Annotated in this window: 55 protein-coding genes and 2 pseudogenes; 11 read left to right on the forward strand and 46 right to left on the reverse strand. The window is 42.3% G+C overall.

What is annotated here, in order from left to right:
• Positions 1–81 precede the first annotated feature (81 nt).
• The gene (locus JZO70_RS12945; protein ID WP_207672351.1) at positions 82–174 is read left to right on the forward strand and encodes a type I toxin-antitoxin system Fst family toxin; all 93 of its coding nucleotides are present in this window, start codon (positions 82–84) and stop codon (positions 172–174) included.
• A gap of 93 nt (positions 175–267) precedes the next feature.
• Here the strand turns inward: JZO70_RS12945 and JZO70_RS12950 are convergent, their stop codons facing one another.
• From JZO70_RS12950 to JZO70_RS12975, 6 genes are all read right to left on the reverse strand, one after another.
• Positions 268–471: a hypothetical protein gene (locus tag JZO70_RS12950; protein WP_207674008.1), complete on the reverse strand. Its 204-nt coding sequence runs from the start codon at positions 469–471 to the stop codon at positions 268–270.
• A gap of 396 nt (positions 472–867) precedes the next feature.
• On the reverse strand, positions 868–1,542 hold the full coding sequence (locus tag JZO70_RS12955; RefSeq protein ID WP_207674009.1) for a DUF2461 domain-containing protein: 675 nt from the start codon (positions 1,540–1,542) through the stop codon (positions 868–870).
• The gene (locus JZO70_RS12960; RefSeq protein ID WP_207674010.1) at positions 1,542–2,402 is read right to left on the reverse strand and encodes an RNA polymerase sigma factor; all 861 of its coding nucleotides are present in this window, start codon (positions 2,400–2,402) and stop codon (positions 1,542–1,544) included. Before JZO70_RS12960 ends, JZO70_RS12955 begins: the two co-directional genes overlap by 1 nt.
• A gap of 328 nt (positions 2,403–2,730) precedes the next feature.
• Entirely contained in the window at positions 2,731–2,982 is a 252-nt protein-coding gene (locus tag JZO70_RS12965) for an AbrB/MazE/SpoVT family DNA-binding domain-containing protein (protein ID WP_207674011.1), read from the reverse strand.
• Positions 2,983–3,143: 161 nt separating this feature from the next.
• Positions 3,144–4,478, reverse strand: a complete 1,335-nt coding sequence (locus JZO70_RS12970; RefSeq protein ID WP_207674012.1) for a flavin monoamine oxidase family protein — start codon at positions 4,476–4,478, stop codon at positions 3,144–3,146.
• A 57-nt stretch (positions 4,479–4,535) separates the two neighbouring features.
• Positions 4,536–5,345 carry a MerR family transcriptional regulator gene (locus tag JZO70_RS12975; RefSeq protein WP_207674013.1) on the reverse strand — a complete coding sequence of 270 codons (810 nt, stop codon included), beginning with the start codon at positions 5,343–5,345 and terminating at the stop codon, positions 4,536–4,538.
• A 327-nt stretch (positions 5,346–5,672) separates the two neighbouring features.
• Here JZO70_RS12975 and JZO70_RS12980 point away from each other — a divergent pair, with 327 nt between their 5' ends.
• Positions 5,673–7,388 carry an AAA domain-containing protein gene (locus JZO70_RS12980; RefSeq protein ID WP_207674014.1) on the forward strand — a complete coding sequence of 572 codons (1,716 nt, stop codon included), beginning with the start codon at positions 5,673–5,675 and terminating at the stop codon, positions 7,386–7,388.
• Between the two features lie 103 nt (positions 7,389–7,491).
• Here the strand turns inward: JZO70_RS12980 and JZO70_RS12985 are convergent, their stop codons facing one another.
• On the reverse strand, positions 7,492–8,748 hold the full coding sequence (locus tag JZO70_RS12985) for an IS110 family RNA-guided transposase (protein WP_207674015.1): 1,257 nt from the start codon (positions 8,746–8,748) through the stop codon (positions 7,492–7,494).
• A 387-nt stretch (positions 8,749–9,135) separates the two neighbouring features.
• On the opposite strand from JZO70_RS12985, the gene JZO70_RS12990 reads away from it, so the two are divergent.
• A complete protein-coding gene (locus JZO70_RS12990) occupies positions 9,136–9,900 on the forward strand; it encodes a DeoR/GlpR family DNA-binding transcription regulator (protein ID WP_207674016.1) in 765 nt (254 codons plus the stop codon).
• Between the two features lie 53 nt (positions 9,901–9,953).
• On the opposite strand, the gene JZO70_RS12995 is transcribed toward JZO70_RS12990, so the two are convergent.
• Positions 9,954–10,781 (reverse strand): sugar phosphate isomerase/epimerase, encoded by an 828-nt coding sequence (locus tag JZO70_RS12995; protein WP_207674017.1) that lies wholly within the window; start codon positions 10,779–10,781, stop codon positions 9,954–9,956.
• Between the two features lie 22 nt (positions 10,782–10,803).
• Entirely contained in the window at positions 10,804–11,970 is a 1,167-nt protein-coding gene (locus JZO70_RS13000; protein WP_207674018.1) for an iron-containing alcohol dehydrogenase, read from the reverse strand.
• A 222-nt stretch (positions 11,971–12,192) separates the two neighbouring features.
• Between JZO70_RS13000 and JZO70_RS13005 the strand changes: the two genes are divergently transcribed.
• The 3 genes from JZO70_RS13005 to JZO70_RS13015 all read left to right on the forward strand — a co-directional run bounded on the left by JZO70_RS13005 (position 12,193) and on the right by JZO70_RS13015 (position 14,085).
• The gene (locus JZO70_RS13005) at positions 12,193–12,618 is read left to right on the forward strand and encodes a hypothetical protein (protein ID WP_207674019.1); all 426 of its coding nucleotides are present in this window, start codon (positions 12,193–12,195) and stop codon (positions 12,616–12,618) included.
• A gap of 172 nt (positions 12,619–12,790) precedes the next feature.
• Positions 12,791–13,186 carry a tautomerase family protein gene (locus JZO70_RS13010; protein ID WP_207674020.1) on the forward strand — a complete coding sequence of 132 codons (396 nt, stop codon included), beginning with the start codon at positions 12,791–12,793 and terminating at the stop codon, positions 13,184–13,186.
• Between the two features lie 140 nt (positions 13,187–13,326).
• The gene (locus JZO70_RS13015) at positions 13,327–14,085 is read left to right on the forward strand and encodes a DeoR/GlpR family DNA-binding transcription regulator (RefSeq protein WP_207674021.1); all 759 of its coding nucleotides are present in this window, start codon (positions 13,327–13,329) and stop codon (positions 14,083–14,085) included.
• Between the two features lie 47 nt (positions 14,086–14,132).
• On the opposite strand, the gene JZO70_RS22700 is transcribed toward JZO70_RS13015, so the two are convergent.
• From JZO70_RS22700 to JZO70_RS13120, 22 genes and pseudogenes are all read right to left on the reverse strand, one after another.
• A complete protein-coding gene (locus JZO70_RS22700; protein ID WP_347565148.1) occupies positions 14,133–15,044 on the reverse strand; it encodes an AEC family transporter in 912 nt (303 codons plus the stop codon).
• 70 nt (positions 15,045–15,114) lie between these two features.
• Positions 15,115–15,981, reverse strand: a complete 867-nt coding sequence (locus tag JZO70_RS13025) for a sugar phosphate isomerase/epimerase family protein (RefSeq protein WP_207674023.1) — start codon at positions 15,979–15,981, stop codon at positions 15,115–15,117.
• A 19-nt stretch (positions 15,982–16,000) separates the two neighbouring features.
• Positions 16,001–17,458 carry an MFS transporter gene (locus tag JZO70_RS13030; protein WP_207674024.1) on the reverse strand — a complete coding sequence of 486 codons (1,458 nt, stop codon included), beginning with the start codon at positions 17,456–17,458 and terminating at the stop codon, positions 16,001–16,003.
• A gap of 292 nt (positions 17,459–17,750) precedes the next feature.
• Positions 17,751–18,689, reverse strand: a complete 939-nt coding sequence (locus JZO70_RS13035; RefSeq protein ID WP_207674025.1) for a sugar phosphate isomerase/epimerase family protein — start codon at positions 18,687–18,689, stop codon at positions 17,751–17,753.
• A gap of 24 nt (positions 18,690–18,713) precedes the next feature.
• On the reverse strand, positions 18,714–19,718 hold the full coding sequence (locus JZO70_RS13040) for a Gfo/Idh/MocA family protein (protein ID WP_207674026.1): 1,005 nt from the start codon (positions 19,716–19,718) through the stop codon (positions 18,714–18,716).
• A 664-nt stretch (positions 19,719–20,382) separates the two neighbouring features.
• A complete protein-coding gene (locus tag JZO70_RS13045; protein WP_207674027.1) occupies positions 20,383–21,297 on the reverse strand; it encodes an AraC family transcriptional regulator in 915 nt (304 codons plus the stop codon).
• A 144-nt stretch (positions 21,298–21,441) separates the two neighbouring features.
• Entirely contained in the window at positions 21,442–21,570 is a 129-nt protein-coding gene (locus JZO70_RS22630; RefSeq protein ID WP_278252610.1) for a hypothetical protein, read from the reverse strand.
• Positions 21,571–21,652: 82 nt separating this feature from the next.
• Positions 21,653–23,569: a 3D-(3,5/4)-trihydroxycyclohexane-1,2-dione acylhydrolase (decyclizing) gene (iolD, locus tag JZO70_RS13050; protein WP_207674028.1), complete on the reverse strand. Its 1,917-nt coding sequence runs from the start codon at positions 23,567–23,569 to the stop codon at positions 21,653–21,655.
• A gap of 99 nt (positions 23,570–23,668) precedes the next feature.
• Complete coding sequence (iolC, locus tag JZO70_RS13055) at positions 23,669–24,703, reverse strand: 5-dehydro-2-deoxygluconokinase (protein ID WP_207674029.1); 1,035 nt, start codon at positions 24,701–24,703, stop codon at positions 23,669–23,671.
• Positions 24,704–24,852: 149 nt separating this feature from the next.
• Positions 24,853–25,866 carry a LacI family DNA-binding transcriptional regulator gene (locus JZO70_RS13060; protein ID WP_207674030.1) on the reverse strand — a complete coding sequence of 338 codons (1,014 nt, stop codon included), beginning with the start codon at positions 25,864–25,866 and terminating at the stop codon, positions 24,853–24,855.
• A gap of 80 nt (positions 25,867–25,946) precedes the next feature.
• A pseudogene (gene pyk / locus JZO70_RS13065) lies at positions 25,947–27,713 on the reverse strand (pyruvate kinase).
• 89 nt (positions 27,714–27,802) lie between these two features.
• On the reverse strand, positions 27,803–28,429 hold the full coding sequence (locus JZO70_RS13070) for a V-type ATP synthase subunit D (protein WP_207674031.1): 627 nt from the start codon (positions 28,427–28,429) through the stop codon (positions 27,803–27,805).
• A gap of 1 nt (position 28,430) precedes the next feature.
• Positions 28,431–29,810, reverse strand: a complete 1,380-nt coding sequence (locus JZO70_RS13075) for a V-type ATP synthase subunit B (RefSeq protein ID WP_207674032.1) — start codon at positions 29,808–29,810, stop codon at positions 28,431–28,433.
• Positions 29,803–31,584 carry a V-type ATP synthase subunit A gene (locus JZO70_RS13080; RefSeq protein ID WP_207674033.1) on the reverse strand — a complete coding sequence of 594 codons (1,782 nt, stop codon included), beginning with the start codon at positions 31,582–31,584 and terminating at the stop codon, positions 29,803–29,805. Before JZO70_RS13080 ends, JZO70_RS13075 begins: the two co-directional genes overlap by 8 nt.
• A gap of 59 nt (positions 31,585–31,643) precedes the next feature.
• Positions 31,644–31,952, reverse strand: a complete 309-nt coding sequence (locus JZO70_RS13085; protein WP_207674034.1) for a V-type ATP synthase subunit F — start codon at positions 31,950–31,952, stop codon at positions 31,644–31,646.
• Positions 31,942–32,937 carry a V-type ATPase subunit gene (locus JZO70_RS13090; protein WP_207674035.1) on the reverse strand — a complete coding sequence of 332 codons (996 nt, stop codon included), beginning with the start codon at positions 32,935–32,937 and terminating at the stop codon, positions 31,942–31,944. The genes JZO70_RS13085 and JZO70_RS13090 overlap by 11 nt, the downstream gene beginning before the upstream one ends.
• A gap of 68 nt (positions 32,938–33,005) precedes the next feature.
• On the reverse strand, positions 33,006–33,584 hold the full coding sequence (locus JZO70_RS13095; protein WP_207674036.1) for an ATPase V: 579 nt from the start codon (positions 33,582–33,584) through the stop codon (positions 33,006–33,008).
• A 17-nt stretch (positions 33,585–33,601) separates the two neighbouring features.
• Entirely contained in the window at positions 33,602–34,072 is a 471-nt protein-coding gene (locus tag JZO70_RS13100) for a V-type ATP synthase subunit K (RefSeq protein WP_207674037.1), read from the reverse strand.
• Between the two features lie 15 nt (positions 34,073–34,087).
• Positions 34,088–36,058 carry a V-type ATP synthase subunit I gene (locus JZO70_RS13105; RefSeq protein WP_207674038.1) on the reverse strand — a complete coding sequence of 657 codons (1,971 nt, stop codon included), beginning with the start codon at positions 36,056–36,058 and terminating at the stop codon, positions 34,088–34,090.
• Positions 36,045–36,368 (reverse strand): hypothetical protein, encoded by a 324-nt coding sequence (locus tag JZO70_RS13110; protein ID WP_207674039.1) that lies wholly within the window; start codon positions 36,366–36,368, stop codon positions 36,045–36,047. The genes JZO70_RS13105 and JZO70_RS13110 overlap by 14 nt, the downstream gene beginning before the upstream one ends.
• Before the next feature lie 292 nt (positions 36,369–36,660).
• A complete protein-coding gene (locus tag JZO70_RS13115; protein ID WP_207674040.1) occupies positions 36,661–36,864 on the reverse strand; it encodes a hypothetical protein in 204 nt (67 codons plus the stop codon).
• Positions 36,865–36,961: 97 nt separating this feature from the next.
• The gene (locus JZO70_RS13120) at positions 36,962–38,416 is read right to left on the reverse strand and encodes a CoA-acylating methylmalonate-semialdehyde dehydrogenase (protein ID WP_242703938.1); all 1,455 of its coding nucleotides are present in this window, start codon (positions 38,414–38,416) and stop codon (positions 36,962–36,964) included.
• A 231-nt stretch (positions 38,417–38,647) separates the two neighbouring features.
• Here JZO70_RS13120 and JZO70_RS13125 point away from each other — a divergent pair, with 231 nt between their 5' ends.
• The 5 genes from JZO70_RS13125 to JZO70_RS13145 all read left to right on the forward strand — a co-directional run bounded on the left by JZO70_RS13125 (position 38,648) and on the right by JZO70_RS13145 (position 43,472).
• A complete protein-coding gene (locus JZO70_RS13125; RefSeq protein ID WP_207674041.1) occupies positions 38,648–40,402 on the forward strand; it encodes a sigma-54-dependent Fis family transcriptional regulator in 1,755 nt (584 codons plus the stop codon).
• Positions 40,403–40,823: 421 nt separating this feature from the next.
• A complete protein-coding gene (locus JZO70_RS13130) occupies positions 40,824–41,693 on the forward strand; it encodes an aldose 1-epimerase family protein (protein ID WP_207674042.1) in 870 nt (289 codons plus the stop codon).
• A gap of 409 nt (positions 41,694–42,102) precedes the next feature.
• A complete protein-coding gene (locus JZO70_RS13135; RefSeq protein WP_207674043.1) occupies positions 42,103–42,318 on the forward strand; it encodes a DUF1659 domain-containing protein in 216 nt (71 codons plus the stop codon).
• A 15-nt stretch (positions 42,319–42,333) separates the two neighbouring features.
• Complete coding sequence (locus tag JZO70_RS13140; protein WP_207674044.1) at positions 42,334–42,723, forward strand: hypothetical protein; 390 nt, start codon at positions 42,334–42,336, stop codon at positions 42,721–42,723.
• A 38-nt stretch (positions 42,724–42,761) separates the two neighbouring features.
• Positions 42,762–43,472: a DUF2922 family protein gene (locus JZO70_RS13145; RefSeq protein ID WP_207674045.1), complete on the forward strand. Its 711-nt coding sequence runs from the start codon at positions 42,762–42,764 to the stop codon at positions 43,470–43,472.
• 495 nt (positions 43,473–43,967) lie between these two features.
• On the opposite strand, the gene JZO70_RS13150 is transcribed toward JZO70_RS13145, so the two are convergent.
• The 15 genes and pseudogenes from JZO70_RS13150 to JZO70_RS13220 form a co-directional block, all read right to left on the reverse strand.
• Positions 43,968–44,504: a 5' nucleotidase, NT5C type gene (locus JZO70_RS13150; protein ID WP_207674046.1), complete on the reverse strand. Its 537-nt coding sequence runs from the start codon at positions 44,502–44,504 to the stop codon at positions 43,968–43,970.
• A gap of 687 nt (positions 44,505–45,191) precedes the next feature.
• A complete protein-coding gene (locus tag JZO70_RS13155) occupies positions 45,192–46,061 on the reverse strand; it encodes a GNAT family N-acetyltransferase (RefSeq protein ID WP_207674047.1) in 870 nt (289 codons plus the stop codon).
• Between the two features lie 81 nt (positions 46,062–46,142).
• A complete protein-coding gene (locus JZO70_RS13160; protein WP_207674048.1) occupies positions 46,143–46,391 on the reverse strand; it encodes a hypothetical protein in 249 nt (82 codons plus the stop codon).
• A 78-nt stretch (positions 46,392–46,469) separates the two neighbouring features.
• A complete protein-coding gene (locus tag JZO70_RS13165) occupies positions 46,470–46,877 on the reverse strand; it encodes a hypothetical protein (RefSeq protein ID WP_207674049.1) in 408 nt (135 codons plus the stop codon).
• Between the two features lie 40 nt (positions 46,878–46,917).
• Complete coding sequence (locus JZO70_RS13170) at positions 46,918–47,142, reverse strand: hypothetical protein (RefSeq protein WP_207674050.1); 225 nt, start codon at positions 47,140–47,142, stop codon at positions 46,918–46,920.
• Between the two features lie 80 nt (positions 47,143–47,222).
• Positions 47,223–47,903: pseudogene (locus JZO70_RS13175) on the reverse strand (PstS family phosphate ABC transporter substrate-binding protein); the annotation flags it as partial.
• A gap of 39 nt (positions 47,904–47,942) precedes the next feature.
• Positions 47,943–48,443, reverse strand: a complete 501-nt coding sequence (locus tag JZO70_RS13180; RefSeq protein ID WP_207674051.1) for a hypothetical protein — start codon at positions 48,441–48,443, stop codon at positions 47,943–47,945.
• Positions 48,444–48,471: 28 nt separating this feature from the next.
• Positions 48,472–48,819 (reverse strand): hypothetical protein, encoded by a 348-nt coding sequence (locus JZO70_RS13185; protein WP_207674052.1) that lies wholly within the window; start codon positions 48,817–48,819, stop codon positions 48,472–48,474.
• Between the two features lie 382 nt (positions 48,820–49,201).
• Entirely contained in the window at positions 49,202–49,918 is a 717-nt protein-coding gene (locus JZO70_RS13190) for a winged helix-turn-helix domain-containing protein (RefSeq protein WP_207674053.1), read from the reverse strand.
• A 55-nt stretch (positions 49,919–49,973) separates the two neighbouring features.
• On the reverse strand, positions 49,974–50,201 hold the full coding sequence (locus JZO70_RS13195; RefSeq protein ID WP_207674054.1) for a hypothetical protein: 228 nt from the start codon (positions 50,199–50,201) through the stop codon (positions 49,974–49,976).
• Positions 50,202–50,218: 17 nt separating this feature from the next.
• The gene (locus tag JZO70_RS13200; RefSeq protein ID WP_207674055.1) at positions 50,219–53,311 is read right to left on the reverse strand and encodes a WxL domain-containing protein; all 3,093 of its coding nucleotides are present in this window, start codon (positions 53,309–53,311) and stop codon (positions 50,219–50,221) included.
• Positions 53,304–53,702, reverse strand: a complete 399-nt coding sequence (locus tag JZO70_RS13205) for an EF2685/EF0750 family sortase-dependent surface protein (RefSeq protein WP_207674056.1) — start codon at positions 53,700–53,702, stop codon at positions 53,304–53,306. The genes JZO70_RS13200 and JZO70_RS13205 overlap by 8 nt, the downstream gene beginning before the upstream one ends.
• A 5-nt stretch (positions 53,703–53,707) precedes the next feature.
• Entirely contained in the window at positions 53,708–54,757 is a 1,050-nt protein-coding gene (locus JZO70_RS13210; protein ID WP_207674057.1) for a WxLIP family cell surface protein, read from the reverse strand.
• 65 nt (positions 54,758–54,822) lie between these two features.
• Positions 54,823–55,515 carry a WxL domain-containing protein gene (locus JZO70_RS13215; RefSeq protein WP_207674058.1) on the reverse strand — a complete coding sequence of 231 codons (693 nt, stop codon included), beginning with the start codon at positions 55,513–55,515 and terminating at the stop codon, positions 54,823–54,825.
• 433 nt (positions 55,516–55,948) lie between these two features.
• Positions 55,949–57,058: a tyrosine-type recombinase/integrase gene (locus JZO70_RS13220; RefSeq protein ID WP_207674059.1), complete on the reverse strand. Its 1,110-nt coding sequence runs from the start codon at positions 57,056–57,058 to the stop codon at positions 55,949–55,951.
• Between the last annotated feature and the right edge of the window lie 613 nt (positions 57,059–57,671).

The raw sequence follows: 57,671 nt of genomic DNA on the forward strand, positions 1-57,671 counted from the left end.
CGCTAGTTTGATCGATCATTAGCGTAGGTTTTACATCTTAATTTGTCTGGATCATGATCCTCCTTGAAAGGAGGTGGTGATGTGTATTTCGTTTTGCAATATATCATTGCGCCAATCATTGTTGGCTTGGTTACCGCCTGGTTCAAGCATTGGTTAGATGATCATGATCCATGACACTGACACCTGCGAAGGTGGGCACTTCGCAGGTGGTCAATTTGACCTTTGACAATTACATATTAATTGCGCTTAGAAGACCGCAAAAGCTCGCTACTTCTTCTTTGGAATAGCTAAGTACACAGACGCGGCAACGCTTAGCGCGCCCGTGGCGTAAAATATCGGGCCGTCTATAGTGATTGGCAGGCCGCCACCGATAAAGTAGCGGTACAGGATCACGATAAAGAGCAGCAGGGCCCAAAAAAGAACCAGCTTTTCAAAGAACGCTCTGAGAAAACCCGCAGCTATCTCGTCCATTTAGTCACTTCCTTAGTTTGAATAAGGGTATGCACCCTAGTTAGGTTATTTTAGCATGGAATGCTGGGGCTGGGAATAAAATAAAAGATAGTACATGAAGTAAAGGATCATCGGATCTTTTACTCGTGTACTATCTTTTAAGGATGGTAGTCAGGTTGATGGATTGTGAGATTTCCGGTTCCATTGTTTTAGATTTTGAGTACATAAGTTGTGTACCATCCCAATAACTGTAGATAGATTTACATTCCACTGTTTTAGATTTGGATCAAAACGATCGGATACTCCTTTGTAACCGGTATGATATTTACATTCCACTATTTTTAGATTTCTCAGATGGTTACTTGATTTAATTATAATGCATCAATAACTCAAAGCAAACATGCTAAGATAAAATTTCTACCTTTCTGGCATCTTGAATCCCAACAGGGCGTCGTTAAGAAAGCTATTTAGCGGCTGCATCAAACGGAATTTTTCTGCCGCAAACGTTAGGTCTTTCGTCAAAAGATCGGTATCACTTATGGCATATTCGATGGCCCAGGCTTTGTGTTTTAGATATTCGCCTAAAGGATGATCTTTGTCATATCCTCGGGGAACATTTTTCAATTTCTGGCCTGTCACTTCAAAGTTGTCGGTGAAACTTTTATCGGTGATGATTTTTTGGAACTCTTTACCATGGGTCAGTAGGCGGTCCCTGACTAATGTGGTGGCTTCGGGAAATTGACTAGCGAATATCCCACCACCTAGAAAAGATTTCCCTGGTCGAATACAAATATAGTAGCCAGCAGGAACAGGTTTCCTTTCGCCAATGGAAATATGAGCTCTGAATGCTGGATTGTAGGGTGATTTGTCATGGCTGAATCGTGTATCACGGTTGAGCCGATATATTAATCTTTTCGGGTCTAGGTTAGCGACGGATGGATCGAATTCTGCAATCTGAGCAATTAGGTCCTGCAGGAATCTAAGAAATTCGTTCTTGGCTTCTTGATATTCGTCCCGATGCTCTTTCATCCAATCCAGGGAATTATTGGCTTCCAGTGCTGCTAGGAATTCCAGGGTTTTATCTAATTTCATTAGGGGGTCCCTCCTTGAAAGCTCCGGATTTTGTGCATGTTTGAAGAATGGAACAACTTATCGATGAATTCTTTGGCTGAAATATTGGACTGATAAGCTGGCAGTTCAGAGAATACGGCTGACAGATCATCCAGCTGCTGGATTGTTTCCATATATTCTGTCAGGGTTTCTGGACTGATGCTTTTCAAGCTTTGATACTCCAAATTTTTGGGATTCAGTCGATTATTTTGAATAGCATAACCTACCCGTTTTTCACAGGAGCAAAAACCGGTTTCGGTTAATCCGCAGTGAACGGACAGGAACTCCCCGACTTTTTTTCGCGCTCGGGATAATTTCTGGCGATAATTTTCAGGGGTCATGTCTAAGATCTCACCTGCTATTCTGCTGTCCACCTTGAACATCGTTCCCAGCAAGAAAATGCAGCGAGTCGTCGGATCTAAGCATTGCAGCAGGACGTTCGTGCAGGACATTTTTAGTTCCTGGGCTAATATTTCTTGGCTGATACCTTCCAGCAAGTCCTCGCTGTTCTCGATATATCCGGCTTTTATATCGTTTGAATAGTAGTCAAAGTCCAATGGATACTGGGTGAACATCGATTTTTTGTAGTCGATCAGATAGTTGATCGCTAGTCGATAGACCCACGTTTGAAAATTGCTTTCCTTGCGAAAGGTGGCAAGGTTCGTGATTACCTTGGCTAAAATGTCTTGCGTGGCATCTTCTGCGTCGGGAATGGTGCCGAGCATTCTGAGAGATAGGTTGAAGATTAGGTCTTGAACGTCTATTAATAGAGTTTCTAAAGAATCGCGGTTTCCGGATATGGCTTCATCGATCAGCTGGTTGATTTTCTCGTTTTTAGGCATGAAATATCCCTCCTTTACTCTATTAGACAGGAAAATGGTGAGTTTGTGACAGGTTTTGGTAAATTTTTTTGAGGATTCTAAAAAAACTGCAAACGGTAGTTGATGGGTTTTCGTTTGCAGGTGGGGGGGATTGGTTTGGTGAGTGTGGACTTCACTGTGAGACCTTTTGAAAACTACAATTTGCGTTCCGCTTTATATAGATGTATCAAAACATCTATAGGTAGATCCTTTAGGTACTTTTCCATCAAAGGTTTTACTTGAGAGTCCCAGTTTAGTCCACCGTTGCCAATCTTAGAAATCCATTCAAATCGATTGTGCAATGGAAGGACTATAGCATTTCACGTCCACGAGGTTCTCCCCAATCAAAAGTTACCTTGTCACTTTCTTTTGCATCATAATCCTTAAATAGAGTCTGCAGATAATTATCGTTCTCTACTCGTGTTAACACTATCTGTTTTTTCTCATTAACGTCCAAATAAAATTTGGCTTCTGGATCGATATTGAGCTTTTTCCAAATGTTCTCTGGGATACAAATTGCATTGCTGCTGCCCAGCTTAGAAAGCTTTACAACTTGCTGCATTTTTTATCCTCCTTTTCGTTAGGATCGTTAATTAAAGTATATATCAAAGACATACTTTCGAATAGACTCATTGAATAGCCCACTCTGTCTTTTAATCCTTCAGACTCTAGAACAACGCAAAAAGGCCCGCTTATCCAGCGAGACCTTTTGTTTAACCTATTTTATTTGCTTTCAGCTTTAGCCAGAATCTTTTGCGCTTCACGTTCGCCTGAACGAACCGCGCCTTCAAAGTAACCGTTCCAGATCGTTGCCGTTTCTGTTCCGGCAAAATGAATGCCATCGACTTCTGATTGCAGGTATTCACCATACTTAATGAAGCCGCCTGGGGTAAAGTGTCCGGAGAAACAACCATTAGTAAAAGGCTCTTCATTCCAATCTTGGGTGATGAAATGTTCCGGATTCCGTGCTTGTTCACCGTACAGATGGACTAGTTCGTCGATTAAAAGCTCTTTTCTTTTAGCTTCCGGCAGCTTGCTTAGCTGGATTGAGTCGATTCCGTATACGAAGAAGGTTAATATACCTTTCTCTTCGTTCTCCAACGAGTTATCTAAACTCTCGATAATCAGTCCTTCGCTCATACTGCGTTGTCCAGATAGGCCGTCCTCACGCCAGAAAGGTTTCTCGTACACCGCGTGGAACTTCGATGCGCTGCCTGGCAGGATACTTTGCAGCGTCTTTTTCTTCCAGACTGGCAACTCCGGGGTGAAGGTGATTTTCGAATTTACCACAGTTGGTGGTACAGCGATTAGAACGTGATCCGCTGAATAGCTGTCGCCTGATCTTGTTTCTACCAGGTAGTCGTTGTCTTGCTTGATGACTTCTTTTACTACTTGATCGTAAAGGACTGAACCGTGGTCTTCTGCCATTTTTTCAGCGATTGCCTGCGGTCCGCCTACCACGCGATCCTGCTGTGCACCGCCTTTTGCGCCTAGCAAGCTTTGTGTGCCACCGCCTGCTTTAATGTAATACAGCATTTGGAATAGAGAAACTTCGCCGGCATCTGAAGCTAATAAACCACCAGCCAACATACGGCCGACAAAATTGGCGACTTCTTTATCCTCTGTCTGTAAGCTTAACCAACTGGCTAGCGTCATCCGATCTTGTGTAGCAATGTCGGGACTTTCGTGCGGGTGATCCAAATCGACCTGATCAGCTAATTCGTCGATAGCTTCAAGCAGCTCCAGCATTTCTTCTGGCTCGTTATCGTGGACACCATCCAAATAGTGATACTGTCCTTTACCGAATAGCTGCGATGGAAATGTCTTTACTCCATACTCATCAGCCAACTCGTACATACGATCCTGAGTTGGGCCTAGCCATTGACCACCCAAATCGATCTGAGTGCCATCATCTAACCATTTTGTTTCAGTACGGCCACCGACTCGGCTCCGCGCTTCCAAGATAATTGTGTTAAGTCCGTTTTTCTTTAAAGATAAACCGGCTGCCAGTCCAGCGAACCCAGCGCCGATGATAATCACATCATATTTTTTATCCATTATATTTCCTCCTAAAGTCTTCATAAGGAAAGTATAGGGGTTATAACCGTTATAGGGTCAATTTTTAAGTCTCACCTGGATCTCCGTCAAAAATTCTTCACTGTGCTGGGTCTCGTGAAAATCGATCAAATAGAACTCGTAGAAAGGCAGAATTACTTGATGGTTCAGCTTTTCTAGTTGTTCTTTCATGTTTGCCAGATGCTCACCTGCTTGCTCATACGGACCTTGGTAAAAGTAGCTGGCATACGTTCCCTTTTCTAGACAACCGCGCTGGGCGTCCATTCCCGCTGTTTCAGAATCTGTTAGGAACAGGATTCCTTCATAAGCGATTTTGGGACTATCGGTGATAATCCCAGCGACGAAATGAAAGTCGTAGGAGCTGCTTTGTTCCAGCACCTCTCCATAAAGTGTGCGCATCGCCGTTTCGAATTCTGCTTCATTCGTGTAGTCAACAGTTTTAAAAAAGTACGGCCGAGCTTCTTTTTCTGCGATCACTAGACTTTCGATAGGCAGCTCCTGCTTCTGCAGCTGATCTAATATCTGATTTCGCGCAGTCACTCCCGCCAGCTTTTTCTCCATTAAAGCAATCTTTTCCTTTAGCAGGCGCTGATTCTCTCGGAAGATTTCCTGCGTAGTCGCCAAGGTTCGATCCTTCAAGTACCCTTCAATAACTTCTAGCGGCACGTCCAGCTCCCGCAGGTCGCGAATGATGTTTAGTATATAGATTTCCTTTTCAGTGTACACTCGATAATTTTTCTCTGTGCGTTCCGGTGTCAGTAAGCCGATTTTTTCGTAATGTCGGATGATGTGGGTGGAGATCCCGTACATCTCTGCTATTTCTTTGATTGAAAAAAACTTCGCTTTCATTGGGTGGCCTCCTGTTTGGTTTTTGGGTTATAGGTTAAGGATACGTTAGATGGGAGGGGGTGGCAAATGGTTTGGGGTGTGAAAAGTGGTAAGTATAAAAAAAAATTTCTTGATGGTTGAGTTACTTTTTTAGGCTCGGATAATTAGCTATAATTGCTTCTCTATCACGTTCTATCGTATTTATATCTTGCAGTAAATAGATAAAAATAGAATTGAATATTATCTAAAGATGGAACATTGGTTGTTCGACTTTTGTATTATTGAACTATTCAATGCATTAATTAGTTATAATGGAGATTAATAAACAGAATTGAAGGTTGTTAAATTATGGTAACTATTTATATGCAGGGACAAGATAAGACGAAACAAATCACTGATTGGCGAATCAAGTATGATGATCCAAAAAAGACACTAAAACTAATAGTTAAATTTCCATCCGGTAAGTGCTTCTGTTCACCTATGAGCGAGTGCACGGTTAAACCTAGGAAAGACTATACTGGTAAACTACTACTTTGCGAAAAAAATCATTGTAGCGAAATTGAACGTGCTACTGAGTACGGAAACAAATTTATAGTCGTAAAGTACCCTCGGAGTGAAAAGCTGTATGTAATGAAGTCAGCTGATGTTTATGTCACCTCCAAATCAAATTGGAGAAACGAGGATTTATTCAAATATTTTACTAAAATCGCAGCTGAAAGAAGTACTAATGCAGAGGACAGTACTAAAAAAGCTATAGCAGATAACATCCAAAGGCAATTGAAAAAAATTACTTCCTTCGAAGGTAATGCTCTATACGCTTATTGTCATAAGAAAAATGAAAAAAGAGAATCAGATGATCAGCTGATTTTTCCGTTTGGCATAAATGAAAACCAGTTAAAAGCTGTTACGAATGCTTTTTCCTCCCAAATCAGTGTTATTGAAGGGCCTCCAGGTACTGGCAAAACTCAAACAATTTTGAATATTGTAGCTAACATTTTATTGAAGAATCAGAAGGTAGCAATTGTTTCCAACAACAATCCTGCCGTTAGTAACGTCTACGAGAAATTGGAGAAGGAAAAGCTGGGTTATCTAGTGGCTGAACTGGGTAGCATCAAAAATAGAAACGAGTTTTTCGCGTCAATCAAAGATATTCCCCCAGCATCCAACCATGCAGCTATTGAAATGGATTCTATCCAGAACACATTTGGCAAGCTGAAGGATTATTTACATGCTAAGAATAAATTAGCTCAATTAACGGCAGAAATAAAAGAATTTGAAATAGAAAAAGGCTATCTGGAGGATTGGCATTCCGAGCATCCTACCATCCAACTAATTGATGTTAAAAAATACAAACTGAGTCCTAAAAAGATCACTGATCTAATGGCCTACATCAGGCATTTAACTGATAAACATATTTCGCTTACAGAAAGATTTCGACTGATTTTAAGTTTTAGAATCTTTAGAACAGCTTTTTTAAACAATTATGCTGAACGTTTGAATTTTGTTTATACCTTGCAATTTTCTTACTACACTAAACAAATCGAAAATCGCCAGAAGAAAATCCAGCAGCTTGAAAAGACTTTGAAAGATATTAATTTCAACGATACTTTGGATACTCTAAAGAAAGATTCGATGCTCTTTCTCAAGCAGCATTTGGCTAAATCAATCAAAGATACAAAGAAGCCTTTTAAACTAGGTGACTACCGATGCAAAGGAAATTTCAAACAATTTATTGACCGCTTTCCAGTTATCGGTAGCAGCACACATTCTATCATTAACTCGTTAGCAGACGGGTATATCCTGGACTATCTCATTATTGATGAAGCCTCCCAGCAGGATATTGTGCCAGGTATTTTAAGTCTTGGCTGTACGAAAAATATCATTATCGTAGGTGACAGAAAACAGTTACCACACATTCCGGATAAATCTACACTGAAATGTCCATCTGAGTATTACGACTGTTCCAAGTATAGCCTGCTTGATTCAATTACTAGGGTTTATGAGAACAGGATACCAGTTACTTTGCTAAAGTCTAGTGGTAATAAGTCAAGTGAAAAAAGCTAACCATTTTACCACGAACACCTGAATGGAGGCGCACTTAAATAAGCCTAGCCTAATGAAACGTTTTCACCGGCTGACTTTGAAGGATTGCGTTAATAACAATTTGTTATTTCTCTATCGGCCCCCTTCGCGGCACATAGAGTTGGTGGTTTCGTAGCAGGATATCCACCAAACGCACAAATTTTCTTGCAGTTAAGACGATGGCACGTTTGTGTTGATGTTTCGCTGTTTCCACGTATTTCTTATGGTAATACGCACTGTATTCGGCATCGTGTCTTCTCATCGAGTTGGTGGCTTCAACTAGATAATAACGAAGGTAACGATTGCCCCGTTTCGCTAACGGTGTGTTCTTGGATTGTCGATTGCCTGATTGTTTTTTCGGCCAATAAAGCCCGGCATATTTAGCGATCTTTGTTTCATCATCAAAGCGTTCAATTTGCCCAATTTCAGCGAGAATCCCCGCTGCATAGACTAGACCAATACCTGGAATGCTGGTTAAACATTGATACTCTGGGACCGTCACTACTAAATCTTGAATGGCTTTATTTAGCTCTTTAATCAGTTTTTCTAAGCTGCGTATTTCACGAGCAATCACACTTAGAACGATGTCGACAGAATCCTGTTGGACTTTGCCTAAGCGGTAACTACCGCGAATCGCTTTTGCGATGGCTTTAGCTAACCCTTCGGGATTTTTAAATCGACCACGACCCATTTCTTGGATCAATGCCGCAAAGTCTTCCAATGGCATTTCGGCCAATTGATCGAGTGAATAATCTTCGGTCATCAAAGTGACCAATGTGGCACTGAGTACGGAGGTATCATTCCCGTTGGACTTTAGTTCAATGGGCAGCCGATTGCACTTGTAGTAAATGTTTTCGATAAAATGTTGCTTGGCTTCTACCAGCTGCTCGACAATCTGAAGTCTGGTACGTGTTAAATGTTGTAAAGCAAGATACTGCTCTTCTTTCACAACAGGGGTCGCGTAGCGACGGGTACGGAAGTACTCGGCAATGTAGAAGGCATCAATCCGGTCGTTCTTTTCTTCTTCAAAGATTTCGCGGTATTTCTTGATCTTTTGAGGTTGTTCAACCGATACCTCTAGATTGAAATGGCTGAGATCCTCATCCTCTTTGAAGAACATGGCAGGATGAAAGCTGTAAAGAGAGGTAGCTTCCATACCGACTACAATCTTTGAAAGCTCATAGGCTTCGACATAATCTAAAAGTACTTTTTTGATCTGAGAAGCACCGAGCAGACTATTTTCAAAGCGAGCTTCTTTCAGAATGGTGAGTTTCTCATCATCTGTTAGAAAGCAGGCATCTAAATGTTGGGAGCTAACGTCTAAACCGACAAATAATTTCATGAGGGAAGGACCTCCTTTCGTGAATTTTTTGGAAATTGCTTGGTTACTGTGGGATATCCCAGAAGACCGTTGCCTAACGACATCCTCGCCTAATAGTATTCGGATCACTAGACTTCAAAGCCACGCCCAATCCTGCACGAAAGGGTAGAAATCTAGTGGATACAGCTAGTGTGTTGGTTGTAAAAACAACGGTTCGGGTCACAGACTTTCAGTGCGGATAAAACCGCAGGAGCACATAGCATTTTCCCGTGAGTCCTTTCCAGAACTCAATTCTAGAACATCACACAGTAACCAAGCAAATAAAACGTTATTTATTTATCAAGGAACAACGAATACAAATCAGAGGGATTGAACTCTCTGGAATCTATTTTACGAGGAGCATGGACCATGAAATTGAAACGTATTCACGAAATGGAAGCTTACATCCATTCCCGCGGCACCGTCAGCATTGACGAATTGTGCGAGCATTTTGAGGTATCAAAAAATACCGTTCGCCGCGATTTAGATAAAATTATCCAAGGCGGCAATGTCAAAAAAGTCTATGGCGGAGTGGTCTCTTTAGACATTGACCAGCTGCAGCCTTACGAAAAGCGCGACACTAAGCACGATAAGCAAAAAGCTTTGATCGGAAAATATGCGGCGTCTTTAATTGAAGAAGGCGATTTGGTCTTCATCGATTCCGGGACTACCACGCGTCACATCGCCAAATATTTGAATCCGGACATGGCGTTGACTATTGTCACCAACAACTTGGATATTATCAACGCGGTGTCGGAATATCCCAACTATCGCATTTTCGTGATCGGCAATACGTTCAAAGCGGCAACTCGCTCATTTGTGAATGTAGAGGATCAAGGCTTCTTCGATCGAATCAATATCACGAAGGCCTTTATGGCAGCCTCTGCTCTTTCAGTGGAACGAGGCGTTACCAACTCTGATATGCTGGAATATGAAATCAAGCATCAGATCGTTAACAAAACCCCCCGCAACTTTTTATTAGTCGACAACAGCAAGTTTGATCGGGCGGCCCTGCAAACTTATGCTTCCATCGATACCTTCGAAGGTATTATCACGGATCTGCCGCCGACGGAAAAATACATTGAATACTGCGAAGCACACGATGTTGCTTTGTATTACCCGACGGAAGGGTAAACTCGAAAGAAAAATGATTGAGTCACGTAGATAACGGCAGACTCAATCATTTTTTAATTGAATCCAACTTCTCTTAAATAATGCAGTGTGCCCCGACATTCATTCCAGTAATCTGGCGCGGTTTCCGGCAAGATCGGCTTTACACTAACGTACTGAATAAGCCCATTGTCTGCCAGCTCATCATAAAGAATACCAAAATCAATCACACCTTCACCTAAAAAAGTCTCCACTTCCCGTTTAGCTGCACCCTTGGAAAATATCTCCTCGGTAACGTCCCTTAAATGAAGCGAACGGATCATTCCCCGCCATTCTTGCAGTACCTTTAAGGGGTCCAGCTGCTGATAAGCGACATTTTCTGTGTCCATCCATAAGCCCAGCTGGTGATTTTCTTGAATCAGCTGAGAAAAATAATTCTTCCCAGCTGTCAAGCCCTCCCTCCCCGGCTGTATCAAGGTTTCGATCGAAAATACAGAGCTCATAAAGCCGCTTAAGAGCTGGAGATTATTCAGTAAGTTATGCCAGTAGCCTGCTTTCAAATCTACTCGCAGCTCTTCATCCGCTTCCTGGACTTCAATGATTACCTGCAGCTTTTCCACTATTCTGACAGGAAATTTGGGAAGCCGTTGATACAATTGGGTAATCACTTCAATCGCTTTTTCTTCAATACTAAAATCCTCAATCACCTTAATCGCAGAAATGCTCAAATGATTTCGTTCCAGCTCCACGGCCAATACTTCTGGCGTAATTTGCTTAAACGCTTCAAATGGTAATTCAATCAGCGAGTAACCCAGCAGACGATATTGCTGCAGCTGCTGCTTCCAGCGCTGATTTTTTCCGCTTGTATCCAGGCTGACTTGGATTGACACAGGTATGTTCTTCATAAGCTTTTCTCCAGGCTAAAGATTATTTTGCCGAAAATGCTGCCATATACAATTCTTTGATCTCATCATGTGTCGGTACTTTTTTATTGTTTTGCGGGCTGCCGCTGGCTAATGCATCGGTGGCCATTTTATCTAATACCGCCAAAAATTCTTTTTCATCAATGCCGTAGCCTTTTAAGTCAGGAATTTGCAAGGTTTCGCAAATTTGATTTACCGCAGCAATGAACATTTCCGCTGCTGCCTGATCCGTTTTACCTTGTGCTTCTGGATAAACGAAGCGAGCAATTTCCGCTAAATCGGTTAAAATTGCATCCTTTGAGAAATCCAAGAAAATATTCAACAGCATCGCATTAGAAATTCCATGAGGCACATGGAATAGTGCCCCAACCGGACGACTCATTCCGTGGATCAAGGTTACCGAAGCATTTGAAAAGGCAATCCCTGCTTCAGTTGAAGCGATTGACATTTGTTCCCGGGCCGCTGAATCACTGCCGTCTTGGTAAGCTTTTGGCAAGTTTTCCATAATTTTTTTGATGGCTTGTAATGAGAACATTTGCGTCATACCGTTAGCTTTAACCGAAACATAAGATTCCAGTGCATGGCACAAGGCATCTAATCCAGTCGCCGAAGTCACTCTAGCAGGTACAGTTAAGGTAAAGTCAGAATCCACGATGGCAATGTTAGGCAAAAATTTAACGTCCTTCATCATCATTTTCACGTCAGTTTTGGTATTGGTAATGACCGTTACATCGGTTACCTCTGAACCGGTCCCCGCTGTGGTTGGCAAAGCAATCACTGGAACACCTTCGTTGAAATCCGTCACACTTTTATCGCCGATGGCTTCAATGGTTGTATCGTTGGTAGCCAATACCGCTACGGCTTTGGCTGTATCTAAGCAGCTGCCGCCGCCAAAAGCAATCACGAAATCACATTTGTTACTAGTATAAGTATCTAAAGCCCCATACACATTTTCCTGCGTCGGTTCAGCGGTAATATCGGTATAAATCGCATATTCCAGCGAAATTCCTTCTAAGCTTTTCGTGATAATATCCAGGTGACCTGTTTGCTTCATTAAACCATCACTGACAATCAACGCTCTTTTTCCTAATTTTTGTGCTTCCTCTGCTAAATGTGCCACTGTCCCTGATCCTAGTCTTAGGATTGTCGGCATTTGAAATTTAATATTCATATTCTCATGACCCCCTCAAGTTTAACCTTATTGTACTCCAAAAGTTAACCAAAAGTCAACAACAAATAGACATGAATTTTGCTAAATTATTCAGCAATACTATCCTAATCAGTCGTTTTTCGAAATTTCTTTGCTAAAAAAACGGGAGTTTGTTTGACTATTCACAATACACGCGCTATAATACACGCATACATAACCAAATTATATTATAGAGGTGATATCATGAGTACTTTTTTAGCAGATTTATCGAAAATCAACATTGTTCTAATTGATAGTGATTGCTTATTTGATGACTGTTCCCCAACTTTTTCCACTTATACTTCTCAAATGTTTAGTCGTTTGACAGAACACCAAAAACAGCTTCTTTTTTATTGTGAAGACAAGAGAACGCTTAACCACGGAGAGCTGCCTGGCCCTTTAATTACAAAGAACGAGCTGAAAAGCTTAAAGATCAACCCTGCTTCCTGCATGGTAATCGCTAAAGGCGAACAGCGTCCCTTCCTATTTAACTATGGTTCTGTAGTTATCAGTACCGAACCTACTAAGAATCCTGCAGTTACGGCTGTTGCTAAAAATAAAGAGCAGGAAACAGTAGCAGCCTTTCTTGATTACGCACTTTTGAAGGGTTTCTACTATAGTATTGCTTAAATAAAACCTTAGATTTTTCAGCAAATTTCTTAAAATATGTGAAATAAAGCACTTATGCTTCCTCTTGTACCAAAACATACTCATAATTTGAGCGTATTACTTGTTAAAACCCAAATGATCAGTTATCCTGAGCTTATTGATAGATGCAAATGGTTAAACGAGGAGGACTATCATGCCACTAATTAAAATAGATATCGTTGAAGGAAGAAGCGAACAAGACATCCGTAAGATGCTGGATGCGATTCACTCAGCCGTGCTGGAGGCTTTCCATGTGCCTAAAGGCGATCGCTACCAAATTGTTACTCAGCACAAAAGCTACGAAATGGTTTTGGAGGACACGGATCTGGGATTCACCCGCGAACAACCGGATATTGTAGCGATTACTGTGATCAGCAGGAAACGGGAATGCCATGATAAAGTAACCTTCTATCGGCTGATCAAAGAAGGATTGGAAAAAGAGCTGGGCATCGCACCCCAAAACATTCTGATTTCCATCACCGAAAACGGTGACGCGGATTGGTCCTTTGGCTTCGGTGAAGCACAATTCATCACTGGTAAATTGCAATAGTTCTACAAGCCGTCTGATAATCAGACGGCTTTTTTCACATCTTTTTGGAATTAAACTAAAACATCATGGTTAACTATTGATTATATTTTAGTGATATGGTAGTATTATTTTTACGAACTATCGGGAAAGGAGGGGTCAAAATGAAAGTAAAAAGACTACAGGAATTAGAAGAGTTTATCCACTCTGAAGGCCATGTCTCCATCGATGAGCTTTGCTGCCAGTTTCAAGTTTCTAAAAATACCATTCGTCGGGATTTGAATAAGCTGGAAGAAGATGGTCTAGTAGCGAAGGTGTATGGCGGCGTTTCTTCATTGAATCAGACGGCAACTCCCTTCAAAAAGCGAATTATCGAGCACGACGCTGAAAAGAAACAAATTGCCCGGAAAGCTGCCGAAACAATCGAAGATCACGACATGATCTATATTGATTCCGGCACCACCACGCATCACTTAGTGAACTACATTGACCCTGATTACCACGTGACCATCATCACCAATAGCCTTGATGTACTGAATCAATCGGTCAATCAGCCAAATTGCAAGGTACTCCTCTTAGGAAACACCTTCAAGAGCAACACTCGATCTTTTATTAACGTTCGAGACTGGCCCTTTTTTGAGCGCTTGAACATTAATAAGTCCTATATGTCCGCAACCGGGGTATCGTTGGAACGCGGTGTAACCAATTCTGACGTTTATGAGTACAGTATCAAACATCAGATTTTGCAGAAGTCTTTGAAGAATCATCTGCTGGTGGATGCCAGTAAATTTGGCAAGGCTGCCTTGGTGACTTTTGCCCAAATCGCTGAGTTCGACACTATTTATACCGGTTCTGCTATCCCTCCTGCTTACTTAGATCATTGCGAAAGTCAAAATGTAACCGTTGCGATAACAGAAAAATAGCGATTATATGGACTAATTATTGTCTATATAATCGCTATTTTTCTAGACTAAAGTACCAAATAGAAAATAGTCGGAATCGTCACAATACTCAGCAAAGTGGACACAATGATAAACTCCGAAGCGATTTGCCCCTGACCGGAATACTTTTCGGCAAATACCGAATTCACCGCACCAGAAGGCATACAAGAAACCAACGCAACAATTTGCAGCAGCAGCGGGTCCGTCACAAATACTTTGAAAAAGAAAATTAGTATGATCGGAATCACAATCAAGCGGACAAAACAAAACTGCAACGTACTTAAATTAGTAAACAGCCTTGGCGATAAAGTTTTACTTAACAATGCGCCATTGATCATCATTGCCAAAGGTGTAGTGAAGCCCGCAATGGCCTGAAGTGGCGTGCTAACGACTTCCGGCACGGTGATTTGAAAAACAAAAAAGAGGAAGCCTAATACGGCTGCAATAATAGCTGGCGTAGACAAAATTTTCCGGGGACTTACCAGCATCCTTCCTGCAAAAATCGATTCTCCTAAGCCAAACAAAAACAAATTACCGATAGTGTTGAAGGCAATTAGGATGACTAATCCAATTTCCCCAAATAACGCACTGACAATCGGAATTCCGATAAACAGTACACTGGAAAACGTGCTGCAGCCGATCCAAATGCTGCGAATTTTTTCTGCGATTCTAAATACTCGAGCAAACAGCAGGCTCAACAAATATAAGGCAGTAAAAAAGACCACCGCTAGAGCTAACGAGCGGAAAATCAAACCTAAAATCTCTTCAGAGTATTCAATCTGAAAACTGTTGAACACCGCACAGGGCAAAGCAAAATTAGTAATCAACACTGAAAAATTTGCCTGCACCTCCTTGCCCAGCCACTCCTTTCGCGCCATCACTAATCCCAAAAGAATGTATACTAGTAAAATAATATTTTGAAGTAAAATCGTCGTGAAAATAAGACTCTCCCCTTTCTCAGCAAAATAAACTCTGCAAAAACGGCTAGGCCGTTTTTACAGAGCTTCCTGTTTACGCTTTTCCTAATCCTTTTAAGATCGCAGCTTTTGTTAATTCGCTGGACCATTCTGCCCGATCAGGATAAGCAAACACTGAGTTGGTAGCAATGCCGTCAAAGTTCATTTCCCGCAAGGTCTTGAATAGCGCATCGAAGTTCACTTCCCCTTCACCAATGTTCAAGTGCTGATGGATCGTTACTTTGGCATCAGGTGGATTAATAATGTAACGTAAGCCAAAGGCCGCTTTATGGTTCAAAGTATCCGCAAACAATACGTGATCCAATAAATCGCCTGCGTCCTTCAGATGGGTTGCCACATCACCAATACCATCATCATAATAAAAGGCATGAGCTGTAGAATAGACATATTTGATCCAGTCCTTGTCTAGGGCACGGATCGTACGTAATGCTTCAGTATTAGTTTCGATATAGTCGTTTGGATGAGCTTGCAGATTCAAGCGGATTCCTTCTTTTTCAAATAACGGAATCAGTTCCTCCATCGATTTGAAGAAGGCACCTTCGCTAGCAGTCGGATTACTAATGTCTCCGCTGAATTCAGTGTTCATTAAGTCTACTTCCAGCTCCGAAGTGATTTCAATACAGCGTTTCCAGTTTCGGACTGCGTCCTGACGCTGCTGCTCATCTGGTGAAGACCATTGCTGTACTGGTAAGACAGAAGAAATCTCAATGCCCGCATCTTTACAGCGCTGCTTGACCTGTTTGATCAAAGCCCTATCTACTTTTGGATATTCGTAAAACCAGATAAAGTCCTTTCTTGGGGATAATTCCAGATACTCATAACCCAAGCGAGCAGTAGTATCAATCATTTCCATTAGTCCGGTATTGTCGCGGTAATGCGACGGATCGTAAGCCAATTTCATAATAATGCCTCCAGTTATTCTAGTTTTTTAATATTTCTGCTTCAAGTGCGTTGTTGATTTCCACTTGATCAGCAGCTTTTTTCTCTAAATCGATTTGTGCTTCCCGCTCCAGTAATTCCGCCATAATAGTTGGGTATTCATTATCCAGCTTATAGAACAATAATACGACAATCATTAAGAAACCTAGAAAGGCTACACCGAAAATAAACAGGTTTGAAATAGTGCTTAGTGCTTGCGTTGATTGTGTTCCAAGGTTTCCGTTGTATTCATTGGCTGACATGATGAAACCAATTAATACAGAGCCGATCCCTTGTCCAAATTTTTGACCAGCTGTTGTCGCTGACTGAATCGCGCCGGCCGTGCGAATTCCCGTTTTCCATTGACCATATTCAATTGCATCGGCAATCATGGTGAAAATCATCCCCAAAATCGGTGTCATTCCTAATCCTCGAAGCAAACCACCGATAGTTACCACCGTCACACTGGTAGGATTAACTAGCAACACCAATGAGCCCGCGATAATGAACATTGCTCCGACAATACACCAGTTTCGCTTAGTAGTTAAATTCATCACTTTACCTAAGAGCAATGTGGCCACAATTGTTATTCCGTAACAGGCAGTATTCACATTTCCGATAATCCGCGTATCTCCTACTATCCATTTACAGTAATAAGTAGCCATCGTTCCTGAGAAGGTCTGGTACATTGCAAAAGATACAAAGAAAATGAACAGCATGATAAAATATTTGTTTTTAAGTAACGCAGTAATTGCTGTTTTCAAAGGAACTTTTTCACCATGGGCTGCATCCTTTACGACAACCCGTTCTCGAACCATTGCAAAACAGAAAAGCATCATTAAAGCAGCAAAGAAACCGTAAATCGCTGTTAAAATTACCCAGTTGCGTTGTGAGTCCATTCCGCCATTGGGCATTACATCTAAAATCCGCGTAAATAGCAGAGTAACCAAAATGTTGCCGATCGGGCTCATCGCCATCCGGATAATGTTGATTTTTGCCCGTTCGTCCTGGCTGCGAGTCATGTAAGTCATGGTAGTGGCAAACGGCAACTGGAACAGGGTGTAAACCACTGTCAGCATTAAATTGTAGGTCACAAAAATATAAATCGTTTGGGCCATTCCGCTGATCGGTGGCACCATCATCATTAAAACGGCGGCGATCGCATAAGGAATTGACATCCGCAACAGCCAAACCCGGGCGCGACCGTACTTGGAACGGGTACGGTCAATGATAAAGCCGGCCGAAATATCAGAAATCCCATTAAACACTTGGGAAACGGCAATAATCGAACCCACAACAGCGGCAGAAACATGGACTACATCGGTGTAAAACATCACTAAAAGCGTAGTGGAAATGGTAAAGACAATATTAGTCGAAATTTCACCACAACCAAAGGCAAATTTCTCGACGCCGGAGACACTGTCTTTTTTGGAAAACTTATTAAAACCAGTCAGATTCATATTTTTCGCTCCTTTATTGATTAAGACCTTGCTAACAAGCTGCCTAGGAAAAATCCGTTCTGCCAACAATAATAAAAGCGCTAACAATTACTTTAAAATGACGGATCGCTGACTGCACTTCTTCGGGTCTTATCTAAAGGAGTTCTGACTTCAGAGTATCATGAAGCACGTGAACTAGCTTTACAAAAAGAAGACCAAAATTTACAAAAAAGTGACCAACACTTGCTATTTTCCTAAGCGTAAAGATTATTACGATTCAGGAATCCTCGCAAGGAGAATTCCTGAAAATTTTCTATTTACTAATGGTTTGCTGCAGAGCATCGATAGAAGTAACCACACCTGCTTCAGTACTCATGGTGAAGTCTTCCATTTCCAAGGAAACAAAATCGTTGTAGCCCATCATGCGACAGACAGAGAAGAATTCTTTCCACCATTGCAGGTCTTGCCCACAGCCAACAGCCACATAATTCCAGCTGCGATCCGCAACATCGGTAACATCTTTCCACTCTGGCAGACCGTTAATCTCAACTTTAGCCCGTTCCAACCGGGTATCTTTTCCGTGAACATGGTAGATGGCACCTTTCAAATTGCGAGCCGCCACGATTGGATCGGCACCTAAAGCGATCATATGAGATGGATCAAGATTGATCCCGATCATTGGATCAACTGCATCTCTTAATTGCCATAAAGTTTCGACATTGTAAACCATCGTGCCGGGAAATTCTTCAATCGCGATTTTTTCCAAGCCGTGTTTTTTACAATGGGCGACAAATTCTTTCCACCATTCGATGGTAACTTTCCATTGGTATTCATAAGCAGGTGCTGTGTAGTCCGGCCAGGAAATAGTTGACGTGATCCAGTTTGGCACGGTATCGGTTTCGCTGGCTGCTGGCAATCCGGCCATACAAACGATTTTCTTAATGCCTAATTTTTCTGCCAATAACACACAGTCGTACATAGATTGCGAGAACTTCTCACCGGTTTCGCTTGGCCATAATGGGTTGCAAGAGCAATTTAAAGCAGCAATTTCCATATCGCGTTTTGCTAGTTCTGCCTGGTAAGCCTTCAGCTCGTTGTCATCAGCCAGCAGCGTTTGTGTTGGACAGTGCTTTTGTGCCCCCCAGCCGCCCGCAGTCATTTCAACTGCATTTACTCCTAAAGATTTTACTTTATCTAGCATTTCAGTATAGTTTAAGTCTGCGTATACGTCGGTACAAATTGATAGTTTCATTTTTCATTTCCTCCCTAAGTATGATTAGTTGTAGAATGCTGGTTTTTCGTCAAATTCGATAGTCATTACACTCTGTGCATCGCGGGCTTTTGAAGCAGCTGCGGCTGTTACCTGGCCAACATAACCGTCCCAAGCTGTTGGTCCATCAACACGTCCCTCTTTACAAGCATTGATCCATTCTTGGAATTCGATGTTGTAGGCATCCACGAAACGCTCTGACCAGTCGCGGCAAATCGGGGTGACTCTTGCGGCATCTACACGTTTCATTACATTGGCAGGTTCTGGCAAGGTTAAGGTTCCCTCTTCACAAACGACTTCACATTTGATGTCGTAGCCATATTTACAATTTACAAAAGATTCTACATCGATACGGATTCCTGATTCTGTTGTCAGGTACATAATTTGCGGATCTCTCAGCTCACCTTCAGCATTGCGGGTAGTTCTTGGGAAGACCACTTCAGCCGTTTCGTAATTCTCACCTAGTAACCAGCGCAGAACGTCGATTTCATGGATTAAGGAATTTTCTACAGACATTTCAGTGGTAAAACCGGAAACTTCAGGATTGCGGTGAGCACAATGCAGCATCAAAGGCGCACCGTAATCGCCTGAATCAATTAGTTCTTTCAATTGACGGTAGCCAGGATCATAGCGGCGCATGAATCCGACTTGGACTAATTGTTTGCCGCCAGCAATTTCTGCATCAACAATTTTACGACAAGCGTTTGATTCTGGTGCAAGTGGTTTCTCACAGAAAACATATTTTCCTGCTTCAATTGCAGCTAACACGTATTCTTCGTGGAAATTATCCGCTGCAGTAACTACCACTGCTTCAATATCATCAGCATTGATCATATCTTTAGGATCGTCATAAGCCTTTAATGAGAATTTTTCAGCTATGCTTTTGCAAAAGTCTGCGTTAGGGTCTGCGCAAGCAATTACACGCGCACCCTGTAATTTTGTATTGATTCGTTCAATATGGGTTTGTCCAATAGCACCTGTTCCGATAACTCCAATTTTCATTTCACTCATGTTGTTCTTCCTCCTAGTATTATCCATTTTTATTTTTTATTTAATCAATCAAGCAAATGGGTTTTATTACACGATTGGATTTTCCGACTTTGCACTCACTTCCGTTCTGTTTTCATATCGGTTTCAGAAAGCGGATTCAGAATAAAATTCACAAACCTTTTTTTTGAATCTTGAATCAGAGAATACTTCATCCGGATAAAGCAAATTACTCAAAGTTTTTTTATACTTCTAATTCTGTTTGTTGGTTTGTGCTCTTTTAGAATGTATCCCTTTACATTCATAAGATTAACACACAAAATAGCGACACTGTTTGCAATAAAATGCCCGGAATTTACAAAAAAGTGACCATCACTTTATTGTAACGTGAGCAATTGATGATCATTTCAGCCGATAACACGCAAAAAAATAGTGGATATAGAAATATACATTGTTACTTCGGATCATTGAAGAAAACTTAATACTCTTTATTGTTCATGGGTTCTATTTCCACCCTCCCATAGAGCAGACTGTTTTTTTATAAAATCATTCTGCATATTGACAAGCTCAAGCGTACTTTTAATAATAATACTTTTTTCACAAAGTGCTATGCTCAGTAGCTAGATTTTCACGCAAAAAAACCGCTCTTTGCTTTTCAAGCAAAGAGCGGAGCTAAGATTTATTATTATTAATCGTTTTGTTTTGGAGTATCTTCCTTACGAAATTCACTCACTTTGGCATTGCTGTAAAGTTTGCGGAAATTCTGGGGTGTATCTCGCATTCTTTCCGTGAAAACTTTTGAGAAATAGTGAGGTGAACTGAAGCCGGTACATTCGGCAATATCAGTAATTGACATGGAAGTAGTCCGAATTAGATTCGCTGCATACTCAATTTTCACCTGCTGAATGTAGTTGTTGCAGGTAATCGGTTCATATTTTTTAAACAAGCGGAAAATTTGACGTTTAGAGATAAAAAAGTGGGCGGCAATATCATCCACTGACAAGGGTTTGCTTTTATTGTCGCGAATATATTTCTTGATTTCCTTCAGCAGCTCGGTTTGTTCCGTGATTTCAATCAAAACCTCGTCTTTTTTCTGATTACTCAATGATTGATCCAGTATCAGTTGGAGAACACATTGCGCAAGCTGCTTCAAGGATTCTCCATAGGCCTCATCGGCTTCCTTGTACATAACTGATACATTCAGCAAGGCCAGCCAAGTCAGGACTACGGGGTCTTGATCTGCTAACTTAATCACTGGGTAGGCAAAATTGATTTTAGCAATCAAGCTTTTCTCATGCTCTTTAGGGATGAAGGAAAAGTACAACAGAGCAATCCCCTCTTGGCTTTTTAATTGATGCTTTTTTTCTGGGATCGTCAAAATCAGAGAGTTCTTTTTCAGCGGGTACTCTTGGCCTTCCTCGACATAGACACCTTCGCCATCGGTAATCAAACATACTTCATAAAAATAATGATCGTGAGTATTGGTGCCATAGTGATGCTCTAAAGCGCCCCAGTAAGGAATTACATACTCTGTATCTGCCAGACAGATCTTGGTAATTAGTTTGTTTAAAACCACTTTAGAGGAACAAAACTTGGTTAACATCTTATTTCCTCCTTTTCAACAATTATTCCATAACCACCCGAAAGAAAACGTTCTCTCTTAGTCGAGCTTCTCCTCTGATTATAACCGAAAGCGAGAAGTTCTTTCAATATGATCCATGAGAACTACGACTTGAAATTTTCCACTTCAATCGCCTGAATTTTCTGGTCTCTGAGAACCGAGATCTAATACCCGATATTCCTGTTTTTTTAAATGCGTGACTAATTCTACTTTCACCGAATGGGCAATAACATCATTGGAAATTGCAACCTTCATATTATCTCCTGCCATGCTAAAATAGAGTATTTTAATCACAAATACTCTATTTTAAGCTATTCACTTCATGTTGTTTATTAACCTAATACTTCCAAGCGTTGTCTAGTTTTTCAGCGCGAGCTTTGGAAACTGCTTGAATTTCTGGTTTTTGCGAGCCTTCTGCCACTCCCACATTCCACCAGCTGCCATCGTAACCGTCAGTCATGGTTTTAGGCAGGACTTTGATTTCTATTAAGGTAGATTTGGTTTGTTTCTTGGAATCTTCTACGGCTGCCTTCAATTCTTCAATCGACTCAACCTTGTAAGATTTGGCACCATAGCCATCCGCTACTTTGGCGTAGTCGATGTTCATGATTTCGTTGTTGTAATCTCTAAACTCGGTTCCTTGACTGGCACAGCCATTGTCCATTTGCAGGTTATTGATACAACCAAAACCTGAGTTATCAAATAACACAATATTGATCTTCTTATTGTATTGCAAAGAAGAAATCAATTCGCTGTGCAGCATCAAGAAACTACCGTCACCTACTAAGGCATAAACTTCTTGTTCCGGTGCACTCATACGAATACCCATTGCGCCGCCGATTTCGTAGCCCATGCAAGAATAACCGTACTCTAAATGGAAAGTATTTTCCACCGCCGGATTCCACAAACGCTGCATGTCACCTGGCAATGAACCAGCTGAACCTACCACAATCGCATCCTCATCCACGAAATCATTCAAGTGCACAAAGACTTCCGTTTGCGTTAAGTTGGTGTCCAATACATCCGCGTATTCATTCAATTCTTCCTGAGAAAAATGATTTTTAATTTCTGGATCAAAGTTTTCCCGGGTGAAGGTAGTGTTTTTCAAGCGATCTCTTTCCGCTTCCCACTCCTCCTTCAATTCTTTCAAAGTATCCCCAAATTCTGTTTGGTAGCCTTCTAATAAAGGCAGTAATGCTTCCAGGCTGGCCTTTGCATCACCAATCACTTGGAAGGCATCGAATTTGTAAGCTTGTGGGCGACTCACATTAATGTTCAAGAATTTCGTTTGGTCAAAGTTAAACAGCGTTTTCGATGACGTAGTAAAATCGGTATAACGTGTGCCTACTCCAATTATCAAGTCGGATTGTAGAACGGCTTTGTTGGCAGCTGACGTTCCTAAGATACCGTTACCACCTAAATTGTTGGCAAAAGTATAGGCTACTGCTGATTTCCCAGCATGAGTTTCTACTAATGGAATATTGTATTTTTTAGAGATGTCTTGCAGAATTTCGCCGGCTTCAGAATATTTGCAGCCGCCGCCAACTAACAAGACAGGTTTCTTGCTGGCTTTGATTAATTCAACAGCGCCGTCTAATTCTCGTTGGGTTGGCACGGTGCGGTTAATGTAATGCACCCGCTTGTTGAAAAATTCTGCCGGATAGTCAAATACTTCTCCTTCAGTATCTTGCGGGATGCAGACGGTTGCTGGTCCCATTGTTGCCGGATTCGTCATGACTTCAAAAGCCCGAATCAAAGCGGACATTAATTGCTCCGGACGATTCACACGATCCCAATAACGAGAAACGGCTTTGAAGGCATCGTTGGTGGAGAAAGCCGCACTAGTGTCGTGCTCCAATTGCTGCAGCACGGGATCAGGCTGGCGCGTAGCGAAAGTGTCCGCTGGCACAAACAATACTGGAATATTGTTAGCAAAGGCTGTTCCCGCTGCAGTGATCAGGTTGGCTGAACCGGGTCCAGCTGAAGTAGAAACCGCAAAGATTTTTTTCCGCAGACTTTGACGGGCAAACGCTACTGCTGCATGAGCCATCCCCTGCTCATTTTTTCCAGAATAGCTTTTCAAATGTCCCGGATCAGCTTCCAAAGCTTCCCCGATTCCTAGTACATTTCCGTGTCCAAAAACATGGAAGATTCCTTCCACGTAAGGTGTTTCCACACCATCGATGTTGATATATTGTTGGTTCAAAAATTTCAAAAGTGCTTGTGCTGTCGTTAAACGAATTGTTTTACTCATGGTTCTCCTCCTAATTCCTGTGAGTGGTTAGTTCATAAAGCTTCCTATTAAATAGGAAGCGTTTTTTCAAGTGTGAAGTTGTCGGCGCATATTAGTCCGTTAAATCCGCGCAATCATTTCGCCGTATTGTTCTTTTTCCATTTTGATAAATTCATGAACTTCTTCGGTTACTGGCAGGTCGTCAGAGCAGTTGTTGCTGCGGACCATCATAGACGCTTCGGCTGAACCGAATTCTAGACAATCGATAATGTCCCAACCTTGGTATAAGCCATATAAGAAGCCTGAGCCATAACCATCGCCGCCGCCAAAGCCTTTGCGGGCATTTACCGGGAACGGTTTGATAGAGAACTGCTGACCATCATCGGTATAAGCAGTTGAACCTTTCATCCCATGCTTAATTACGACAATTTTAGCGTTGTGGCTGTGCCATAATGCAGCACTTTCCTCATCGTTCATCCCTGGTTGGATTAGTTTTTCGGTTAAATCAAATTCTTCCCGTGATCCCATTATCACATCGGATTCTTTAGCAATCATTGAATAATAGATTGAAATTTCATCGTCATTTTTCCAGTTATAGGCGCGATAATCAATATCGAAAATGACCTTCGTATTGTTGCGTTTTGCCAGCATCACAGCTTTGATGGCTGCTTCTCTTGATGGACTTTCCGCTAAAGCTGTTCCAGAAATTAAAATCGCTTTGGCACTTTTGATGTAGTCTTCATTAATATCTTCAGGGCTCAAAGCCAAATCGGCTGCCTGATTCCGATACATCAAGATGCTGCTTTCTTTTTCTGACAGCATTTCAGTAAAGGTCAACCCTAATTTTTCACCGTTTTGGGCGCGACTAATGTTTGAAGTATCAATTCCTAAGTTATCAAAATATTCAATGACATAATCACCAAATTGATCTGCTGAAACTTTGCCAATAAAACCTGCTTTCATGCCGTGACGAGTAACGCCGACAGAAACGTTGGCAGGAGATCCGCCCACAAATTTTTCAAACGTGTGCACATCTTTTAATGGTTTAAATTCTTCCTTCACTTGGTCGTTATAAGCCGGATTGAAATCAATTGCTACTCGTCCTAAAAGCAGTAAGTCAAATTCTCTTGATTCGTCAAATTCTACGTATCTCATTTTTCCACCTCTTAATTTTCTCGACTGTGCAAACACAATCGCTGTATGTGCTTTCATTGTAACATCTCTTCTCTTTGCGTGCAATACACATCTTAGAATTAAATAAAATAAAAAAGCACGCTAACTAAAGCGTGCTGTATATCTTAGTCTTAAATATTGTATTTGGTTTTGATAATGATGTCGGTATACATGAACTCATTGGTTACGCTTGAGTGGTTTTGCAGCTGATCTGCCAGCAGCAACAACGAGCGATACCCTTGAGTGTAGCCATCTTGATCGATTAAAAAGTCAACGACGCCTTTTTCTAAGGCGGCTTTATTTCGCGATGTATTATCATAAATGATGACAAATGGTCGTTTTTCTAAGTTCAATCTTTCAAAAGCTCGTTCAATTCCTGCCTGTCCACCAGAAAAAACCACAATCCCAGTTAGATCAGGAAATGCCTTAATCGTACTAACAATATTATTTTCCACTTCTTGGCTGTCATCGAAGCTGCTTTGCACGCCGACTAGATGAACATTGGAATAGGATTGCTTGATCTCCTCCACAAAGCCGTCCACTCGGGAGCTGCTGACGCTGTTGCCGAAATAGCCGGTAATTGCCAGCACTTTGCCTTCGCCGCCAGTTAACATCCCCATTAAGCCGGCAGCCGTTTTCCCGCTTTGATGATTGTTCAATCCAATAAAGCAGCTGCGTTTGGTTCCGACAATATCCGAGTTAAAGGTCACCACACGGATTCCCTGATCCACCAGCTGATTAATTTTTTCCCGAATCAGCGGGCTTTCCACCGGCATAATCGCAATCGCTTGGACTTTTTCCGCCAATAATTGGTCCAGGGCTTTAATCTGCTCCGCTTCATCGACCGTATCGACTTCCTTTAAAATACATTCAATGTTGCGATTGCCCAGCTCTCTAATAGCGTCCTGCAAGCCTTGATGGATAGGAACCATAAAAGAGGAAGACGCCAGCTGGGTGACGATGCCAATCTTGTACTTCGGCACTTCTTGTTTACGGCTTCTAGGTACATAACCGATTTCGGCAGCAATTTGGTGGATTTTTTCCGCCACCTCGGGATTGATGCGGCCACGATTATTTAAAGCCCGATCCACGGTGCCTCTGGATACCCCTGCTTTTTCAGCAATTTCCTTGATTGTCCCTGCCATCTTACTATCCCCTTTTACCTTTTATTGCCTCCATCATATCACACACAAAAAAAGCACGCAACTTCGCGTGCTTGAATGATTTAAAATGCCGTCGTTTCTCCGCGATAAACAATGCCGCGGCGTGTATCAGCAGTGATCAGTTCACCATCGGCAATTAATTTCGTTGCCTCAGCGGCTCCCACAATCACCGGTATATCTTGGGCAATCCCAACAACTGCCGCATGAGAAGTTAAGCCGCCACTTTCAACAACCAGGGCCGCGGCTTGTTTAATTGCCGGCAGGTACTCGATATCGGTGGTTGGCACCACCAGAATCATTCCGTCATGAGCCTTTTTGTTCGCTTCTTCAGCGGAAGAGGCCACCACAGCATTGGCGACAACCGTGCGTTCACCCAGACCTTGAGCAGCTATCAGCTTCGAACCGATTAGCTGAATCTTCATGACGTTGGTAGTCCCGCGTTCACCCACTGGCACGCCGGCAGTGATTAGGATCAAGTCCCCTTCTTTAGCAAAGCCTAGCTCCACCGCTTTTTTAGTAGCCAGCTCGAACATTTCATCGGTTGTGCTGGGCTTTTCCGTTACGGTTGGGTATACTCCCCAGTTTATGGTTAATCCGCGTTTGGTCCGTTCATCGAAGGTTACTGCTAAAATATCCGCATCCGGTCGATATTTGGAAATCAATTTAGCCGTATGACCTGACTCAGTCGCAGCGACAATGGTTTTAATGCCTAAGTTCTGTGCGGCCCGAGCTACTGATAAGGCCGTAGTTTACGTAACGTCGGTTTTATCGAAGCGATTCACTTGGAAAGTGCCTAACCTAGCCAAAGCTTTTTCAGCTTCTACGTTGATTCGAGCCATTGTCGCTACCGATTCAACCGGGTATTCACCGTTAGCTGATTCCCCCGAAAGCATGGTGGCATCGGTGCCGTCGAATACTGCGTTGGCAATATCAGAGGCTTCCGCTCGGGTTGGTCGTGGGTTATGCTGCATCGATTCCAGCATTTGCGTCGCAGTAATGACGGCTTTCCCGGCGGCGTTGCATTTTTTGATGATGCTTTTTTGCACCATCGGCACTATTTCAGCCGGAATTTCTACCCCCATGTCACCACGGGCAATCATAATCCCATCTGCAACCTTAAGAATTTCATCGATGTTGTCGATACCTTCTTGAGATTCGATTTTGGCAAAAATTTGGACATGATTCATGTCCTTTTCTTCGACTATTTTCCGAATTTCTAATACATCCTGAGGCTTGCGGACAAAGCTGGCAGCAATAAAGTCAATCTCATTATCTAGACCAAAGCGAATATCCTCGGCATCTTTTTCGGTAATCCCCGGCAGGTTAATGGACACCCCCGGAGCATTGACCCCTTTTCGAGAACCTAGTACCCCAGAATTTTGCACTTTCGTAATCAGCTCTCTTTTGACTTCATCTTTTTCAATGATCTGCATATCAATCAGACCATCGTCAAAGAGAATGTGTCCTCCCACGTGCACATCATCAAACAGCTGAGGATAGGTCACGGCAATTTTTTCGGCGGTTCCCTCCAGCGAGCTGTCCATTGAAATAGCAACGACATCACCTTGTTCAAATGCAAGCTTGCCATCGCGGGAACCCTGCACAGTGGTCCGAATTTCGGCACCTTTCGTGTCTAAAAGAATCCCGACATCCTTCCCGGTTTGCTTAACCGCTTGGCGAACCTGTTCCATCCGTTCCTTTTGTTCTTGATGATCGCCATGGGAAAAATTAAAACGGAACACATTGGCCCCTGCTTCAATTAGTTCAGCAATAATTTCTACCGTATTACTGGCTGGTCCTAAGGTACTTACAATTTTCGTTTTCTTCATTAAATTCTCCTTTTTAATTAGAAAGGCTGAACAGGTTTGTCCAGCCAGTTTTTATTTAATGAGCCTGCTGCTTTTCCTGTTATTAGCAGTCAGCTCATATTTTTGATCTTGATCAAGCGGGTCACACTGGAGCGTTCGTTCTCCTCCAGCTTCATCTTGATATAATGAATCGTTTCTTCCATTTGCGGAATCGTCATGTACTCCAGCGCGTTTACTCGGCGTCGGGTTTTTTCGATTTCATTGGCCATCAGCTGACAGGTCTTTTCGATCTCGGTTAATTCAAACAGCTGAGGTAAAAAGGCGAAAAAGGCATCCAGCGTGCGATCCAGTTCGGCATTGGAATTGATATAGCCGTACTCCATCGGATCATCCTTGGCGTGGACATTGTATTGAAAGTTCATCAAAGGTACTTTGACACTCATGATGTTTTTCTCTACCACGTCCAGCTCGATTTTTTCCGAAGGCAGGATAAACATGTTTTCAATAAAGGCTTCGTTAATCGTTGCATCGGCTAAGGCAAAATCCTCCATCGCCTGCTGCATCGCTTCTTCAACCGTGATCCGCAGTCGATTATTTTTACGAATCAGCAAAATAAACTGACGCATCAATTCATCTTGTTTGTCCTTCAATAATTTATGGCCTCTGACAGCGGTAGTGTGCTGCTTTTTCAGCTTGGTCAGCTCCATACGGGTGGGGTTTACGTTTAGTTTCACCATATTAATTCTCCGTAGTTGGCATATATTGATCCAGCATATCTTCCTTGATCCGTTTTAATTCGGTTCGCGGCAGCATAGACAGCAACGACCAGCCTAAATCCAGCGTTTCTTCAATCGTACGATTCACATGGAAGCCTTGATTGACGTAGGTGCCTTCAAAGTGTTCGGCAAATTTGGCATAAATTTTATCTACATCAGATAAGGCGGAATCCCCTAGTACGACCGCCAATTCCTTCGCCTGCTTCCCTTGCGCATACGCGGCAAAAAGTTGGTTCATAGTAGCTGCGTGATCGCCGCGGGTTTTGCCTTCGCCGGTTCCTTTATCCTTCAAACGAGACAGTGACGGCAGCACATCAATCGGCGGTTGAATCCCGCTATTGTAGAGCTCCCGCGTCAAAATAATCTGGCCTTCGGTAATATAACCAGTCAAATCGGGAATCGGATGGGTTTTGTCATTTTCCGGCATGGTCAAAATCGGAATTTGCGTCACTGAACCTTTTAAGCCGCGAATCCGGCCAGCCCGTTCATACAAGGTAGCCAAGTTGGTGTATAAGTACCCAGGATAGCCTCGCCGTCCGGGAACTTCCCGACGGGCGGCGGAAATTTCCCGCAGCGCTTCGCAATAATTGGTCATGTCGGTCATGATGACTAAGACGTGCATGTCTTTTTCATAGGCTAAATATTCAGCCGCTGTCAAGGCCATCCGCGGTGTGGCAATCCGTTCAATCGCCGGGTCGTTGGCTAAATTAACAAACATTACCGAGCGATCGATGGCGCCGGTTTTACGGAAATCTTCCATAAAAAACTCGGCTTCTTCAAAAGTAATCCCAATCGCCGCAAAGACTACCGCGAAATCCTCCGAGGTATCCAGTACCTTCGCTTGACGGGCAATTTGCGCCGCCAATTCTTTATGGGGCAAACCAGAACCAGAGAATACCGGCAGTTTTTGGCCCCGCACTAACGTATTCAAATGATCAATCGCGGAAATACCGGTTTGGATAAATTCATCGGGATAATCCCGCGCCATTGGATTGATAACCTCGCCATTAATATCCAATTTCTTCTCCGGCAAAATTTCTGGTCCATTGTCCTTCGGTCGGCCCAGGCCGTCAAAGACCCGACCGATCATATCTTCAGAAACAGCCAGCTCCAAGGGATGCCCTAGAAAACGAACGGTGGACTGCTCCATATTAATGCCGCTGGTTCCTTCAAAAATCTGCACCATTGCTTTGTCTTCTTGAACCTCTAGCACCTGACCGCGGCGGATATCGCCGTTTTGCATGCGGACTTCCACTAGTTCTTCAAATTTGACGCCTTCAACTTTTTCTACCACCATCAGCGGGCCGACCACTTCACCGATGGTTTTGTATTCTTTAATCATTGGTCATGCCTCCTTTGCTGACAATTTCGTGCATCGTTGTTTTGATTTCCGTGATAATATCGTCAAATTTTTCCAAATGATCTTCGGCAATGTATTTACTGCGGGCAATTTTATCCCGCAGGTTCACTGTACCCTTCATGATTTCTTCCAGGTAAGCACCCAGACGCAAGGCTTTTTGTCCTTCTGAGCCAAAGGTTAAAATCGTATCCAGCATTTTCAGCTGCTTTTGGCGAGAAGAAAAAGTATCCACATCGTCGTAGGCATTTTGCTGCAAATAATCCTCTCGCAAGGATTTGGCCACTTCAAGCGTCAAGCGATCTTTTTCCGACAGAGAATCTACACCGACTAAACGGACAATTTCGTTCAATTGCGATTCTTCCTGCAAAATCCGCATCCCTTGACTGATCATGACACTCCAGTCTGTCTGCAGCTCCACATCCATAAATTTTCCGACTTCATCGGAATACAAGGAATAGCTTTGCAGCCAATCCACCGAGGGAAAATGCCGTTGTTGCGCTAAAATTGCATCTAAACCCCAATACACTTTTACAACTCGCAGTGTATTTTGGGTAACCGGCTCAGACACATCCCCGCCAGAAGGTGATACGGCACTAATTGCCGTGATACTGCCTTCCCGGTGGTCCGATCCTTTAGTCACAACGCGTCCGGCACGTTCATAATATTCGGCTAAACGACTGCCTAGATAGGCAGGATACCCTTCATCCCCGGGCATTTCTTCCAAACGTCCGCTCATTTCCCGCAGCGCTTCCGCCCAACGCGAGGTGGAATCCGCCATGATCGCAACATCGTAGCCCATGTCTCGGAAATATTCCGCAATCGTGATCCCGGTATAAATCGATGCTTCCCGGGCTGCCACTGGCATATTGGAGGTATTGGCAATTAAAACCGTCCGCTCCATAATTGATTCCCCGGTAGTCGGATCGATCAATTCCGGAAATTCATTTAGTACGTCGGTCATTTCGTTGCCCCGTTCTCCACAGCCCACGTAAACCACTAAGTCGACATCTGCCCACTTAGCAATCTGATGCTGCACCACTGTTTTCCCGGCGCCAAAAGGACCTGGAACCGCGGCGGCCCCACCTTTGGTTACGGGAAAGAAAGTATCAATAACTCGCTGCCCTGTCAGCATCGGTACATCCGGAATTAATTTTTCCTTTGAAGGACGACTGCGGCGAACCGGCCATTTTTGCATCATGGTAAAGCTCTTTGTTCCATTGGCGGTTTCGATTTCATAAATCGTTTCATCAATCGTAAAGTCGCCGGCTTCTACCTTGGTCAGCGTGCCTTCCACACCAATTGGTACCATGATTTTGTGCTTAATCACTTTGGTTTCCTGCACAATCCCAATAATATCGCCTTCCACAACTTCTGTGCCCACCGTCATTTGCGGCTCAAAGGTCCATTTTCTATTGTGATCCAGCGCCGGAATTTTAATTCCCCGACCTAAATAATTACTTTGGGTAACTTCCAAAAAAGTATCCAACGGTCGTTGAATTCCGTCGAACATCTGGGAAACAATCCCCGGACCTAATTCCACCGATAAGGCTTCACCGGTAGTTTGCACCGGTTCACCTGGTCCAATGCCGGACGTTTCTTCATATACTTGAATCGAGGCTACCTTGCCCCGCATTTCGATAATTTCTCCAATTACTCCAAGATCCCCCACATAACAAATGTCCTGAATGCTGGCTTTTTCCATATTATCTGCCATTACTAAGGGTCCAGAGACTTTGACAATTTTTCCTTCTTGCAAAATAATCGATCCTCCATTTCACCCCGCGACCAATTTTTCGTCCCCGGGCATCTTTTTGCCTACAGTATGTTTTGACCCACCGCTTTTTCAACATTTTGTTGAATATCGGCCCGGCCCTGTCCCAACGTGCCTTGATGGCTGGGAATAAGTACGATTGCCGGCGTCAGCTGCTGCTTGTAATGCTCAATTGTCTCTGGAATCAGCTGGGCACATTGCTCCGTAATGTAAATCACGCCATATTCCTCCGCCAGCTCCATCACGATTTTGCGAGCCGTTTTCTCATCTGTCCCATAACGGACATCGAAGCCAAACAATTTAAACGGCAGGACCGATTCTTTGTCCCCGACTACGCCGATTTTATAAGTCATAAGCATTGCGCATCCTCTCTCGAATCCGTTCTTTTGCGATTTCGCTGCGTTTAGCTGTAACAATCAGCTGCAGATTTTTCCGCTCCACTTCCTTGGCGTTCATAAAAGCCAAAAGAGGTAACGGTCCAAAGGCTTGTGTTTGCGCCGTTTGGTACAAATCCGTCAAATAATTGTCTTTAAAGCGTTCCAAGGCTGCCGGATCAAGGATCTCTTCCTGTAAAATAGCGGACAGCTCATCGCGGTAGACACTATTTCGCAAAAACTCCTTGAAGGCTGGCAGCTCGCCACCGACAAATTCTAGCAACTCTTCTTTTGGAATGTCGCCGGCATCTGATAAAACGGAATGCATAAAGCCATGGCTGCGCTTTTGATAAAGGCCTCTCACCAGTAAAATGATATTGGTCAGGTCGATAAAATGCGTAATTTCACTTAGCAGTTCGGGGTATTCCAAGCGTTCCCCCACAGCCCGCTGCGTTTGCAGGAAATGACGATCATAAATCACGTCAATTCCTTGTAAAATTGCCGACTCCTGCAAATACGCCAGCACTTCTTGCACACTGGCTACAATTTCAGTCGGCAGCTGCTCTGATTCACCACTGCGAATGACTTCCTTTAATTGCTGGATAGAATAAAAGCCGTCCGGCACAAATAAATGATCCAAATCCTGCTCCAGCTTTTCCCCCTTGGTCAGCACCTTTAAATTATGGAAAGTAAAACGCATGGTGTAGACCCAGACGACTTCCTTTTCCGGCGCAATTTCCACTAACCAGTCAAATAGATTCGCCTGCTCCTTATCCATCGCTTTATTAAATGTATGTTCAAAGCCGGGCTGAATCAACGAACCATAATTGGTTGACTTCAGCAGCTCACCGACTTCTTCAATGTCGGCAGCCTCCAGCAGCTTTTCGAAAAAATCCGACCGCAACAGCTCCAATTCCTTGGCACGAATCAAAGGATTTAATACGTGGTAACCACTTAACTTCATTCCTTCTCCTCCTACTTCGTTTTTTTAGACGTGTTTCTTCCTATTTAAATAGCGTTTATCCTGTGCTGCTAGCCAAAAATTTCTTGGGCCAGCTCATAGGACAACTCGCCTTGCACATCAACAACTAAGCTGGAGAAAATGAAATTGTACTGGACTCCTTGGCTATCTACCACAAAGCCCGCTTGCTTAGCCAGCGGCTGATCAGAATAGACCAGTTGATAAGGCACTTCAACCTGCTGCAAAAATTCTTCCGTATACACTTCGCAGCTTTTCTCTCCCGGAACAAAGGTCACTTGCCCCTTAAAAGGAATCACTGGCAATACCGCCCGGGCAAATTCCTGCATTTCAGCAGGTGTCCAGGCTTCCATTTCCTCTTTGGCCTCTTCAAACAGCTGGTTTAAACGCTGCTGTTTCAGGTTCAGAGTTTGCTGGCGGTGTTCGATTTGCTGGCGATTGCTCAGCTGACGATACTTGCTTTGAATCATATCAATTTGTTTGCTGCGCTGTTTTTCAAAATTCTCTTGGATGATGGCTTGATTTTTTTGGAAATCAGCATCGACCCGTTCTTTTTCCGTTTTCTCCAAAAGCGCCAATTCTTGGTTGGCCTGGCTTTTCATTTGTTCAGTAATTTTTTCAATGGCACTCATGAAACTGGCCCCCTATTTTAAACTTGTCCAACTAGTAAGAAGGAAATAACGAAGCCTAAGATGGCATAGGTTTCTACCATGGCTGCAAAGATTATCCCTTTTGTGGCATGCTCCGGTTTTTTCGCTAAAATTTGAATCCCGGCGGCTGCCACTTTCCCTTGGGCAATCCCGGAGAATAAACCAGTGAATGCAATCGGCAGTGAAGCACCTAAATAGCCTAAGCCCTCAACCATCGACATATCCGTCCCCATGTTACCGAAAATCAGGAAGGCGATAACGAAGCCGTATAGTCCTTGGGTACCTGGCAGTAATTGCAGAATCAATGCCTGACCGAACTTTTCCGGTTGGCTGGTGGTTAAGGCAGCCGCGGCTTCCCCGGTGGTTCCTACCCCTTTAGATGAACCGATCCCAGAAAAGATTGTGGCACAAGCCATCCCTAGAATTGCAAAAAGAATACCACCATTATTATTAATTAAGTAATCTGTCATGTTGAAACTCCTCCATTATTTCTTCTTTTTTTCAATCGTAAAATATTTCTCAGCCGTTTTCAGCGGAGTAAATTTGCGTCCGCCGCCGCTGTAAAACTTGCCGAAAAATTCGACATACTGCAGCCGGGCGCCATGCACATAGGCACTTAGCAAGGTTAGAAAAATATTCAAGCCCTGCAAGGCAATCAATAGCAGAATACCGACAGTAAAACGTGCGGCCGGCGGCATATAGCCTACCAGCATATTAAAAGCGGCAGCAATACTCCCGCCGGAAATCCCTAAAGCCATTAACCGGGTGTAGCTTACCAGATCGCCGATGTAGCCAGTCACACCATACAAATCATAGGCGCCCTTAGCGAAACCAGTCAGCTTCGAGTCAGCTTGAATAATCGGTACGACAATTACACTTAACGCCGAAACGATGGCTAACACTTTGCCCGCTGTAGAAAGCGCGGCATTGTCCAGCAGCATACTGCCCACTACCATCAAACCTAGCCCAATTAAAATCCCTTGCCAGGCAAAGCCGTTCCCCACGGCCGACAAGTATTCCTTTTTCTTAATATGCTCCTTGGCGGCTATGAATAGTCCAACTAAAATTTGGATCAAGCCGAAGATTACCGACAAAATCAAAATTTGGATCACGTCGTCCTGCGTAGACAGCAAGGTGGGAATCGGTAATGATGCTCCGAAGCAGGAATTATAAATCAGCCCCCAAACCATAGATGGCACGGATAAAATCTGGAAAAATTTCACAAACTTCAGCATACCGGTTGGCAAGACTAAAAATTTCAAGGCAACTGTCGTGGCAATCAGCATTAATAGGCCATAGCCTAAATCAGCCACCATCATGCCAAAGAACACCAAGTAAAAAGGCATCATCCAGGGTGTCGGGTCTACCTCTTTGTAATGCGGTAACGCATACATTTCCGTCAGCATCTCAAAAGGCTCCACCAAGGCATTGTTCTTCAGCTTAGTAGGCACTTCATTTTCTTCCTCGTAGGCCGTTGGATCTTCAAAATCCAAGTAAATCGTATCCTGACCAAATAATTCAGCCAATTCGCTGACCATCAGATTCACTTCGTCTTCACTAATCCAGCCCTGCAGCACCACGAGAAAAGCGGATTGTACAAATTGATTCTTTAATTTTTCTCGTTCCTCCATTGCCAGCAGAACTTCCTCAGCCCATTGCAGCTCGCCAATCACCAGCTTCTTTTTGCCGATTTGCTTGGATAGCTTTTGCCCCTCTTTGTGCAGCGTCTTTAGTTGTTCCTTCACCTGTTGCAGCGCTGTTCTTGGGACCACTTCGTAAGGGTATTTCGCAATTTCAGCAGAATAATTAGTTAGAAGATCTTGAACCGTCGCCTTCAGCTCGTTTAGAAACACTAGCGCAAAGGAAACGCTGCTGTCATCGGAGTAAACTTCTTCATAATGTACCAGTTCCAGCTGCTTTAATTCTTCAATTAACTCAGCTGCTGCTTGTGTGCTCACCTCAGCTATAAGAAGTTCGGTGCTCATAGATTGCACTTGCGTCGGTGCTACATCCAAGTATTGCCAGCGAGTAAGCCAGGTCTCTTCCTGCAGAAGCTGTTCCTGCCGCTGCTGAGCCTCTTCCCATCGCTGCTTCAGATCCGTTATTTCCATTAGTTCTTGGCGCAATTGCTGCTGATCGAAGTTTTTTTCGATTTCCTGCAACGAAATATAGCGGCGTTTCAAGCCTTTGATCTTGTCCTTATTTTTCCCATGATGCTGAATAAACTGGACCAGCTCATTAATTTGGGTCTGCAAAAGGTGGAGTTCGCTAACATCAGCTTCCTTCACATCTTCAAAAGCGGTGGAAAAATACTGTTGAACCCAGTCATTGTTTTCTACCGATTGGGATAGATCACGCACTTCCACGTTTTGCAGCCCTTGAATCGCCTGCAGCAACGAATCCTGATAAGAGCGCTCAGAGATAATAGTCACTTTTTTCATTTTAGTGACGCCCATATTGTTCCCTCACCCTCTCGATAATTTTGTTAATCGCCGACTGTCGATGCTGAATGTAGCGTTCTTCAATTTGCTCTCGCTGTTCCTTAGCTTTGGCCTCCAGCTGAAGTCGTTCCTTTTCCAGCTTTGCGGCTTCTTCAGCCTCCATTTGCTCCATCAGCTGCTGCAAGGAGCGCTGATTTTCTGCTTTTAATTTTTCTAATTCGTCTGCTCGCTGTGCAGCATAGTCCTTTATCTCAGTTAAGATTGCCTGCTTCTCTTCAGCCACCTCTTGTTCTGTTGCTTGAATCTTATCTAACGCTTCTATCAAATTCTCACATCCCTTCTACCACTAATGAGGCTGTCAAACTAGATGAACCCGTTTACATTGTTAGCTGTCGATCGCCTGCTAACATCCTCATCATTTAATCATAATAAATAAATTTTGAATTACTTCACTTCTCAAGGGTGATGTTATGGTAATATTCTATCTGATAAAGTTCCAACAGTCAACTCTATATGAATAAATGATGAACTTCTCATAGTTAACTCTTGATTAACTTTTTCGCTGTTTTGAGCATAAAAAAAGACCGACAAAATTGTCGGCCAAGTTGTATCCTCGTTTAATATGGGAATAAATCAAAAATCAGCGCAAACGCAAATCCTAAAAACAGGAGCGCGAAGCTCAAGCTGGACCAAAAACTCAGCATTAGAAACGGTGACGTGCTTTCGTTGCCCTGCTTCTGAAAATAGGTAAGTGCCCTTTTGGTCATCCAAAACTGCCATAAGCTGATTGCTAAAACGACGAAGCCTGCTATTTTCTGCATTTGTCTGGACCCCTTTACTTATAGTCTACAGGAGTAAGCAAGGATTACAAGGAAAGGTTCAAAAAGAAAACGGCCGCTAAGCCGTTTTCGTCGTTAATTAAATTTCACTTTCCGCATAACGAGCCGTCACAACTTTACGATGGGTGTAGAACTCGACGCTGTCTTTTCCGTTGGCATGCAAATCGCCAAAGAAAGAATTTTTCCAGCCAGAGAAAGCAAACCAAGCCATTGGTGCCGGAACGCCTAAGTTAATTCCCAGCATACCTGCATCGACATTTTCTCTGAAGAAGCGAATCGCTGAAGCATTGTTGGTGTACAGGCAAGAACCGTTAGCAAATTCTGATTGGTTCGCCAGAGCGACTGCTTCACGAAGATCTTTGACCCGCATAATTGATGCCACTGGTGCAAAAATTTCATCCTGCCAAATCGCCATATCCATGGATACATTGTCGAAAATAGTTGGTCCCACAAAGTAGCCTTTTGCTGGCAGATTTTCTCGACCATCCAGCAATAGATCCGCTCCTTCATCTACCCCTTTTTGGATATAATTGAAGGTTCTTTCCTGGGCTTCTTTACGGATCACAGGTCCTAAGAAGACACCCTCATCTAAACCGTTGCCGATTTTGATGTCTTTGGCAGCTTGTTTGAATTTGCTGATAAACTCTTCAGCAATTGTTTCTTCCAGGACAATCACCGATGCCGCCATGCAGCGTTCGCCGGCTGAACCGAAAGCTCCGCCAATAATATCTTTAACTGCCCGATCAATGTTAGCATCTTTCAAGACGATCACATGATTTTTGGCACCGGTTAAGGCTTGGACCCGTTTCAGATTATCGGTTCCAGTTTTGTAAACATATTCGCCGACGCCTTTTGACCCGACAAAGCTGATTCCTCTCACTAACGGATCTGTCAATAAAGTATTCACTACATCATGAGCACCATAAACGATATTCAATACACCTTTAGGGAAGCCGGCTTCTTCCATTAATTCCACGACTTTTTCCATTAACAACGGTGTTTTTTCTGAAGGTTTCAGTACAACTGTGTTCCCAGCCGCAATCGCCATCGGGAAAATCCAAAACGGCACCATCATTGGGAAGTTAAAGGGAGTAATTCCGCCGATAACTCCGATCGGGTAACGATAATTGGTAATCTCAACATCCGTAGCAGCGGTTGATAAGGAATCACCTAAGATCAGGTTGGTGATACTTGCGGCATTCTCAACATTTTCAATACCCCGTTGCACTTCGCCTAAAGATTCGGCTAACGATTTGCCGTTTTCCAGCGTGATCAAGCGAGCTAATTCTTCTTTATGAGTGGTCAACAGATGGTGAAGTTTGAACAAGTAGCGACCACGAACCGGAACGCTAACTTTTTTCCAGCTGTCAAAAGCCGTTTCCGCCGCTTGGATGGCCGCTTCGGTATCTTCTTTAGTTGATAAAGGCACCTGTACCAGTACTTCCTCAGTCGCTGGGTTCATAACCTCTTCAATATTTTGGGATTGGCTTTCTACCCATTCACCATTGATATAATTTTTTAGTTTTCTTGTCATTTCTATTTCCTCCTCGAATTCAATTACTGAAAGAGTTTGTCTTCCTTACTCTTATATAAGCAATTGCCGTGCCAAGTCTAAAATTGCGTCAATACAATTATGACAAATTATTCACAATCTTTTCTGTATAAAAGAATGGACATACTGTCTAATATTATGTACACTAAAGACAATTAATGATTACATGTTGGTTAACTATAGATTCACTATGGGTTTAGAAAGGGTGATTTGATGAAAGAACTGTTTAATGAGCGGCCAAAACATATTCAGACACAAAATACGATCAGTAAATGGATGACCACCGATCCGATTACCATCAATATCAACGAAACCATCAACAGTGCCATCCAGATTTTTGCTGAGAACAATTTCTACAGCATTCCCGTAGTGGATGATCACAATTTTCTGGAGGGGATGATTACTAAAAGCTCAATTATGCTGGCGCTTTATCAAAATCAATCCACTGCCGAACCGATTCGTTCGATTATTGAAGCCTCCTTCGATGCGGTTTTCCCTTTGGACCCTTTGGAAAAAGCCTTGAATATGACCGAAGGCTGTTTGCCGGTAATTAAGGAAGATCGCACGTTGATCGGCATCATCACCCGGACCGATTTGCTTAAAGCCAAGTCGGTCGAAATGGATACCGTCAAGCATTCGCTGAATTCCATGTCGATTTTGCAGCAGGTACTGGATAATTCCTATGAAGGCATCGTGGTAGTGGATCAAAATGGCCTGATCACCGACATTAATTCCGCCTACTGTCGAATTCTCGGTAAAAATCGCGAGGAAGTTCTGCACCAGCCGGTTGAGGAAGTGATCGAAAACACCCAGCTGCATCTAATTTGCAAAAACGGCAAGGAAGAACGGGACCAAATCCAGCGCATCCACGACAAAGAAATGGTGGTCCATCGGGTGCCATTATTTGAAAAAAATCAGCTGATTGGTGCCATGGGCATTATTATTCACCGCAGCATTGAGGAAATGTACCATTTGACCGACAAAATGACCACCAAAGAAGCTGCCCAACACTTACCAATTAAGCATTCCAGCGATGCCTTGGCAAAAATTGTCGGCAATTCACCAAAAACCGCTCAGCTGAAGCATCGGATGAAACGAATGGCGGCCCTGCCCTCTAATGTTTTGATCACCGGCGAGAGCGGTACCGGAAAAGAATTGTATGCCCAAACGCTTCACGCCTTGAGCCCGGTAAGCGACGGACCTTTTATTGCCATCAATTGTTCAGCGATTCCGGATAACCTGCTGGAGTCTGAGCTGTTCGGTTACGTGGAAGGATCTTTTACCGGAGCCTTAAAGGGTGGGAAAAAAGGAAAGTTTGAATTGGCGGAAAATGGTACGATTTTCCTAGACGAAATCGGTGATATGCCGCTGTTGATGCAGGCCAAAATTTTGCGGGTGCTGCAGGAGAGAACGATTGAACCGGTGGGCGGTACCTTTTCCAAAAAAGTGAACGCCCGAGTGATCGCCGCCACCAATCAACATTTAGAAGAAAAAATTGCCAAAAAAGAATTTCGCGAGGATTTGTTTTACCGTTTGAACGTTTTGACTTTAGAGCTGCCGTCCTTAAGACAAAACAAAGCCGACGTGCCACTACTGCTGGAATATTATTTAACATTTTTCGCCAGCGAATTTCAGCTAAAAGAACCGCTGCTTTCTCCTAAAGCGAGAGAAGTTTTGTTGACCTATGATTTTCCCGGCAACATTCGCGAATTGACCAATTTGTGCGAAGCCTTGGTGGGCATGTCTGAGGGAGGCTATATTCACCTGTCGGATTTGCCGGAGCGAATTCGCAACTTTGCTAAACCTTCCCAACCATCTAAGCTGTTGGAACAAAAAGGCGATGCCGAGCGGGAATTAATTCTGTCTACTCTGGACTCGGTGAATTACAACAAAACCATCTGCGCCGAAAAGCTGGGGATTCAACGCTCCACCCTTTACAATAAAATGAAAAAGTATGGGATAAGGTAAACAAAAAATTTCACCTTATCCAGAACAAAAACGAGCCGATCCTCAATTTTTTTACGCAAATATAGTTTACAGCTTCACAAATAACGCGTATATTATTTGTTAATAATTCAAAATTCCAATTTGCGTTTAAAAGAATCGAGGTGGCTCTTTCAATAAAAGATACGAAACAAGTTTGATTCCGTCGAGACCCGACAGCTTCACTTGCAACCAAGTACCCAAGTACCAGAAATCTTTGCTAAACAGCTTCGTACAACCCGAAAATGAAAAGGCTCCTAATTTCGATCGCCAACTTTTGTAAGCGGTTAACCGATACTCTGCCAGACTATTTCTTAACGTTCGTTTCCAGTTTGCACTTTGCAAAAAAGTCCGAAATGGATGAGTATTTCACTTAAAAGTAAATCATAGAGCGAGGTATAAGCCCATGACCATAACCATCTCTAACCAAAGCATAACAGCCAAAATCAGCACGCATGGTGCCGAACTAATCAGCTTCCAATCAGAAGGCATTGAATTTATTTGGCAGGCAGATCCCAACCATTGGGACTGGCACGCGCCGATTCTTTTTCCTTTTATCGGGCGACTGAAAGACAATCAGTACACTTATAAAGGGAAAAACTATTCGATGCCGAAGCACGGCTTTATTCGGGATTGCCAATTTGACATACTTGCCATGACCAATGAATTAGTCATTCTGACATTTTCCAGCAATGAAGAAACCCTCAAGCTCTACCCCTTCGAATTTACCTTGAATGTAAAATACGAGATCTGGGGCGAAGGCTTGAGAGTCCACTTTAACTTAAAAAACACCGGACCCGAAGAAATGATCTTTGCTCTGGGAAGCCACCCGGCCTTCAATGTTCCCTTGGAAGATCACTTGACCTTTGACGACTACTATTTCTCATTTTTGCCATCCAAATGCCGAACGACGATTCCGCTAGAAGAACATTTTGTGAATTTTGACAAACGAACCTTAGGCCAGACTAACACCTATATCAGGCTTTGCCATGATCTCTTCAGCAACAGCTCGTTGATCTATGAAACCAAAGGACTGAATGCCTTTATGATCGAAAGCGAAAAGTCCATCCATGATATTACCGTGGTGTATAAGAATTTCCCTTATGTTGCTTTGTGGTCGCCGTACCCCAAGGAAGCCGATTTTGTCTGCATTGAGCCCTGGTTTGGCATGACCGATACTACAAATTCCACAGGAAAACTTGAAGACCGCCTAGGAATGAACCGATTAGCCAGCGACGAAACGTTTGAAACAGAATACTCAATCATCATTCATTGATCAGAAACGTTTGTCTTCCAGGATTTTAAATGAACATTTGCCACAAGCTCTTCCCAAATTTCGGGGAGAGCTTGTTTGATTCGATAAAAAAAGCAGATTTTATTCCAAACGCCCCTCCGACTTTTTGTTATTTAATCCAACATTTCCTTTTAAGTACGTTTCACCTGAAAAGCCAAATTCCTTATCACATCAACCTTAATCCACTTTTCTCTCTTAAAATCCCTAAGTGTCCCCAGCACCCTAGAAAATAACTTTTAGTAAATTTTACTGTACGATTAAATCAACGTTTCTATAAATGTCCCTGGACAATAACTATAGGTTTCGGGACACTTAGCCATTTTGTTCTTTTTTCTCTATCTGTTATCTTTTAGTCACCGGCCGGAACAAAAAAATTTAGGAGGAAGCATCAATGATTCAACCGTTAGGAACCAAATTACACGTACTCATCGAACAAGAAGGCGAAGACAAACAAAAGAAAGTGAACTTCAGCAATGTGATCACCAGTCCAGCCGAAGCCGACATCGTAAAACTAGGCGAGGTCATGGCGGACCTGGGACAAGAAGGAAGCAGCTTAGACAGCGTCATCGTCACTAATCAAACCCGCGTCGTTAAGACCGCCCAGTAAAGGAGGAAAAACATCATGACTGATCTGCCATTTACCCAATATCAGGTTTTTCATTTGAAAGCCAAGACATTACGAGAACAAATTTCTGCTTATTATCAGGAAACGCAAAATAGCTCCGTGACCATCCAGCTGCTACTAGCTATGAAAATCCGGAAGCAGCTGGGGGAACAGGATTTTGAACTATTTTTGAAGGATTTAGTCCGCCATTTATTCAGTAAAGCTACCGTCAACCGTGCCTTACGTCGCTATTTCTATTTCTTTAGCGAATATTTTGAAGAAACCGAGTGGGAAATGCTGACAGCCAGATGTTTTCCACCTAAGCATAGCAACACTGATTTAATGGAAGTTATTCAAGCCGATTCAACTGTCACTGGAACCGAATCCGAGCTCTCGGAAAGTTCCTGAAAAACAAAAACTAACTAAACTAAAGGAGAGAAAAAATTATGTTAAAACTAGCAACTGTATTTGAAAATGCCGCCGGTAAAAACCACCGCTGGTCTTACAACAACCCAAACCCGAACAAAACTGCCGATGAAATCAAGGAAGCTTTGGAAGCACTGACCACATTAAACCTGTTCCAAAAAGACGGTGTGCGTCAATTTTGCAAAGTCGTTTCTGCCAAATTTGTGGAAACCATCGAAACACCGCTTTTTGACCTTAGCCAACAAGCCGAAACCTATGTGGCAGATGCCAATAATGCTTTTGCGCCGTTTATTATTGCTGATGAAAGTACCCAAGTCTCTGAACCAGCCGAAGAACCGAAAGCAATTGTAAAAGAAGAAAAAACCGAACAGCCTGCAGCAAAATCAGCTCTAGAAACAATCGAAGCTGCACCGAAGTCTGTCCTGGAAAAAGCCGGAATTCCCAGCCAAGCAAAAACCGCCTTGGACGCAGCGTTTGTCAATCCAACGACTACTTCTGCAAAGGCTCCCGTGGTGAACCCAGCTTCATTAACCAAGGCTGTCGAAAAATCTGCGGAAAAAGCGGTTCAAGCTGAAGCAACCCCTGCCGAAATTGAACCTGAAGCACCCGTTGCAGAGATTCCAGCAGTCAAAAGGGCGACCAACCCACGCAAAGAAAAGGTCGATCGGCTGCGAGCCTATCACGAAGCCAACAAGAAGAAGAAGAAAAAAGGGAAAAAGAAAAAACGCTAACTAGCGGCCATTCTCTTAAACGGTACTATCTTGAAGGTGCGTGCGCGCCGCACCTTCTTTATAGGTAAGATCGTGGTAAATTAAGGCGTCCTTTTCCCACAATTTGTTCGTTGACAATTGAATAGAGATAACTTACCAAAGCGTCGTAGAAATACTTAAGACACTAGCCTCAGCCAAATAGAAATGGGCCCTTCTATTTTGGCTAATGGTTCTGTCGTCTAGTTTTGTTCTGCTGATTATCTTTGCTTGAACTGTTCACTTTACCTTCACAGATCTGTTCCGGTTCGAAATAGTCTAACAGTTCTTTGTTACATACATTCATCCCTCAAATCCGCCAAAAGCAGCGACTAAGAGACAAAGAAAAACGCCCTGCATTTCGTAAGGACGTTTGAAGGTGCTATTAGTAATTAGCCAAGATCGGGTTCAAACAGATCTTCTTGACCGTACATATCCCTTGTTCATCTTAATTTTTTGCTTGAAACCAATTATTTCTACTTACGATCCATACCGAGCTTCAAAAAAGTCTACTACCTCTTGCCAATTATTCAGCTTGATGTCGTAGGTTTCATTGTAATTATGGGGTGCCCCAAATAAAATTCCGGTTCCTTTGAAGGTTTCGAGATGACGGATGTGATCATCAATCAGGTAATCGGCGGCAATAATCGATTTGTCTCCGCAAAACACATAATTATCGTCAGGTATAAAAGCAAAATGCGTTTGCAACCAAGCATACTTAGCATTAAAGCAGGTGGGAACCTCCATCGCAGCTGTGGCAATATACACTTCATGCTTTTCTGCCAGCTTCCGCAGCCCCTCTTGGGCGCCTTCAATTACCGCAAAGTCGGCAAAATGATCCTCTTCTCTGATAAAAGCACGGATGGCTCCAGTGTGCTCCGGGTGAAGATGTCGCAGCTTTCTCCCTTGCAGATCAGCTTTCGTGTATTCGGTTCCAAAACGTTGGTTATAAACCTGCAGCTCTTTTGCCACATAATCAGCAATTACCTCATCCATATCCACAGCTATTCGTACCATCTCGCCCATTTCCACCTTTCAATTAAGAACAGACCCATTTAATCCCATTCTGATTTTCTATTCAACATTTGCACAACACGGGAACTGACAAATCAGTTCCATACCAACTCCATCATAAGTCAAAAGTTAGATATATTCAAATAGCGATCAGGTCGGTGGGACGAATTTTTTTATGGAATCTAGTGATTTACTGAGTGAAGATTACTATTTCCCAGTGGTAATCGAATCGGAAACAAAAACACGGGCCTATAGGCTTTATGTAGCGATATCCTGCTGAATATAGTAAAAAAATACTTATAATATAGGTGTAGAGAGTTGTTACTATGGCACGCTGAGACACTATAAAATATTTTATGAAAAAGGTGGTGTTGCCGGCATTTCTTGCATGTTTTTTGTTTACCGTGTTCAAATGCTTTTCGCTAAAAACGTCTTATAGGATTATCGTAATGCAGCGGCTCCTTGTGGCCGCATGGTACATTGTGTTGACCGTTTTGAGTTTGCTTTTGTAAAAAATAAAGTGCGCGACATCTGATACAAGCCGTCGCGCACGTTGTTTTTATTTTTTTGCTGGCCAGTTTCTTTGGGAGCTAAGCGATAGGAAAACCACGAATATATATTTACCAACGATACTCTTCATATCACCCCCCAGTTTGAACTATGACTATCAAGAGTCCAGCCTATTCTTACTTAAGTCAACGGCAAAAGCATTTCATACTGTCCGCCAGTAATTTCTGCCCCCACGTCACGCAAAAAGTTGATGCAGCTATCACAAGAATCATCTACATTCACAAAGCGCAATTCCCCGGTTTGTGAGTACTGCATTAACGTGGAAATGATGCCTTGTCCAATTCCTTTTCGCCGGTAATCTTGCCGCACAGCAAATTGTGGTACATCTCCCGTCGCTTTTTCAACGATCCCATAGCCAACAATTTCAGAATCGCGGCGCACCAATACATAGACGAATTTTTCCGGCACTGCCTGGACCGAATCAATAGAGTTTTGCCAAGAGGCATCAAAATCCCAGAAGCTCTTCACTATTTCCCATTCATCCAGCGCAATGCCCGGCACGCAATCAATTCCTTCCGTCGTTGTGGTCTGTACACTATTTTTATTTAGCTTGAATACCGAGAAGGTTCTTGTTACCGTGAACCCTTGTTTTTTGTATAGTTCAAATGCTACTTTATTACTCTTGAGCACTTCAAGCAAATATTGTTCCACACCTCGCTGCTTTAGTACATCAAGTACCTCATCAAATAGGTGGCTGGTAATTCCTTGCTTTCTGTAGGCTGGGGTTACACCCGTTCCGGTATCATAGGCGGTCAGCTTGCCTTGCCATTGCCTTAACCCGTTCAAAACAAATCCCACCAGATCCTGGTCTGGTTCAGTAAATGCACCCATTGATATATCAGGGGTAAAGCCTCGTCGTTTCATCATTGTTTGAAAATTTTCTAGCGACAAAGGAAGCTTCACTGCATAATCAGAAAACGCATCCTGAAAAGCGCGGTGGATTACTTTTATATCAATGTTTTCAAGCAGCATGGGGTTGATTTCGTTCATTGGAATCGTCTCCTTCTCTTTTTATTCCATAATAACATTAGTTGGTACAGGAAGCAGATTTTTTCAAACGAGAAATACGCATCAATGAATTTCACATTTGGGCATTAACTGCAATAATTTAGGAACTAAAACAACCCCATCGATTGAGCCGACATCAAAACAAAAGCTCTCTGCCTTTTTTTCTTCATTAAAAAATTTGATATTGAGAAAGACGACGGCTCCGTCCAAAAGCTTGCCATGGTCTCTAAAACTAGGCGCTTTGCCCAAATATTGCCGCTTACTTCCGTCAATTTGATATTCTTTTTTGGTTCCCGACCTTGTTTGGGTCATCGTGATCCTCATAGCACCCATACCTTATAATAAACTAGTCACTCACTTGAAGCTCCCGTACACAAGCAGCGTTTCCCTTTAGAATAAAAGCCACAGAAGGATCAACCCAGTAATAACACCAACACAGCCGAATAGAATAGATAGCAACCTTCTGCCAGTTTTATTTGCGATTACTTGTGACATTTTGATCCCACCAACTGACAGTATGATCATTAATCCCAGCAAACATCTTCTAATAATTTGCACTGCCTTGATAGAAAGCTCCGCTAAGAAACCCGCAAACGGCAGCAAGGCCAAAACGCCTACCAACAATAACAGACTAAAACCAATCAGCAATAAATTCTTAGCCGTTTGATTCTTAAGCTTCAAAACTGCCGTTGTCCCGCCGACAATGCTGACGATAACTGACGTGAAGCCCATCAACAAAAGAGACCCTGCAATAACCAGCATGAGAATCGGAAAAAGTATCAGTACAACATGAAACATTGAATCCCTCCTAACAATAAAACCAAATCAACTACACCAATTATTTACTCACTTGAAAATCTGGCGCAAATGCCCGATTGAAAGCTTCTGCCCATTCACTGGTTCGATAAAAAAGAATCAAGCTCTGATACCCATCCGTTGCCAGCTTCGTCAGTGTGTCATGAATATACAGTCTAATCTTTGCTTCCTTGGCTGAGTCCTTTTTCGAACTGCCACATCCACCAACAAGCACCACCCCTGCCCTCAATAAATCTAGCTCTAACACTTTTTTCTCCAGCCTTCCTATATTTTAATCGCTCTCTTTAACTCATCGATCCTGAACAGTACCGCCTGACAAAATGATTCTCACTCAATTTCTTCTGTCAAAGTCAGATTCACCGGCACATACCCAGTCTCTTCAACCAAATATTGCCCTTCCTCAGACAACATCCATTCAATCAGCAGCTTTATATTGCCGGCAGGTTCCCCATTCGTTGCCGCGTAAATTTGTTCATCAAAGTAATACCGCTCTTTAGAAATTGCTCCGAAGGACGGATATACTCCATCTATGTTTAGCATTTTTACTTGTTTGTTGGGATACATCGTTTCAGCCAGATAATGCTTCGCGTAACCCAAACCATTTTGATCCGAAGCAAGCTGCTTCATCAGACTACTAGCTTCAAATAACTCATCCTCTGGTAAATAATAAGGGTTTAGACTAGGTGCGTATTCCTGCAATAGTATCTGCAATCCATCTGGCCGCTCTGATCTATTTGTTAACTGATAGGCAATAATGTCGCCGCCGTCCTCCCAACCAAGCGTCTTCCATTTCGTTGTTTTTCTGGAATAAATATTCTCTAACTGCTGACTAGTCAGATTATTAATCGGATTAGACGTATTTGTTAAAAAGACAAGACCATCTCTAGCAACTTCTTTATATGCTAACTCCACACCCGCTTTCCATGCTTCCTCTTCTTGTTCCCGAGGAATCCAACCACTAATAAAAATGATCTCTCGCTCACCAGAAATAAGGGCTTGCAGCGCCTCAGTCTTGCTTGAGTAAGCAACGACATCAGAAGAATAGCTTTACTCATCGTAAATCGCTTGAGCGACTGCTGCATATAAAGGATACAAAGCAGGCTCACCATCTAATCGAGGTAAATCACTATCTATCGTAAGCATGGATGGCTCTTCCAGACTGGCAAGCTTCGTTGCTTCTGAAAAAGGCGCGTAGCTGCTCAAATCAAGGGGAACAGGATCTTCTTCAACAACAGGAGGAGCTGGGTAGAAGCTGCCATCGACGGCTGGAATCAGCAGGATTCCTCCCAACACCGCGACTAACGCTATAACAACCGTTGATTTTCTGAACTTCTGATGCTTCCGCCACACCAGTACCAACAGCAAGACGCAGACACACGAAAGCAGAGTGAAGGGCAATATCCCCAGCATATTATCGATAACTGACAGTTCAGACAAATAATCTAATTCAGAAATTAGCCGACTGCACTTATTTACTATTGAAAACGTAATAAACACCCGAAATTGCGTGTAGATTATTTTTCGAATCGTTTTCATTTTTATCTTCATCACAATAATGCTCCTTAACATTGGGAAGCTAAACAAACGGAATACCAGCTAGCACATCACCAACATAACTACAGATAACATAATACAAAACGTAAAAGAACGGATTACACATGATGATAGTAACGATCACTAACAGCTTGCCCAATAAATGCTTATTCATACTCAACTCTAAGTAAAATGTACCGATTACCGCTCCGATTCCTGGCAAAAAGAAGCAGACTGTCGTTAAGACAAACGCAAAGATTTCTGGCGCATCAAAAAAATTGACTGAGACTGTCTCGACAAATATAAACAACAGCACAGGACCGGCTAGCAACAGCAAAAAACCAATAAACGGGAAGGCTTGAATCCATCTACTCTCCTTCAGCTTTTCCATACAAATCCCCCAGATCCCTCTATTATGTACTCTTCCATAATCACTAATATTATAAAGTGATTGTTCATGTTAACCAGCTATTTTTTTGATTATACGCATTATACCATTGGTTTATTATTATTTTCTCCCGTTTTTAAATGACATTCGCAATTAATCTAATCCCTCTGCTATTACACAAGCATCCAAGTTAAAACGATTAGGAAAGACAGGACTTCTTACTACCACAAATCTTAAGATCAAATTTCCCTTCTTTCTGGCAGGTTAGTCTGCAATGTCTATTTCGTACAAAAAAGTCAGAGATTCTTCCCTGATTCACTTTTCTTTACTAACCATTCATTTACTGCAACTTCGAGATAAAGAAAATGACTCTTCAATTGAAAAGTCATTCCACTGCTTCTTGATTATAAAAATGCAACAATTTTGGTGATAGCTGATAACCATATCCCCAGATGGTCTTAATCATCTCATCCTGAAAACCGGCTTCAGATAATTTGAGTTTTATCCGCTTAATCAGAACAGATATCTGAGTCAGATGAGAATTGTTAGGTTCATCCTTCCACAAATAGTGGCACATGTTTTCACGAGAAACCATTCCATTCTCGCTTTCCAGCAGACAGTTAAAGGCTAGGCGTTCTTTTTTAGTTAGATTGCCTTTAAATTCTGCCAAGCTATTTGGTGTATCCTCCCTTTGATAAAGGAAGACAACATTATCATGGTCATTCTTCCTACGCTGCACTAATTGAACCGCCAGCTGTTCCCGAATCACATCCAAGCTTTGCCCATCATAAATCCAAGTATCGATTCCCATTTCCCGCAAGGCATCCTGCTCTTCCCTCGATGGTTCCCGTATAAATTTGCGAATGGTTAGGTTGTCCTCGTAGGTAACATACGTTAGCAGCTCCCGTACTTCCTGATCATTCAAGGTCTCGCTGAAAATAATCGCCTGATAACTCTGAATCATCTGAAACCGATTCAGCTGATTCCGCAGCCGCTTCAACATCGTCACCGAACAAAATACTTCATAATTCAAGTGCTGCAGCTTTTCCTGCAGCTTCTGTTCTACCATTAGATTCTTGGTTAGAATTAATAACGGACGCATGGACTTCACTTCCTTTCATTTCTAAAAAGCAAAAGGGGAGAACCTCCCCTTTGCATTAAGCTAAAAAGTAATTCAATTGAGCCTGCCAATCTAGGTACAAAAAGATCGCCGCAGCAATTGCCAGCAGCATCACAAACAATAATCCGCAATCCACTAGCAATACCGTCGATTTCTTCTCATACTGCAGCCGTAAACGACTGTCTTTGATAAAAAAGAGCAAAAAGCTCACCAGCCCCGCAATCGCCAGAAAGCCGAATACCCCCAACCACATTGGAATCGTCATCTACATTCTCCTCCCCATTATGGTGTGTCGTTTAAGGACCAGGTTAACTTGGCCTTGTAGACTCTTCCTTTTTTACCTGCATTTGGCGGTAGATTTAGAGAAATTTTGTCAAAAGGCATCCTCAACTGCCAAGTATCCATTCCTTGATTAGCCTGAGCAGTAACTAAGGTCGTTTCTGTCTGGCCAACTTCCAGTGAAACATCCGTATTATTCACCGCAGGCACATCAGGTCCTGTTGGCGATACATCCACTGTTTCTTGAGGAGTATCTCGATCATTCACTCGTTCCATTGATAGATTCTGCATTCTTATTTTCGCACCTTGACTGTAAGGCATAATACCTTCCTGATTTGAAAAATCAGAAAGCTTTGCTGTTAATTTCCACCCCGTACTTGTGGGCCTATCGTCACGTAAACGTGTGTAAAAACCTTTTGTTTTTACATTCGTGTTAGTCTGGTAATCGATGTCTTCTAGACTATAGGTTTGAGCTGTATTCGATTGAGACTTCACTCCGTAATTCAGATAAATAGGAACAGATGTGATTGCCATGTTATCGTAATCTTTGGGTGTAAATGTTTGCTCATCATCTAGAATTTGAACGGCACCTTTAGACTGATTCGCATACGGACTCGTAATAGTATCATCTTCCCAGTTCAAATCTCCTGTTGCTTCCAACCATTCGTCCGGATCTCCGATAGCGGTCGTTTTGAATGTGATAGCGATAGTATCTTTGTGATCTAAATCACCTATAGTATTTGTGATTTCCAGATCGTTTATAGTCGGTGCAAGAGCTCCATTCTTCCAAACCTTGATGCTTCCCGGAACGATTGTCAATCCAGAAGGTAAGTTCAACTTTGCTTCAACATTTTCTGCTTTCTTTGTTGTCCGATTGGTGATGTACCATTGCCATTCTACCTCTTTACCGCTATTAAATTTATAATTATTGATAGGCTTTAGTTCATTGTCTAGTACACTTACAGTAAAAAATTTGATCTTTCCGTCAAATTTTTTAGTTCCAGAAGTAGCCCCCTCAACCAATTGTGAACCATTGTATTTAAAATTGATTTCCTGATTATCTAAGGATTCATAAGTAACATTCGACAATAAAATTTTGTCTCCATCATAGGATAAAGTTGGTGTAGGAACAATACCAGGTACCATGGATGCAAATAACCCCTGATGAGCGGTTGTTCTCAAGATATCAACTACCGCCTCACCACTATCGGAAATAGGCGGTACAGGTATAGATATTAACTGATGCTCTGCTTCTAATCGATCTAACTTTGTCAAATTATTAGCACTAGTAATATCTTTCAAGTGATTGTACGAGCATTCTAAAACCCACAGATTCGTATTTGCACTCACATCCAAACTAGTTAAGGAATTACTTGAGCAGTTTAGCCAAATTAGATTTGTATTTTCACTAATATCTAAAACAGGCAAGAGATTATTATCACAGAATAAATAGCTCAAGTTTATATTCGTGCTTACATCCAAGTTGCTTAGCTGGTTCCCATTAGCAGTTAATTGCTCCAATGCTATTGCTCCGCTTAAATTTAAGTTTGTGATATTATTACCCCTACAATTTAGCTGAACCAATTTATTCATGTTGTGAACGTCCAGACTGGTAATTTTGTTATTACCACAATCTAGAATTTGTAATTCTGTCGCACCAATCACATTAAGAACCGACAACTTAAACCCTTCCTGACAGTATAGTTCTCTTAAAGCAGTGTTTGTACTCACGTCTAAACTGGTTAGCGAAGAACAAACCCTGGCACTCAAAATTCTTAGTTTAGTTAGACCAGTAACATCCAAACTACTTAATTGTCCGCTGAAATCACAATTTAAATCTGTTAACTCAATGTTCGCTGTTAAGTCCAAGCTACTTAATTGAGAACTATAGGAGCAATCTAATTTTTGCAATTTTACATTTGCACTCAAATCTAAGTTATTGAATGGATTTACTCCACACGTCAATGTCACTAAATTTTGATTAGCACTTAAGTCTAAGTTGTTTAGATTATTGTATGAACAACTTAATGATAACAATTTTGGAGACGAACTTAAGTTTAAGCTGCTTAGTTGGTTTCCCATACAGCTCAAACCTGTTAAATCCTGGTTCGCACTTAAGTCTAGATTACTAATCTGATTATTAGAACAATCTATGCTTAACAACTTTGGAGATGAACTTAAGTCCAAGCTGCTTAGTTGGTTTCGATTACAGTTCAAACTGGTTAAATTCTGGTTCGCACTTAGGTCTAGATTAGTAATTTGATTAAAATAGCAATCTAGAATTTCTAATTTAGGACTTGTACTCAAATCTAAATTGACAATTTTATTTCCTCTACACTTCAATGATGTCAAATTTGAGTTAGCGCTCAGATATAGATTAGTAATTTGACTATCGTTACAATCTAAAACAGTTAACTTATGATTTTCACTTAAGTCTAAGCTACTTAATAGGGTACTAGAACAAGTTAACTCAGTTAGTTCTGGCAAAACACTTACATCGATTTCAGCTATTTGGTTGCGTGAACAATCAAATTTTTTTAAATTTTTAGCATACTCTATCCCTTTAATACTATTGAGATTTCGCGAAGGCACAGATAAATTCGTCAAACTTTCCATAAAATCATCAGTTATTTGTGTTGGTGCACCATAGTATGTTCGAAGTGCATTCGCAAGATTTTTATCAATATCATACGGCGTAGAATCACCTAGTGACCCTTCTGTCAAAACAGTTCCAGCCATTGGCATAACTCCACCCATGGTTTCGATACTTTGGTTAGTAATTTTCGACTGTTCTTCAATTGCAGCAACAGAATCTATTGAAAGGCCGTCTGATTCATTTTCTAAATCTGATGCAGGTGCCACTGATCCAGTAGTACTCTCAGGTACATCCTGAGAAATATTACTGGTAGAACTATCGGTGGACACTTGACTCTGTGCATTATCCTGATACTCCTTCAACGGATCTTCTACCTTTGAAGGAATCGTGGTCTCCCCTACTGGCACATCCTGAATTGTTTCGGCGATAACTGGGGAAGTAGGAAACAATGGGATGCTCACAAGTAAGACACAAACTAACATTCTTAGTTTCTTACGCATTCTCTTCCTCCTCTCTCAGACGAGTAAAGAGAAACAACCAAAAACAACTGGCAATACAGGCAAGTCCGATTGCTCTTAGGAAGACCGTTTGCCGCTGTTCTCCGGTTTTCGGCAAGGTTCCTCGACTGGCTGCTTGTGATTGATCTGGTTGGGTTTGATACCTGGTCTGGCCTAAAGTTACCGGTAAAACATTATCAATCGGCACTGGTTCATAGGGTGCCGGATCATTTGGGTTCGGTGTTGGTGACGGGTCTGGACTCGGTGCAGGTTGTTCATCCCGAAAACCAATACCGACACTGGTTTCTTTTGATTCTATATCTTCGCCAAATACTGAGGTGGGGAACAGCGCACAGGAAATGGTCAATACTAATAGTAGCTTTTTCCCTTTCACATTCCTCACTTCCTCCCTTCATTCCATTGACGCTGACGCCGTACTAAGTAAACAATTAAGCCAATTAAGCCAATCAATAAGCCAGCTGCTACCCACGGTACCCAAGCTGGTACAATGATCTTGAAGACCGTCTCTTCATTAACCTTATCTGCTTGCTCGCGACCCACGGTAAATTCTTCTTCCCATTTCCAAGTTCGATCATCTCCTGTAGCTTCACCGGTAAAGACATAGGTACCCGGCGTAAAACGTTCGACTCCCAATGGTAACTGAAAGTCAAAGTTTGAATTAGGCGCTACTGAAAAATTACTTTGTTCTTGTTCAGCCATGACGTCTTTTTCACCTTTACGGGTGACTTTTCCTTTAATTGTCATCTCCTGCAGAACTTTGGGTTGGTCATTTTGAATGTTGGCCGCAATAATTTTTCGACCATTAAATAGGGTCAAGTCGACATTTTTTAAATGCAACTCTGCCCCATGATTAAAGGTCGTCTCATCTTCAGTTAACATCACCGCAATCACACGAGCAAACTCAGGTACTAGCCCGGTTTGATCACTCTCGCTCTCCTCAGCTTCCCGCAGAAAACGGATTGAACCCAGTTTTACACCAGCATATGATTCTTTTGGCGGCGTAATTTCGAAGGCTACAATCTTTTCTTCAAAGTTTGCGACGGTGACTTCTTTGACACCATCTTGCACTTTGACGAAACTGGTAATTGGATTGCTTAAACTTTTATCCAACTTAGGTTTTGCTTGGGCATAGTCAATCTCACCGACTGAACTACTTACGGCATCATGGATAGCTACTTTTACGGTTACAGGATCTTCCTGTGTGCTTATTACCTTAACCTCAATTGTTTGCGGCTGCTCTGGTGTAGTTTTCAGGTAGAAAAAAGTGTATTTCTTATCCACTTGGTTCTCAGGAATAATGCTTTCTACCGTATACCCCGCTCCACCCTGAGCATCATCCGCAGCGTAGCTTGTAGCTGAGAACAGAAAAAAGCCTATAATCATGATACTGCTAAAAAATATACGATTGATTGTCTTCATTTGCCTCATACCGACGTCCTCCTCCAATAAAAAAGGGGAGAGGAGACGCCCTCCTGCTCCTCTTTTTGTGTCCATTAAATCGAATTGGACAATGTCCAAGTCATTTTGCCTTTGTATTGATGGCCTTTTTGAGCAATATTTGCCGGAACACTTAGCTTAATGTTTTTCATTTCCATAGCTGTATTTCCTTCAAAAGAAGTGACATTATTACTAACATCTCCATCTTCCATCACTGTAATGGCTGTCGCTGTCGAATTCGCATTGATAGTATAGCTTGTAGCCATGGTTGCTGAATGTGAACCCGCTGCAGCGATTCCACCGGATGCCATACCTGGATCAAGTGTTCCTGAGTAATCATGCATGTCAGTATCAAATTTCAATACCGCACCAGTTAATTTTGTTGTTGCAGAAGTTGTACTAACTAGGTCAGATACTCCTGCAGTTAGTTTCCACTCAACTTCTGGATCGCTGGAACCATGTGGACGACTATCTTCAACAACCGCATATTTTTTCCCAGTAGCTGGTGCAGTGGTATCCACTTCGCTGAATTCTACATTCGCCGTTTTGTTTACCATGTTGCTTGTACCAAAGTCCAACTCAGTTGGTACCCAACGGAGTTTTAAAAGTCCAGTCTCACCTGGATCAGTATGGGTGCCAAACCCGATCCCAACTTCTGTATCTGCTGCATAAGATGTTACTCCGCCCAACACTACTACACCCAAAACACTCGCGCTCGCTAGTAAACCAGCCAATAATTTCCTTTTCATTACATTTTCCCCTTTTCCTTTTTATAAAAATTATTTATATCAAATGGTACTTCTCCATTGATACCAAACTAATCTGTAAAAATGATCGTGCTAAATGATCGTGCTATAATAGTAGAGATTGCTTTTTTTATTCCTGTTAGTATGAAAAACAGGATACGGACAAATACTGTTGTGACGGGCCTATTCCCACTTCTTGACCAAGTATTCTGACCACTATAGACTTATGAAAATTTTCATAAAATAACAAAAAGTTTTTTTGGTAGGTCTAAATTTTAGAATTTCAGCAAAATTGGAAATTTGAGAAGATTTTTTGGGTGAAATTTTGGAATGAATGAGAATTTTTTTGAAGAGCTGGGAAGTAAAACGTTTACCTAAAAAAATGCAAAAAAAGGGAGGGGTAAGGAGTGGAAAACCACTTTTTGAAAACGTTTAATTAGGCAATTGCCTGATCCATCGCCATAATTGCGGCAATTTTCTGATCCTGATTAGAATGCGCATAGGTGTCAAGAGTCATCTTCGTTGATGAATGCCCTAACAACTGGCTAACCGACATAATATCGGCATTTGTTTCTAAACAGCGGGTCGCAAAGGTATGCCGCAGTTGATGGAAATGAACCGTCAATAACCCAGCTTTCTCACGTATTTTATGAAAGTGATAGGTTAACAGTCGTGGCTCACAGGGTTTGCCGTTGGTTGTAAACACGAATGTTGCCCCGTTTGCTTGCTTCTTCAATTCCAGCAATAGCTTTTTGATTGATTTACTCATGGGAATAATCCGTTGTGCCGCCCTTGTTTTGGCACTGCCTAGCTGCAATTCGGTCTTGTTTCCATCCACCAGCACCCGTTGATAAGTATTGTTTACGTAGATTAAGGACTGATCGAAGTCCACTTCCTCCCAGGTTAATGCAGCGATTTCACCAATCCGCATACCGGTTCCCATAGCTAAGGTAACTGATTGAGCCCGTACATCGTCTTGAGCATCCACCACTTCTTGAAGACGTTTTTGTTCCTTCAGCGTTAAAGCTTGGACTTTTTCTTTGACCGGCTTTGGTAACGGAAAACCCTCACACGGGTTTACCTCAAGTATTTTTTGCTTTACGGCTTGATCCAATATCTGTTTTAGTAAACGAAAGACAACTTTGATACTGCTCCAAGCTAGTTCACGTTGGTATCGCCAAGCTTCAATCGCCTTAGCAATTGCTTGATCGTCAATTTGGTATAAGGACAACCTCCCCAGATTTTCCCATAAATATTCTTTTAGTTTATGCATGTAACTGGCATAAGTGGCGGCTTTCACGGTAGCTTTCTTCTCCTCCACCCAATATGCGCTCCAATCCTTGAAGGACATGATGCTTTTTCCATATAGGCGCATCATGATCTCGGCACTTTTCTTAATCGGTTCAAGCAATTCTTTAACTTCATCATAACTGTCACCATATACGGAGCCGTAGATTAATTTTCCTTTTGCAGTTCTTCCTTTGTGGTACCTGCCCTCCCATCGCTCATCACAGCGCAGGTAAATACACTCTCCAGTGCGTCCCATAAAATAATCTCCCCTTTACATATTAATCGATTCGTTGACCAAGAAACCTGACCAAGTAAAAATTGAGTGTGCTTTGTCAGTTCTTATAGACGAAAAAACCTTTCCAACTATTCAAAACAAAATATTTTTCACATCTTACAAATTTAATGTTGCTTTCTTAATTATTTTATTTTATAATTTTAACGAAAAGTGGTTTTAATATCATCATCAACACAACAATCGGTGTGCAATAGCTTCGATTTCCTGTTTTTCATACGAACATGAAAAGATCGAACCTTTAAATCTCTCAATTTAAATGTACACATTTTATTAATGTTTAACAAGCTTAGACAGGTTAAAAATTAAAATAACCTTAGTTATTTTAAAAGTGTCGGAATTTTCCGGCACTTTTTGATTGAATTCGGGTCAATTCTGATGAGAGACGTTTAGTCTAGCGATCTATTTACTACTTCATTTTCCTACTATTTTAAATAAATAAACCTTTTGTTTACAATTATGAAAATACTGTTCATTATTTTAAACTCAAAGATGACTTCTTTTTTATAACGCAAGTTATCTTCATTTGCTAGAGAAAAAAAGCCGAAATATCCTGGATTGTCATTATTTTATAAAT

Source organism: Candidatus Enterococcus moelleringii (assembly GCF_017377575.1).
GTDB lineage: Bacteria > Bacillota > Bacilli > Lactobacillales > Enterococcaceae > Enterococcus_A > Enterococcus_A moelleringii.

What these genes read in the sequence shown, in the direction of transcription:
- JZO70_RS12950 (WP_207674008.1), bottom strand. Translation starts at nt 471, where the DNA reads ATGGACGAGATAGCTGCGGGTTTTCTCAGAGCGTTCTTTGAAAAGCTG.
- JZO70_RS12955 (WP_207674009.1), bottom strand. Translation starts at nt 1,542, where the DNA reads ATGAAATTAGATAAAACCCTGGAATTCCTAGCAGCACTGGAAGCCAAT.
- JZO70_RS12960 (WP_207674010.1), bottom strand. Translation starts at nt 2,402, where the DNA reads ATGCCTAAAAACGAGAAAATCAACCAGCTGATCGATGAAGCCATATCC.
- JZO70_RS12965 (WP_207674011.1), bottom strand. Translation starts at nt 2,982, where the DNA reads ATGCAGCAAGTTGTAAAGCTTTCTAAGCTGGGCAGCAGCAATGCAATT.
- JZO70_RS12970 (WP_207674012.1), bottom strand. Translation starts at nt 4,478, where the DNA reads ATGGATAAAAAATATGATGTGATTATCATCGGCGCTGGGTTCGCTGGA.
- JZO70_RS12975 (WP_207674013.1), bottom strand. Translation starts at nt 5,345, where the DNA reads ATGAAAGCGAAGTTTTTTTCAATCAAAGAAATAGCAGAGATGTACGGG.
- JZO70_RS12980 (WP_207674014.1), top strand. Translation starts at nt 5,673, where the DNA reads ATGGTAACTATTTATATGCAGGGACAAGATAAGACGAAACAAATCACT.
- JZO70_RS12985 (WP_207674015.1), bottom strand. Translation starts at nt 8,748, where the DNA reads ATGAAATTATTTGTCGGTTTAGACGTTAGCTCCCAACATTTAGATGCC.
- JZO70_RS12990 (WP_207674016.1), top strand. Translation starts at nt 9,136, where the DNA reads ATGAAATTGAAACGTATTCACGAAATGGAAGCTTACATCCATTCCCGC.
- JZO70_RS12995 (WP_207674017.1), bottom strand. Translation starts at nt 10,781, where the DNA reads ATGAAGAACATACCTGTGTCAATCCAAGTCAGCCTGGATACAAGCGGA.
- JZO70_RS13000 (WP_207674018.1), bottom strand. Translation starts at nt 11,970, where the DNA reads ATGAATATTAAATTTCAAATGCCGACAATCCTAAGACTAGGATCAGGG.
- JZO70_RS13005 (WP_207674019.1), top strand. Translation starts at nt 12,193, where the DNA reads ATGAGTACTTTTTTAGCAGATTTATCGAAAATCAACATTGTTCTAATT.
- JZO70_RS13010 (WP_207674020.1), top strand. Translation starts at nt 12,791, where the DNA reads ATGCCACTAATTAAAATAGATATCGTTGAAGGAAGAAGCGAACAAGAC.
- JZO70_RS13015 (WP_207674021.1), top strand. Translation starts at nt 13,327, where the DNA reads ATGAAAGTAAAAAGACTACAGGAATTAGAAGAGTTTATCCACTCTGAA.
- JZO70_RS13025 (WP_207674023.1), bottom strand. Translation starts at nt 15,981, where the DNA reads ATGAAATTGGCTTACGATCCGTCGCATTACCGCGACAATACCGGACTA.
- JZO70_RS13030 (WP_207674024.1), bottom strand. Translation starts at nt 17,458, where the DNA reads ATGAATCTGACTGGTTTTAATAAGTTTTCCAAAAAAGACAGTGTCTCC.
- JZO70_RS13035 (WP_207674025.1), bottom strand. Translation starts at nt 18,689, where the DNA reads ATGAAACTATCAATTTGTACCGACGTATACGCAGACTTAAACTATACT.
- JZO70_RS13040 (WP_207674026.1), bottom strand. Translation starts at nt 19,718, where the DNA reads ATGAGTGAAATGAAAATTGGAGTTATCGGAACAGGTGCTATTGGACAA.
- JZO70_RS13045 (WP_207674027.1), bottom strand. Translation starts at nt 21,297, where the DNA reads ATGTTAACCAAGTTTTGTTCCTCTAAAGTGGTTTTAAACAAACTAATT.
- JZO70_RS22630 (WP_278252610.1), bottom strand. Translation starts at nt 21,570, where the DNA reads ATGAAGGTTGCAATTTCCAATGATGTTATTGCCCATTCGGTGAAAGTA.
- iolD (WP_207674028.1), bottom strand. Translation starts at nt 23,569, where the DNA reads ATGAGTAAAACAATTCGTTTAACGACAGCACAAGCACTTTTGAAATTT.
- iolC (WP_207674029.1), bottom strand. Translation starts at nt 24,703, where the DNA reads ATGAGATACGTAGAATTTGACGAATCAAGAGAATTTGACTTACTGCTT.
- JZO70_RS13060 (WP_207674030.1), bottom strand. Translation starts at nt 25,866, where the DNA reads ATGGCAGGGACAATCAAGGAAATTGCTGAAAAAGCAGGGGTATCCAGA.
- JZO70_RS13070 (WP_207674031.1), bottom strand. Translation starts at nt 28,429, where the DNA reads ATGGTGAAACTAAACGTAAACCCCACCCGTATGGAGCTGACCAAGCTG.
- JZO70_RS13075 (WP_207674032.1), bottom strand. Translation starts at nt 29,810, where the DNA reads ATGATTAAAGAATACAAAACCATCGGTGAAGTGGTCGGCCCGCTGATG.
- JZO70_RS13085 (WP_207674034.1), bottom strand. Translation starts at nt 31,952, where the DNA reads ATGACTTATAAAATCGGCGTAGTCGGGGACAAAGAATCGGTCCTGCCG.
- JZO70_RS13090 (WP_207674035.1), bottom strand. Translation starts at nt 32,937, where the DNA reads ATGAAGTTAAGTGGTTACCACGTATTAAATCCTTTGATTCGTGCCAAG.
- JZO70_RS13095 (WP_207674036.1), bottom strand. Translation starts at nt 33,584, where the DNA reads ATGAGTGCCATTGAAAAAATTACTGAACAAATGAAAAGCCAGGCCAAC.
- JZO70_RS13100 (WP_207674037.1), bottom strand. Translation starts at nt 34,072, where the DNA reads ATGACAGATTACTTAATTAATAATAATGGTGGTATTCTTTTTGCAATT.
- JZO70_RS13105 (WP_207674038.1), bottom strand. Translation starts at nt 36,058, where the DNA reads ATGGGCGTCACTAAAATGAAAAAAGTGACTATTATCTCTGAGCGCTCT.
- JZO70_RS13115 (WP_207674040.1), bottom strand. Translation starts at nt 36,864, where the DNA reads ATGCAGAAAATAGCAGGCTTCGTCGTTTTAGCAATCAGCTTATGGCAG.
- JZO70_RS13120 (WP_242703938.1), bottom strand. Translation starts at nt 38,416, where the DNA reads ATGACAAGAAAACTAAAAAATTATATCAATGGTGAATGGGTAGAAAGC.
- JZO70_RS13125 (WP_207674041.1), top strand. Translation starts at nt 38,648, where the DNA reads ATGAAAGAACTGTTTAATGAGCGGCCAAAACATATTCAGACACAAAAT.
- JZO70_RS13130 (WP_207674042.1), top strand. Translation starts at nt 40,824, where the DNA reads ATGACCATAACCATCTCTAACCAAAGCATAACAGCCAAAATCAGCACG.
- JZO70_RS13135 (WP_207674043.1), top strand. Translation starts at nt 42,103, where the DNA reads ATGATTCAACCGTTAGGAACCAAATTACACGTACTCATCGAACAAGAA.
- JZO70_RS13140 (WP_207674044.1), top strand. Translation starts at nt 42,334, where the DNA reads ATGACTGATCTGCCATTTACCCAATATCAGGTTTTTCATTTGAAAGCC.
- JZO70_RS13145 (WP_207674045.1), top strand. Translation starts at nt 42,762, where the DNA reads ATGTTAAAACTAGCAACTGTATTTGAAAATGCCGCCGGTAAAAACCAC.
- JZO70_RS13150 (WP_207674046.1), bottom strand. Translation starts at nt 44,504, where the DNA reads ATGGTACGAATAGCTGTGGATATGGATGAGGTAATTGCTGATTATGTG.
- JZO70_RS13155 (WP_207674047.1), bottom strand. Translation starts at nt 46,061, where the DNA reads ATGAACGAAATCAACCCCATGCTGCTTGAAAACATTGATATAAAAGTA.
- JZO70_RS13160 (WP_207674048.1), bottom strand. Translation starts at nt 46,391, where the DNA reads ATGACCCAAACAAGGTCGGGAACCAAAAAAGAATATCAAATTGACGGA.
- JZO70_RS13165 (WP_207674049.1), bottom strand. Translation starts at nt 46,877, where the DNA reads ATGTTTCATGTTGTACTGATACTTTTTCCGATTCTCATGCTGGTTATT.
- JZO70_RS13180 (WP_207674051.1), bottom strand. Translation starts at nt 48,443, where the DNA reads ATGAAGATAAAAATGAAAACGATTCGAAAAATAATCTACACGCAATTT.
- JZO70_RS13185 (WP_207674052.1), bottom strand. Translation starts at nt 48,819, where the DNA reads ATGGAAAAGCTGAAGGAGAGTAGATGGATTCAAGCCTTCCCGTTTATT.
- JZO70_RS13190 (WP_207674053.1), bottom strand. Translation starts at nt 49,918, where the DNA reads ATGCGTCCGTTATTAATTCTAACCAAGAATCTAATGGTAGAACAGAAG.
- JZO70_RS13195 (WP_207674054.1), bottom strand. Translation starts at nt 50,201, where the DNA reads ATGACGATTCCAATGTGGTTGGGGGTATTCGGCTTTCTGGCGATTGCG.
- JZO70_RS13200 (WP_207674055.1), bottom strand. Translation starts at nt 53,311, where the DNA reads ATGCGTAAGAAACTAAGAATGTTAGTTTGTGTCTTACTTGTGAGCATC.
- JZO70_RS13210 (WP_207674057.1), bottom strand. Translation starts at nt 54,757, where the DNA reads ATGAGGCAAATGAAGACAATCAATCGTATATTTTTTAGCAGTATCATG.
- JZO70_RS13215 (WP_207674058.1), bottom strand. Translation starts at nt 55,515, where the DNA reads ATGAAAAGGAAATTATTGGCTGGTTTACTAGCGAGCGCGAGTGTTTTG.
- JZO70_RS13220 (WP_207674059.1), bottom strand. Translation starts at nt 57,058, where the DNA reads ATGGGACGCACTGGAGAGTGTATTTACCTGCGCTGTGATGAGCGATGG.